At 38.4% G+C, this 57671-nt stretch carries 53 protein-coding genes and 1 pseudogene (2 of these 54 running past the window's edge); 38 read left to right on the top strand and 16 right to left on the bottom strand.

What is annotated here, in order from left to right; genetic code table 11:
• Positions 1–71, bottom strand: partial view of a cytochrome C assembly family protein gene (locus tag AC1Z3T_RS15415; protein WP_004830303.1) — the beginning only. The gene continues 739 nt to the left of window position 1, outside the view; the window shows 71 of its 810 coding nt (coding positions 1–71); its start codon is at positions 69–71; its stop codon lies beyond the left edge, outside the window.
• 144 nt (positions 72–215) lie between these two features.
• Here AC1Z3T_RS15415 and ffh point away from each other — a divergent pair, with 144 nt between their 5' ends.
• Entirely contained in the window at positions 216–1622 is a 1407-nt protein-coding gene (gene ffh, locus AC1Z3T_RS15410) for a signal recognition particle protein (protein ID WP_004830302.1), read from the top strand.
• Between the two features lie 133 nt (positions 1623–1755).
• Complete coding sequence (locus tag AC1Z3T_RS15405) at positions 1756–2325, top strand: RBBP9/YdeN family alpha/beta hydrolase (RefSeq protein WP_100885974.1); 570 nt, start codon at positions 1756–1758, stop codon at positions 2323–2325.
• Between the two features lie 40 nt (positions 2326–2365).
• Here AC1Z3T_RS15405 and AC1Z3T_RS15400 read toward each other — a convergent pair whose 3' ends face one another.
• The 3 genes from AC1Z3T_RS15400 to AC1Z3T_RS15390 form a co-directional block, all read right to left on the bottom strand.
• The gene (locus AC1Z3T_RS15400; RefSeq protein ID WP_100885973.1) at positions 2366–3055 is read right to left on the bottom strand and encodes a toxin-antitoxin system YwqK family antitoxin; all 690 of its coding nucleotides are present in this window, start codon (positions 3053–3055) and stop codon (positions 2366–2368) included.
• Between the two features lie 95 nt (positions 3056–3150).
• Complete coding sequence (locus AC1Z3T_RS15395; RefSeq protein ID WP_100885972.1) at positions 3151–3882, bottom strand: type III pantothenate kinase; 732 nt, start codon at positions 3880–3882, stop codon at positions 3151–3153.
• A 99-nt stretch (positions 3883–3981) separates the two neighbouring features.
• Positions 3982–4737 (bottom strand): biotin--[acetyl-CoA-carboxylase] ligase, encoded by a 756-nt coding sequence (locus tag AC1Z3T_RS15390; protein WP_100885971.1) that lies wholly within the window; start codon positions 4735–4737, stop codon positions 3982–3984.
• A 30-nt stretch (positions 4738–4767) separates the two neighbouring features.
• Here AC1Z3T_RS15390 and AC1Z3T_RS15385 point away from each other — a divergent pair, with 30 nt between their 5' ends.
• From AC1Z3T_RS15385 to AC1Z3T_RS15355, 7 genes are all read left to right on the top strand, one after another.
• Positions 4768–5571 (top strand): sulfite exporter TauE/SafE family protein, encoded by an 804-nt coding sequence (locus AC1Z3T_RS15385; RefSeq protein WP_100885970.1) that lies wholly within the window; start codon positions 4768–4770, stop codon positions 5569–5571.
• Positions 5572–5738: 167 nt separating this feature from the next.
• Positions 5739–6434, top strand: a complete 696-nt coding sequence (locus AC1Z3T_RS15380) for a GntR family transcriptional regulator (RefSeq protein ID WP_004830296.1) — start codon at positions 5739–5741, stop codon at positions 6432–6434.
• Positions 6435–6447: 13 nt separating this feature from the next.
• Entirely contained in the window at positions 6448–9900 is a 3453-nt protein-coding gene (gene smc, locus AC1Z3T_RS15375; RefSeq protein WP_100885969.1) for a chromosome segregation protein SMC, read from the top strand.
• 1 nt (position 9901) lies between these two features.
• Positions 9902–10939: a cell division protein ZipA C-terminal FtsZ-binding domain-containing protein gene (locus AC1Z3T_RS15370; protein WP_100885968.1), complete on the top strand. Its 1038-nt coding sequence runs from the start codon at positions 9902–9904 to the stop codon at positions 10937–10939.
• Between the two features lie 80 nt (positions 10940–11019).
• On the top strand, positions 11020–13050 hold the full coding sequence (gene ligA, locus AC1Z3T_RS15365) for an NAD-dependent DNA ligase LigA (protein ID WP_042088021.1): 2031 nt from the start codon (positions 11020–11022) through the stop codon (positions 13048–13050).
• 70 nt (positions 13051–13120) lie between these two features.
• The gene (locus AC1Z3T_RS15360) at positions 13121–13900 is read left to right on the top strand and encodes a hypothetical protein (RefSeq protein ID WP_483396768.1); all 780 of its coding nucleotides are present in this window, start codon (positions 13121–13123) and stop codon (positions 13898–13900) included.
• A gap of 385 nt (positions 13901–14285) precedes the next feature.
• A complete protein-coding gene (locus tag AC1Z3T_RS15355; RefSeq protein WP_483396767.1) occupies positions 14286–16433 on the top strand; it encodes a TonB-dependent receptor in 2148 nt (715 codons plus the stop codon).
• A 102-nt stretch (positions 16434–16535) separates the two neighbouring features.
• Here AC1Z3T_RS15355 and AC1Z3T_RS15350 read toward each other — a convergent pair whose 3' ends face one another.
• Positions 16536–17600, bottom strand: a complete 1065-nt coding sequence (locus tag AC1Z3T_RS15350; protein WP_414435465.1) for an SDR family oxidoreductase — start codon at positions 17598–17600, stop codon at positions 16536–16538.
• Positions 17601–17986: 386 nt separating this feature from the next.
• On the opposite strand from AC1Z3T_RS15350, the gene ftn reads away from it, so the two are divergent.
• Positions 17987–18451, top strand: coding sequence for a heteropolymeric bacterioferritin subunit Ftn (gene ftn, locus AC1Z3T_RS15345; RefSeq protein ID WP_335969955.1), 465 nt, complete (start codon positions 17987–17989; stop codon positions 18449–18451).
• Positions 18452–18608: 157 nt separating this feature from the next.
• On the opposite strand, the gene AC1Z3T_RS15340 is transcribed toward ftn, so the two are convergent.
• On the bottom strand, positions 18609–19178 hold the full coding sequence (locus tag AC1Z3T_RS15340) for a peroxiredoxin (protein WP_042088028.1): 570 nt from the start codon (positions 19176–19178) through the stop codon (positions 18609–18611).
• A gap of 131 nt (positions 19179–19309) precedes the next feature.
• On the opposite strand from AC1Z3T_RS15340, the gene AC1Z3T_RS15335 reads away from it, so the two are divergent.
• From AC1Z3T_RS15335 to AC1Z3T_RS15285, 11 genes are all read left to right on the top strand, one after another.
• Entirely contained in the window at positions 19310–19636 is a 327-nt protein-coding gene (locus AC1Z3T_RS15335) for a DUF6176 family protein (RefSeq protein ID WP_046760156.1), read from the top strand.
• 126 nt (positions 19637–19762) lie between these two features.
• The gene (locus tag AC1Z3T_RS15330; protein ID WP_171495479.1) at positions 19763–20482 is read left to right on the top strand and encodes an alpha/beta hydrolase family protein; all 720 of its coding nucleotides are present in this window, start codon (positions 19763–19765) and stop codon (positions 20480–20482) included.
• Between the two features lie 110 nt (positions 20483–20592).
• The gene (gene bioA, locus AC1Z3T_RS15325) at positions 20593–21912 is read left to right on the top strand and encodes an adenosylmethionine--8-amino-7-oxononanoate transaminase (protein ID WP_058968475.1); all 1320 of its coding nucleotides are present in this window, start codon (positions 20593–20595) and stop codon (positions 21910–21912) included.
• Entirely contained in the window at positions 21909–23078 is a 1170-nt protein-coding gene (locus AC1Z3T_RS15320) for an 8-amino-7-oxononanoate synthase (protein WP_483396766.1), read from the top strand. The genes bioA and AC1Z3T_RS15320 overlap by 4 nt, the downstream gene beginning before the upstream one ends.
• A 23-nt stretch (positions 23079–23101) precedes the next feature.
• A complete protein-coding gene (bioC, locus tag AC1Z3T_RS15315) occupies positions 23102–23890 on the top strand; it encodes a malonyl-ACP O-methyltransferase BioC (RefSeq protein ID WP_100885962.1) in 789 nt (262 codons plus the stop codon).
• On the top strand, positions 23887–24531 hold the full coding sequence (gene bioD, locus AC1Z3T_RS15310; RefSeq protein ID WP_004830280.1) for a dethiobiotin synthase: 645 nt from the start codon (positions 23887–23889) through the stop codon (positions 24529–24531). The genes bioC and bioD overlap by 4 nt, the downstream gene beginning before the upstream one ends.
• A gap of 96 nt (positions 24532–24627) precedes the next feature.
• On the top strand, positions 24628–25086 hold the full coding sequence (locus AC1Z3T_RS15305; protein WP_004830278.1) for a hypothetical protein: 459 nt from the start codon (positions 24628–24630) through the stop codon (positions 25084–25086).
• 238 nt (positions 25087–25324) lie between these two features.
• Complete coding sequence (locus AC1Z3T_RS15300) at positions 25325–25669, top strand: YegP family protein (RefSeq protein WP_004830277.1); 345 nt, start codon at positions 25325–25327, stop codon at positions 25667–25669.
• Between the two features lie 655 nt (positions 25670–26324).
• Positions 26325–26789 (top strand): YybH family protein, encoded by a 465-nt coding sequence (locus AC1Z3T_RS15295; RefSeq protein ID WP_004830276.1) that lies wholly within the window; start codon positions 26325–26327, stop codon positions 26787–26789.
• A gap of 510 nt (positions 26790–27299) precedes the next feature.
• Entirely contained in the window at positions 27300–28469 is a 1170-nt protein-coding gene (locus AC1Z3T_RS15290) for a low temperature requirement protein A (RefSeq protein WP_483396765.1), read from the top strand.
• A 28-nt stretch (positions 28470–28497) separates the two neighbouring features.
• The gene (locus AC1Z3T_RS15285; RefSeq protein ID WP_483396764.1) at positions 28498–28902 is read left to right on the top strand and encodes an NUDIX hydrolase; all 405 of its coding nucleotides are present in this window, start codon (positions 28498–28500) and stop codon (positions 28900–28902) included.
• A gap of 72 nt (positions 28903–28974) precedes the next feature.
• On the opposite strand, the gene AC1Z3T_RS15280 is transcribed toward AC1Z3T_RS15285, so the two are convergent.
• The 3 genes from AC1Z3T_RS15280 to AC1Z3T_RS15270 all read right to left on the bottom strand — a co-directional run bounded on the left by AC1Z3T_RS15280 (position 28975) and on the right by AC1Z3T_RS15270 (position 34296).
• Positions 28975–31362, bottom strand: coding sequence for a glucose/quinate/shikimate family membrane-bound PQQ-dependent dehydrogenase (locus AC1Z3T_RS15280; RefSeq protein WP_483396763.1), 2388 nt, complete (start codon positions 31360–31362; stop codon positions 28975–28977).
• A gap of 149 nt (positions 31363–31511) precedes the next feature.
• Positions 31512–32765 (bottom strand): carbohydrate porin, encoded by a 1254-nt coding sequence (locus tag AC1Z3T_RS15275; RefSeq protein WP_419331030.1) that lies wholly within the window; start codon positions 32763–32765, stop codon positions 31512–31514.
• 412 nt (positions 32766–33177) lie between these two features.
• Positions 33178–34296: a CaiB/BaiF CoA transferase family protein gene (locus AC1Z3T_RS15270; RefSeq protein WP_139421295.1), complete on the bottom strand. Its 1119-nt coding sequence runs from the start codon at positions 34294–34296 to the stop codon at positions 33178–33180.
• A 211-nt stretch (positions 34297–34507) separates the two neighbouring features.
• Here AC1Z3T_RS15270 and AC1Z3T_RS15265 point away from each other — a divergent pair, with 211 nt between their 5' ends.
• The 7 genes from AC1Z3T_RS15265 to AC1Z3T_RS15235 all read left to right on the top strand — a co-directional run bounded on the left by AC1Z3T_RS15265 (position 34508) and on the right by AC1Z3T_RS15235 (position 42098).
• On the top strand, positions 34508–35518 hold the full coding sequence (locus AC1Z3T_RS15265; RefSeq protein ID WP_004724010.1) for an AraC family transcriptional regulator: 1011 nt from the start codon (positions 34508–34510) through the stop codon (positions 35516–35518).
• A 140-nt stretch (positions 35519–35658) separates the two neighbouring features.
• Positions 35659–36132 carry a GNAT family N-acetyltransferase gene (locus AC1Z3T_RS15260; protein ID WP_151960435.1) on the top strand — a complete coding sequence of 158 codons (474 nt, stop codon included), beginning with the start codon at positions 35659–35661 and terminating at the stop codon, positions 36130–36132.
• A 92-nt stretch (positions 36133–36224) separates the two neighbouring features.
• Positions 36225–36749, top strand: coding sequence for a GNAT family N-acetyltransferase (locus AC1Z3T_RS15255; protein WP_100885961.1), 525 nt, complete (start codon positions 36225–36227; stop codon positions 36747–36749).
• A gap of 94 nt (positions 36750–36843) precedes the next feature.
• On the top strand, positions 36844–37326 hold the full coding sequence (locus AC1Z3T_RS15250; protein WP_483396762.1) for a hypothetical protein: 483 nt from the start codon (positions 36844–36846) through the stop codon (positions 37324–37326).
• Between the two features lie 208 nt (positions 37327–37534).
• Positions 37535–38740 carry an acetyl-CoA C-acetyltransferase gene (locus AC1Z3T_RS15245; RefSeq protein ID WP_100885959.1) on the top strand — a complete coding sequence of 402 codons (1206 nt, stop codon included), beginning with the start codon at positions 37535–37537 and terminating at the stop codon, positions 38738–38740.
• Positions 38741–38751: 11 nt separating this feature from the next.
• A complete protein-coding gene (locus tag AC1Z3T_RS15240) occupies positions 38752–40884 on the top strand; it encodes a 3-hydroxyacyl-CoA dehydrogenase NAD-binding domain-containing protein (RefSeq protein ID WP_009584683.1) in 2133 nt (710 codons plus the stop codon).
• Between the two features lie 218 nt (positions 40885–41102).
• The gene (locus AC1Z3T_RS15235; RefSeq protein WP_009584690.1) at positions 41103–42098 is read left to right on the top strand and encodes a DUF2804 domain-containing protein; all 996 of its coding nucleotides are present in this window, start codon (positions 41103–41105) and stop codon (positions 42096–42098) included.
• A 132-nt stretch (positions 42099–42230) separates the two neighbouring features.
• Here the strand turns inward: AC1Z3T_RS15235 and AC1Z3T_RS15230 are convergent, their stop codons facing one another.
• Positions 42231–43106, bottom strand: a complete 876-nt coding sequence (locus AC1Z3T_RS15230) for a metal-dependent hydrolase (protein ID WP_004830260.1) — start codon at positions 43104–43106, stop codon at positions 42231–42233.
• A gap of 49 nt (positions 43107–43155) precedes the next feature.
• Positions 43156–44031 carry a metal-dependent hydrolase gene (locus AC1Z3T_RS15225; protein WP_009584713.1) on the bottom strand — a complete coding sequence of 292 codons (876 nt, stop codon included), beginning with the start codon at positions 44029–44031 and terminating at the stop codon, positions 43156–43158.
• Between the two features lie 154 nt (positions 44032–44185).
• Between AC1Z3T_RS15225 and AC1Z3T_RS15220 the strand changes: the two genes are divergently transcribed.
• The 5 genes and pseudogenes from AC1Z3T_RS15220 to AC1Z3T_RS15200 all read left to right on the top strand — a co-directional run bounded on the left by AC1Z3T_RS15220 (position 44186) and on the right by AC1Z3T_RS15200 (position 47518).
• Positions 44186–45223 carry an AraC family transcriptional regulator gene (locus tag AC1Z3T_RS15220; RefSeq protein ID WP_100885958.1) on the top strand — a complete coding sequence of 346 codons (1038 nt, stop codon included), beginning with the start codon at positions 44186–44188 and terminating at the stop codon, positions 45221–45223.
• A 267-nt stretch (positions 45224–45490) separates the two neighbouring features.
• Positions 45491–45937, top strand: coding sequence for a PAAR domain-containing protein (locus tag AC1Z3T_RS15215; protein ID WP_100885957.1), 447 nt, complete (start codon positions 45491–45493; stop codon positions 45935–45937).
• A pseudogene (locus AC1Z3T_RS15210) lies at positions 45930–46220 on the top strand (PAAR domain-containing protein); the annotation flags it as partial. The gene AC1Z3T_RS15215 and the pseudogene AC1Z3T_RS15210, both read left to right, overlap by 8 nt.
• Positions 46221–46409: 189 nt before the next feature.
• A complete protein-coding gene (locus tag AC1Z3T_RS15205; protein WP_318011295.1) occupies positions 46410–47051 on the top strand; it encodes a glycoside hydrolase family 19 protein in 642 nt (213 codons plus the stop codon).
• An 11-nt stretch (positions 47052–47062) separates the two neighbouring features.
• Positions 47063–47518, top strand: a complete 456-nt coding sequence (locus AC1Z3T_RS15200; RefSeq protein WP_100885955.1) for a hypothetical protein — start codon at positions 47063–47065, stop codon at positions 47516–47518.
• A 352-nt stretch (positions 47519–47870) separates the two neighbouring features.
• Here the strand turns inward: AC1Z3T_RS15200 and AC1Z3T_RS15195 are convergent, their stop codons facing one another.
• Positions 47871–49208, bottom strand: coding sequence for a Na+/H+ antiporter NhaC family protein (locus tag AC1Z3T_RS15195; RefSeq protein ID WP_100885954.1), 1338 nt, complete (start codon positions 49206–49208; stop codon positions 47871–47873).
• Between the two features lie 422 nt (positions 49209–49630).
• Here AC1Z3T_RS15195 and trpA point away from each other — a divergent pair, with 422 nt between their 5' ends.
• From trpA to AC1Z3T_RS15175, 4 genes are read left to right on the top strand one after another with little or no spacing between them, the layout of a single operon-like run.
• Positions 49631–50434: a tryptophan synthase subunit alpha gene (gene trpA, locus AC1Z3T_RS15190; protein ID WP_005031143.1), complete on the top strand. Its 804-nt coding sequence runs from the start codon at positions 49631–49633 to the stop codon at positions 50432–50434.
• The gene (gene accD, locus AC1Z3T_RS15185) at positions 50431–51327 is read left to right on the top strand and encodes an acetyl-CoA carboxylase, carboxyltransferase subunit beta (protein ID WP_004830255.1); all 897 of its coding nucleotides are present in this window, start codon (positions 50431–50433) and stop codon (positions 51325–51327) included. The genes trpA and accD overlap by 4 nt, the downstream gene beginning before the upstream one ends.
• Positions 51324–52613, top strand: coding sequence for a bifunctional tetrahydrofolate synthase/dihydrofolate synthase (gene folC / locus AC1Z3T_RS15180; RefSeq protein WP_100885953.1), 1290 nt, complete (start codon positions 51324–51326; stop codon positions 52611–52613). The genes accD and folC overlap by 4 nt, the downstream gene beginning before the upstream one ends.
• A complete protein-coding gene (locus AC1Z3T_RS15175; protein WP_100885952.1) occupies positions 52604–53608 on the top strand; it encodes an SPOR domain-containing protein in 1005 nt (334 codons plus the stop codon). Before folC ends, AC1Z3T_RS15175 begins: the two co-directional genes overlap by 10 nt.
• A 23-nt stretch (positions 53609–53631) precedes the next feature.
• Here the strand turns inward: AC1Z3T_RS15175 and AC1Z3T_RS15170 are convergent, their stop codons facing one another.
• Positions 53632–54228 (bottom strand): dual specificity protein phosphatase family protein, encoded by a 597-nt coding sequence (locus tag AC1Z3T_RS15170; protein WP_100885951.1) that lies wholly within the window; start codon positions 54226–54228, stop codon positions 53632–53634.
• A gap of 2 nt (positions 54229–54230) precedes the next feature.
• Positions 54231–55046, bottom strand: coding sequence for an MBL fold metallo-hydrolase (locus AC1Z3T_RS15165; RefSeq protein ID WP_483396759.1), 816 nt, complete (start codon positions 55044–55046; stop codon positions 54231–54233).
• Between the two features lie 475 nt (positions 55047–55521).
• Here AC1Z3T_RS15165 and AC1Z3T_RS15160 point away from each other — a divergent pair, with 475 nt between their 5' ends.
• Positions 55522–56316 (top strand): MipA/OmpV family protein, encoded by a 795-nt coding sequence (locus AC1Z3T_RS15160; RefSeq protein WP_419321110.1) that lies wholly within the window; start codon positions 55522–55524, stop codon positions 56314–56316.
• An 85-nt stretch (positions 56317–56401) separates the two neighbouring features.
• Here the strand turns inward: AC1Z3T_RS15160 and AC1Z3T_RS15155 are convergent, their stop codons facing one another.
• Both AC1Z3T_RS15155 and AC1Z3T_RS15150 read right to left on the bottom strand, forming a co-directional pair.
• The gene (locus AC1Z3T_RS15155) at positions 56402–57019 is read right to left on the bottom strand and encodes an L-threonylcarbamoyladenylate synthase (RefSeq protein ID WP_004830246.1); all 618 of its coding nucleotides are present in this window, start codon (positions 57017–57019) and stop codon (positions 56402–56404) included.
• Between the two features lie 268 nt (positions 57020–57287).
• Positions 57288–57671, bottom strand: the 3' portion of a protein-coding gene (locus AC1Z3T_RS15150; RefSeq protein ID WP_004830244.1) for an elongation factor P hydroxylase. The gene runs 282 nt beyond the window's last position; the window shows 384 of its 666 coding nt (coding positions 283–666); its start codon lies off the right edge, out of view — the gene reads right to left on this strand; it ends in the stop codon at positions 57288–57290.

The following is a 57671-nucleotide window of genomic DNA, read 5'->3' as shown; positions in this document are numbered from 1 at the left end:
AACAAATACCAAAACGAAGAGGTATAGGCAATTAATGCTAAAATCGTATAAACCAAGGGTAGGCTAATCATGTCAAACCTTTTTCAGGATGATGAATATTCATGCTATATGATATAAATTCTATGTGAACTACAGTATCCTATAGCATCTTGAGCATAAATTTTCTATTTTAAGAAAGATTTTTTTGCTACTAGCTATTTTAAGCGGATTTTGCAATGTTTGATACCTTAACAGAACGACTCACGCAGAGTCTCAGAAATGTTACTGGCTCTGGGCAGCTAACCGAAGATAATATTAAAGATACCTTACGTGAAGTGCGTATGGCACTTCTTGAAGCCGATGTTGCTTTGCCTGTAACTCGTGAGTTTATTGCGAAAGTTAAGGAAGAAGCATTGGGACAAGAGGTGATGACCCAGCTTTCACCAGGTCAGGCTTTCGTTAAAATTGTTTATGATGAACTCACCAAAATGATGGGTGAGGCGAATGAAAGCCTAGATTTAGCTGCTAAACCACCAGTTGTGATTCTTTTAGCAGGTTTGCAAGGCGCTGGTAAAACCACCACTGCTGCAAAACTTGGACGTTTCTTAAAAGAACGTCAAAAGAAAAAAGTCGCCATGGTTTCTGCCGACGTTTATCGCCCTGCCGCAATTAAACAGCTTCAAACGGTTGCTGGTGAAGTTGGTGTTGATTTTATTGAGTCAGATGCTGCTGAAGATCCAATTAAAATCGTACAGCGTGCCATCGGGCAAGCCAAAATTAATTTTAACGATGTTTTGATTGTCGATACCGCAGGTCGTTTACATGTCGATGATGACATGATGGACGAGATCAAAGCATTACATGCAGCAGTTGCACCAACAGAAACACTGTTTGTTGTCGATGCAATGACAGGTCAAGATGCTGCAAATACTGCCAAAGCCTTTAATGATGCATTGCCACTTACAGGGGTCATTCTGACTAAAACTGATGGTGATGCACGTGGCGGTGCGGCGCTTTCGGTTCGCGCAATTACAGGTAAGCCGATCAAATTCTTAGGTATGGGTGAAAAACTCGATGCCTTAGAACCATTCCACCCAGAGCGTGTTGCACAACGTATCTTAGGTATGGGTGATGTGCTTTCTCTTGTCGAAGAAGTTGAACGTAAAATCGACAAAGAAAAAGCCGAGAAGATGGCGAAAAAATTGCAGAAAGGCGGAAACTTCAATTTTGAAGATATGCTGATGCAATTTGAACAAATGAACAAAATGGGCGGAATGATGGGCTTCTTAGATAAGTTGCCTGGCATGAGTAATTCAGGGATACAAGACGCGATTGCACAAGCAAACCCTGAAAAACAAGTGAAAAAAATGGAAGCGATTATTCAATCGATGACCATTAAAGAACGTCGCAACCCTGATTTGATGAATCCAAGCCGTAAAAAGCGTATTGCTGCTGGGTGTGGTATGGATGTTGTTGAAGTGAATAAACTGATTAAACAACATGCACAAATGGCGAAAATGATGAAAAAATTTGCCAATCCATCGGGTATGGCAAAAATGATGCGTTCTTTGAGTGGAATGCAAAAGCAATTTGGTGGCGGTGGTGGTATGGGACCGCTATTTGGAAATAATGATAAGAAGTAAGTCTCTATTTCTTTTATAAAAAGCGCCTTAGGGCGCTTTTTTGTTGAATAAAAACAACATACTTCTCTTTATTCTTTAGATATTGTGATACGATTGATTAGGTAAAATTTAAACTACTGATAAGAAAAGATCTATGAAAAGAGTTTTGATCGTACACGGTTATCATGCTTCTTCAGAGGATCATTGGTATCCATGGCTTAAATTACAAATACTTGCGACGGGAAATGAGTGTGAAATTGTTCAATTGGAGCAGGCAGATCATCCTCAATATGAAGTTTGGAAACATAATCTGGTACAACAGATTAAAACACTAAATGAAGATGTGATTATTGTTGCTCATGGTCTAGGTTGTATTGCAAGCTTAGCTTTTCTTTCTAGTGAATTACTTGGAAGAAAATTAGGCGCATTATTTTTAGTGGCTGGGTTTAACCAAAATTTACCGACATTGCCAGAGCTTAATTTATTTTTAAACAGCGCTCGTATTGATGATGCTTTGCTTCGATTAAACATCGTTCATCGTTTTATATTTTTTTCCAACAATGATCCTTTTGTTCCAGCACCATTCAGTATTCAACTCGGGCATTTATTGAATACTCAAATGATTGAAGTGAAAGGTGCAGGGCATTTTAAGGCAACGGATGGTTTTAATACGCTTACGATCCTCTGGGAAAAGCTGGTTATTTTACTCAACTCTGAACCCTAAGCGCAGGCTGTGGGGTGAAATTATTTCATAGATTTTAGAATTATTGATTGGTAGTGAATTGTAAATATAATTCCTCAAGAATGTTTTGAGATTGTACTTCGTCATCAACAAGTTGACCTTGTTGATCCCAAACCCTGCTCTCAACAATGGTATTATCTTCACTTGGGTTAATTCTGAGTTCGGCTGCGATTTTGCCATTTTTATACCAAATTTTTTGAATGATGGTCTGGTCATCAATATAGTTTTCTTCCAATCCAAGTTGCTTATTGGGATAAAAGTTTTCAGCTTTTCCAACAGGCTGTAGGTCTTTATAACTGGCTTTGAAATTGATCGTTCCATTCTCATAATAACCCGTTACATTACCATCAATATACTTTCCATCAAAACTGTTTAGCCCTTGAGGTTCTTTAATCCAAAATGGATCAGATTGTTTTTTGTGGCTGTTTTGATAGAAGTCTTGGACTAAAAAGCGCCCATCTTTGTCTCTGCCTAATAGTTTCCTAAAATAGCCATTTTCTACTGGTTGAAGTGAATAACCTTGATCCATGACTGATGAGCCACATGAGCATTCTTCATCACCTGCATCTGGTGCAAAATAGGCAATAATCGCATCATTGGTTGCAAGAGTTTTAGAAAGGTTTGTTGTGCTTGATGTGGTAGAAAGTTGACTACAGCCAATCATGCTTATGCTGATGAGGCAGGTATTTAACAATACTGGGATTATTTTCATGATGAATTCTCTTTTGGTCTTTTTTAATGCTCTTTTTGAGAGGGTGATATATTTAGATCGAGCATAAATCATTCATCATGAAAATGTATGTAGATTTAATTTGTCTGTCGATCTATATAAGACTGTAAGCCTTTGAGTAACAAGTCTGTTTCAATGCGAGGTTGATACTTCTCAAGGAACTGAGCAAACAGATAAGCATCACCGCCCGTTAAAATCAGCTTTCGAGGTTGTTGTTCAAGCACTTTTTCAATCGTGCTTAATAAACCCAAGAAAATCCCATGATGGACAGCATCTATGGTGTTGCGACCAGGGCTTAACTCTGAAAATGCAGCATCGGGAATTTTAATTCCTTTGGTTTTTTGAATCAAAGAGTCTCGCTGTAAATAGAGATTAGGAAGAATATAACCACCTAAATGTTGAAAACCTTGTGTTAAATCAATGGTTAATGCAGTGCCACAACTAATCACACATAAATCTTCTTCAGCTTTTGCAACTGCTAAAACTTGTAACCATCGATCAATCCCGAGCTGTTCGATATGGTCATAGCCACAACGTAAGCCAGCATATTCAGCATGGACTTTGGCAAAAGTGACTGGAATATCCAGTAACTTCAAAATCTGGATAATACGTTCATTGTTCTTTTTATCTTGAACAGATGAAATGCCGATGCTGTCTAAACTTAAACTACGAAAATGTTGAATTAAACCAAGTAATAAATCCGCAGGAGATTGCAAGTGCAATTCGGCTGCTTGCTCAATGATTTGATCATTTTCAGTGATCCAATATTTTAGCCGGGTATTTCCAATATCTAACCAAAGTGCTTTCATTAACAGAACTCGTATGGGGGATACAATGAGGAGTTGCTTTAGATTGAATCCTCATGCTTTATAAATCAAATGTTTCGATAAGATCAAGCAGACATAAACTTATGACTCCGCTAAACGTAAACGTCCTTGGTATACACTGACTAAGCCTTGAGGTGTCACTAAATTGAGTGCGCCATCGTCCGAAATCCCTTTAAAAATCCCATGGATTGAATTATGGACTTGTTCAAAATGTACCGCTTGATCCATAAACGCAGCATAATGATTGAATCGTGCAGCAAGGTTATAACAACCATGATCAAACCATTGCCCAGCTTGTTGAATCGCCAAATACATTTCAGAAATGATTTGAATGCGGTTCGGGAACTGGAGACCTAATTGCATTACTGAGGTGGCTTGTTGAGTAATCTCTTGCTCAGAAACCGGAAATAGATTGATACCAATTCCAACAATTGCTTGATGCGGCGAGATCGGTTCAACCAAAATACCGCCCCATTTACCTTGAGCACTATAGAGATCATTGGGCCACTTAATTTGTAATCCAGTTAAGCCCTTTAGTGACGGCATTTGTAAGATATTTAAGGCAATTTCTAAGGCTAAACGCCCATCTAAGGGTGTTCGAGTTTCAAGCAATGTGCTTAAATAAATATTGCCGGCTGGGGAAACCCATTCCCGTTGGTGCTGACCTCGCCCTTGAGTCTGAGTTTCACTACAGACCAAAACCGTCTTGACGCCACTAAGCGCAATCTCACGTACATCATCATTGGTTGATGTTGTTGTCTGTTTTAAAAGCAGCACTTCGGGGAGCTGATGTGCTTGTGTAAGCAGTTGTCTAAGATGACGAGTCTCTAAATCCATGTTGAATCTGAGAAGAGTGAAGGAACATTTATGGAGTTAATCATATATTTAGGTATTGGTGCAATCGCTGGATTCGCCGCTGGTTTATTTGGTGTTGGTGGTGGCTTAATTATTGTACCTATTCTTTATGTGGTGTTTACCAAAATGGGCTATGATCCATCGGTCATTATGCACATGGCATTAGGAACTTCGCTGGCGACAATTATTGTTACCTCTATTAGCTCTGTCACTGCACACCATAAAAAGGGCGCAGTGCTTTGGAATGTTTTTAAAAATCTCGCACCAGGTTTAGTACTTGGCTCATTCATTGGTGCTGGAATCGCGGATATTTTATCTGGGCAACATTTACAGCTGATTATCGGTGCCTTTGCACTTTGGGTGGCATTTAAAATGTTTAAAGGGGCAAATGTTCAGGTCGATGAATCTAAACAATTGCCTTCTGCACCTAAACAAATGCTTGCCGGTGGTGGAATTGGGATTGCTTCTGCAATATTTGGTATTGGTGGTGGAAGTCTGACAGTACCTTATTTAAATAAAAATGGTGTGGTCATGCAGAAAGCCGTAGCGACTTCAGCGGCTTGTGGTTTACCGATTGCAATAGCAGGGGCATTAGGTTTTATGTTCTTCGGTGCACAGGAGCAGACTGAGATTAAAAATGCGATTGGTTATGTGCACATCTATGCGTTCATTGGGATTAGTGTGATGAGTTTTATCACGGCTAAATTAGGAGCAAAAGTTGCCCATGCACTTTCACCTGCAATGTTAAAAAAATGTTTTGCATGTCTACTTACACTGGTTGGTCTTTATTTTATTTATCAAGGGATTATGAGGTAAGTTGTTGCTTAATATCCGATCAATAGCACTTCTCCCTTAAGCAAAGTTGACTTAAAATGCATTAAAATTGTCGGACAATGTCATGGTTTATTTTGAATTAAATCAGGTAAAACTAAAATAATGACAATTGACATTGTCCAAGAATAATAAACCGAGATAGGAACGATATGCATTTGGAAGAAGTGGACAGCCTTTCAGAACAAATTGCCAAACATATTAGCGAACAAATCATTAGTGGCGAATTGGTTGAAGGTGAACGTATACAAGAACTACGTATTGCCAAAGAACTGGATGTCAGTCGTGGCTCGGTACGCGAAGCCCTTTTGCTTTTAGAAAGAACGCATCTAATTGAAATTTACCCACGCCGTGGAGCAATCGTATCTGAAATGTCCGCACAACAAGTGCGAGCATTGTTTGATACCAGTGCTTTATTATTGGGACAGATTGTGCAACGGATGAGTGAAACATGGCGCAATCATGAAGCTGAGGCAATTCAACACATGATGAATCATTTGGTTGAACAGGTAAAACAAGGCAATACAGAAAAATTTTATGATGGTATTTTCCAATTTCTCTCTGCTCAGCAAGATATGGTGGGTAATCCATATCTGATGAAGTTTTATCGTGAGCTGTTACCATCACTACGTAGAAGTTATTTTTTAACCTTAAATACTTCAAGACGCGAGCTTCAAGAAGCATTAGAATTACTTAAGTTGGTGATTGATGCAATTTTAATCCGAAAATCACAACAAGCTACTTTATTTATGGAAGATTTTTGTCGACACTTGCGTAATCTCGTGTTGGAATCTCTGACACGGATGAAACAAATTGAACTCGCTTGGGCGCGGAGATCGCGTCGGTAGTAACTAGGACATTATGCGTTTAAGCAGCTTAAAACTTTCAGGCTTCAAATCGTTTGCCGATAGTACAACATTACAATTCAAAGATAACCGTACCGCGGTCGTAGGTCCAAATGGTTGTGGTAAATCCAATGTGATTGATGCCATTCGTTGGGTCATGGGGGAATCCAGTGCACGCCAGTTACGTGGTGGCAGTATGCAGGATGTTATTTTTACTGGAACGGCAAAGCGAAAGCCTGTCGGTATGGCAAGTGTAGAATTACGCTTTGAAAATACCTATGGCAAGCTTGGCGGTGCGTATAATGCTTATACGGAATTAGCCGTTCGTCGTCAGGTCAATCGCGACGGTAAATCTGAATATTTTCTCAATGGAACCAAATGTCGTCGTCGTGATATTACCGATATTTTTCTGGGTACAGGTTTAGGACCGCGTTCATATGCAATCATTGAACAAGGGATGATCAATCGTTTGGTCGATGCCAAACCAGAAGAAATGCGTGTTTTTATTGAGGAAGCTGCGGGTGTTTCTCGTTATCAAGCGCGTCGTCGTGAGACATTGCAACATTTAGAGCACACGACCCAAAATTTAGATCGTCTAGAAGATATCGCCTCAGAACTCAAATCACAATTAAAAACATTAAAGCGCCAGTCTGAAACTGCGGTTCAATATAAGACTCTGGAAACTGAGATTCGTACCCTCAAGATTGAAATTCTTTCATTTCAGTGTGAACGTAGTTCTCGTTTGCAAGAACAATATACGATTGAAATGAACGAACTGGGTGAACATTTCAAATTGGTTCGTTCCGATATGAGTACCTTGGAACATGATCTCACCTCTACCAATGAACTGTTTCAACGTTTAATTCAACAATCGACGCCATTGCAAAATGAATGGCAACAGGCAGAGAAAAAACTGTCTGAGTTGAAAATGACCTTGGAGCAAAAACAAAGTTTGTTTCAACAAAATTCAGAAGCTTTGGGTAGTTTTGAGCAACAAAAAGCGCAAACCAAAGAAAAAATTCAATTGATGGAGTTGCAATTAGAAACGTTGCATAGTCAATTGGATCAACAAGCTGAACAGTTAAAACAATCTGAGTCTGAAACTCAACAAGGGACACAAGCATTTAGTGATTTAAAAGCACAGCAGTTGCAAGCACAACAACACTATGAACAGGTGAAAGTTCAAGTTGAAAAGCAACAGCAGCAAAAAGCTCAGATGCAAGCACAGGTTGAGCAACTTGCCAAAAATGTCGCACGTATTGAGCAGCAAAGAGAAACCTTAAAAACTCAGGCAAGTCAGATCCAAAGCCAATTTCAGACTGAAGATTTAGTACAACTCGAACAAGACAAAGCTGTTGCGCAAGCAAGTATTTTGCAATTAGAGCAGAGTATTGCTGAAACTAAAATGCAATTAGAACAATTGCAAGAACAAATCAACCAGCAAAAAACGCTGATTTCGAGTTTGAAATCTGAATTACACGTTTTGCAGTCAGAACAGAAAAATTTAAATCAGCTCATTGCAAAGCATGCGGTCAAAACAGATATCCATGCAGTGCAATTGATGCAGGTTTTGCAGTTAAATGATCAGGGTAAAGCACATGCCAATTTGATCGAAAAATTCTTAGCCAAGTGGTTATCAGCAGAAGTTTTAGATCAAAGTGCAGATTTTGCTGACAGTTCAGCACGCCAGCTTAAAGCATTACAAGGGTTAGAAAAAATCCAGTTGTCAGGTCTGGTTTGTTTAGCGGACTGGATTGAGTCACCGCAGTATTCATTATGGAATCATGTGGCGATTGCTGAAAATAAGGCGCAAGCACTGACAGTTCAATCACAGCTCAAGACAGGACAAAGTATATTAACCTTGGACGGTTATCATGTCGGTCAAGACTGGATGATTGGTCTGTTCTTTGATGAATCCAGTCAAGCAGCTCAAGGTGCATTAAGCCATCGTATTCGTATTGAAGAAATTGAGCATCAGCTTGCCGATCTACAGCCTAAACTGATAGATGCTGAACATGCTTTGCCTCAACTCAGCCAAAGTTTTGCTGAGTTGCAAAAACATATTCAAATAGATCAAGATGCACTCAAGCAAGAGCAAACGCGAGTACAACAGTTTGATGTACAAATTGCCAAACAGCAAAGCGCCTCGCAAGCATTTGAACTACATAAAGTCCAGCTGAATAATCAGTTGCAACAACTGGATGAGCAACTTGAAGAAGATGCAATGCAAAAAGATGATCTTGAGATCGATATGCATTCGGTCATTCTCAAACTTGAGCAAAATCTTCCAGAATTTAAGGCACTGCAATACAAGTTGGATGAGTTAAATGAGCAAGTAGAAGAACAACAGCAGCAATTACAACTTAAACAGCAGGACTTTGAAACGACCCGTCGTTTGGCTGAGCAAAATAAGCAGCAGATTGAATTATTAGACAAAGATCTGTCTTTTTCTAAAACTCAATATCAACAAATTATTGCTCAAATGGAACAAGCGAAGAAATTTGTTGATCCTATTCAGTTGGAGTTACCAAGCCTAGAGTCGCAATATGCTGAGCAAGCACAGCAAACTGAAAAGTTGCAGAAGACTTGGAGTGAGTGGCAAGTTGAGTTGAACAATATTCAGTCAAAACAACAGCAGCTTACTGAAATGCGTCATTTGCACCAACAAAACGATGAACAATTGCGTAGCAAGCTAGAAGAACGTCGTTTGGCTTGGCAATCGGCAAAATCGGATTTACAGCATTATTCTGATCAATTGAAAGAAATGAATGCTGAAATTAAGCAAGGTGTCTTGATTGATTTGCCTGTACACCAAGAGAAGTTTGAAAAAGCACAACGTCAGTTTGAAAAACTAGGCGCGGTTAACCTTGCAGCTTCAGAAGAATATGAGGAAGTGTCTAAGCGTTTTGAAGATTTAAGCCATCAAATGCAGGACTTGGAAAATACCGTTGGGCAATTAAAAGATGCCATGAAAACAATTGACCAAGAAACCAAAAAACTGTTTATGGGAACTTTTGACCAAGTCAATTCAGAGCTGAAAGTTTTATTCCCTAAAGTTTTTAATGGTGGTGAAGCGAGTTTAAGCCTTGAAGACGATTGGCAGTCTGGCGTAAAGTTAATGGCGCGTCCACCAGGCAAGAAAAACAGTTCTTTGGCATTGTTATCAGGTGGCGAAAAAGCTTTAACAGCACTGGCATTGGTGTTTGCGATTTTCCGGTTAAATCCTGCACCATTCTGTGTTTTGGATGAAGTTGATGCACCTTTAGACGATGCCAATGTAGGACGCTTTTGTAATTTGGTAAAAGAGCTTTCTGATCAAGTGCAATTCATTTACATTACACATAATAAAGTTGCAATGACGATGGCAACCGATTTGCTGGGGGTGACGATGCCTGAACCAGGCACTTCAAAACTCGTCACTGTGAATTTGGAAGAGGCAAGAGAGTACGGTTTAGCCGCGGAGTCGTAGTATGGAAATCACCACAATTATTGGAATTGTTGCTGCCGTAATCATCATTCTGGTTGGTTTGAGAATGATGCTACGAAAGCCAAATGATGCAGCACCTTCTCTTGAGTCTGCGTTACACATCAATGCTGACTGTCAGCAACCTGTGATTCCTCGTCATGTGCGTGATCAGTTACAGATTGCACGTGCTACGCCAGAACAACAACGTGTTGAACCGAATTTAAATGCACTAGACTCCGTTGATGTTGCTGAAGAAAAAGTACAAAAGCTTGATGATGTTGTTCAAGATGCAAATTCAACGCAGTCAACTGAAGTAGATTCAATTAAAGATATTGATCAAAATGATCCAGCAAATGTTGAAGCGCACCAGAAAACTGATCATGCTGAATCTGAAGCATTGAACCGCACTGATTTATATACAAAGACTGACGAGAATTCGTCTGTAGATACCATTGAATCAGACAAAAGTGTTGTAGATAAAGAAAAAGAGTCAGTATTTCAACTCAACGCCAATGTAGAAACTGCTGAAATCAAAGAGTTTGATGAAGAAAGTAGTATTTTGGATGTGCATCTCAATGAACAGCAAAAATACGATGATGAAAGTGTGCTTTCAAAAGCGGAAACGATTATTGCGTTAAATGTATATCCAAACCCACGTAAAGCATTGTCAGGTGATAAGACACTTAAAATGCTTTTGAAGTATGGTTTACGTTTTGGTGAACTTTCTTGTTTTCATCGTTATGAAAACCCGGAGGAAGAAAGCCATTTACTGTTTTCTGTGTTGCGGGTGACAGACAACGGACCTGATGGATTTGATCTTGAAACTTTGTCGACTGAGCAAGTACAAGGATTAGCATTTTTCTTGGCATTGCCACACTCAGATGTGCAGAAAGGTTTTGATACCATGGTCAGTATTGCAGGTTTAATCGCTCGTGAGATTGATGGCACGGTTTATGATGAGAACAACCTTGAGTTTACACCACAGTTGAAAGAGCATTGGCGTCATAAGGCGATTGATTATCGCTCAGGGCATGACGCTTAGCATAAGCGTATATTTACTTTATAATTGGTATTCAAAATTTTAGGCGGAGTTATCCGCCTTTTTAGATGGTGAAATAATTTATGGAAAATAATCCTGTCGTGACGCAAATGCGTCAATTGATTCAGCTCATAGCCAAACATAACCATGCTTATTATGTGATGGATCAACCCAGTATTGAAGACAGTGAATATGATCAGCTATTTCACCAACTCAAAGCATTAGAACAGCAATATCCAGACTTAGTTCAGGCAGATAGTCCTGTGAATAAAGTCGGAGGTAAACCGCTGGCTAAATTTGAAACCATAACTCATACCGTACCAATGTTGTCATTGGGCAATGTGTTTAATCAAGAAGAACTGTTTGCTTTTGCCCGCCGTATTGAGGAACGCTTACCCAACCAGAAAATTCAATATGATGTGGAGTTGAAATTCGATGGATTGGCGATTTCACTTTGGTATGAAAACGGTGTGTTGACTCGTGGTGTAACCCGTGGGGACGGTGAAACAGGCGAAGTGATTACTCAAAATGTCAAAACGATTCGCAATCTACCCAAAGTGTTGTCTTCGGACAAAGTTGCAGTGCCTCGTTTACTAGAAGTTCGTGGCGAAGTGCTGATGCCTAAAGCTGGTTTTGAACGATTGAATGCTGAGAATGAAGCCAAAGGTGAAAAAACATTTGCCAATCCTCGCAATGCCGCAGCAGGAAGTTTGCGACAGCTAGATCCAAATATTGCTGCATCACGACCTTTGGCATTCTATGCGTATGGGATTGCACAGTGCGAACCTAATCATGGGTTAAGCTCGATGTCAGCAAGCCTTGAATGGTTGACTAATTTTGGCTTTGCCGTAGGCGAACGTCATTTTATTTGTGACAGTATTCAGGAAGTTCAAGAAAAATATCAGCAAATCAATCAAGAGCGTCCGAATTTGGCGGTTGAAATTGACGGAATGGTCATTAAGGTGGATGACCTACAACAACAACAAAAGCTTGGTTTTTTAAGTCGAGAGCCACGTTGGGCAACAGCCTATAAATTCCCCGCCGTTGCTGCTTTGACAACAGTTGAAAATATTGATTGGCAAGTGGGGCGAACTGGTACATTAACCCCCGTAGCTCGTTTAAACCCTGTGGCTGTGGGTGGTGTCACCGTTTCAAATGTGACTTTGCATAATATTGGTGAAATCCATCGTTTAGATGTTCGAATTGGCGATACTGTAAGTGTCTATCGCAGTGGTGATGTGATTCCTAAAGTTGAGAAAGTTTGGCTAGAGTTTCGTCCAGACAATGTGGTTGAAGTGCATTTGCCCGAAAACTGTCCTGTATGTTCGTCACCTGTAGTGATGCCCGAAGGTGAGGCTTTAGCTCGATGTTCAGGCGGTTTGTATTGTTCAGCACAGCGTATTGAAGCCATTCGACACTTTGTTTCTCGTAAAGCGATGGACATCGAAGGTCTAGGTGATCGTTGGGTGGAGTCATTACTTCATCTTGATTTATTAAAAGATGTTGCTGATATTTATCACTTACATGAACATCGTGAACAGCTATTGACCATTGAGAAAATGGGCGAAAAATCTGTTCAGAATTTACTGGATGCCATTGAAAACAGTAAGAAAACAACCTTAGCTGCATTTATCTATGCACTTGGAATTCGTGGCGTCGGTGAAACGACAGCGCGTATGCTTGCCAATACATTCCAAACCTTTGATGCAATTCGCCATGCTGATCTCGAAGCCTTGAAAAAGACACCAGATGTGGGTGGAATTACAGCTGAATGGATCGTCGATTTTTTCCAAGCCTCACATAATCTTGAAGTTATTGATCGGTTACTGGCGGCAGGAATTCACTGGGATGCTCCAATAGCACCAACACGTCAGCCTTTAAATGGTGAGAGTTGGGTGATTACTGGAACATTAGCAACGATGGGGCGTGATGATGCGACTCAGATGCTTCAAGCTTTAGGTGCTCGTGTGAGTGGCAGTGTTTCAAGTAAAACCAAATGTGTGGTTGCTGGAGAAAAGGCGGGTTCTAAACTCGAAAAAGCAGAAAAATTGGGCATTCCAGTGTTGGATGAGCAAGCCTTTTTAGCGTTGATGGCTGATTATGGTCAAGCTTAAATATGCTTGAATAAATTCCTAAGCTATTGTAAAGATACATTCTGTGTGTCTTTACAATCATCTTTAGGTCATGAAAATAATAAAACGATATGTTGCTTGCTTTCTACTGTTATTGCCAACAACCTCAGTTTTTGCCGTGAATGATTGTGAGCATACGAGTGGTTTAAAACAGTTGAATGAGCATTTAAATCAATCTATTGAAAATGATTTATACCACTATTGGTATTTGCGAATTAAACATTTTAACGAATTCATGCTTAGATCCTTTAAACAGGATCAACAATCGGTGAATGACTTGATTTGGTCAAAACAATATACACAAGCTCAACTCAAACAAAAACTGATACAAAAAAATCAAAACATCTTCCATGATTTGAATACTCAGTTTGTCAAAATTGCTCAACAACAACAGGCAAAAGAAACAGAATTGGATGATGTTTACCACTATATTGCCAATTATGAAAAGTTATTAGAACCCTATATCGCAATGCAATTAGATAAACAACAAAAGCAACTTTTGATGGTTTATGCTGCTCAGAAAGATCAAACGATCAATGCGCTTTTTCAGTATGACATTCATGAGGACGAATTATTAAAACAACAGATCCAACAAAATTTTCATTTTAAATTTACAGAAATTAAGACGTTAAATCAGGAACATGATCAGGACAAACGAATTTCATATTGCCAAATGAAGCTGATGTTAAATCAGCAAAAAAGTGTGATCTTAGAATATACGATCGGTCAATTTGTTGATGAGCCAGATGTGTTGCTCATGCCAACTGAATTTAAAGTGAATAGGCTGAATGTGGGATATGAAGATATTGGGCATTACTTAATCGTGCAATAATCGGTTTCTTCATAAAGCTTGAAAAAGTAATTTTTGGGAAGATGTTTAAATGTATTTTAGCTTGATCAAGCATGAAACCTTGATCATGAGATAAAAATAAATCTGTAAGACTTTTATTTACAACGCCAAGTTTTACATGAAAAATTTACATCAATTAAGCTAGGCGATGCTTAGCCATAGAAAGCGATTATTCATATTTCATGGATACTTAAAAGTATTGAATACTATTTTGGATGGCGAAGAAGTCTCATATTTTTTATATGATAATCATTCCTATTTATTAGAATTTTCCATTAAAAAAAGTTTTAGATGAAAAATTACAATATTTAACAATAGTGATAGTGTATATAGTAATCATTATCAATTGAAAAATAAATTTTTGAATATGAAAATTTTTTCCCAAACTCTTGTAGTTAATTCTATTGCTGTTGCTCTTTTTGGCGGGGGTACTCTACAAACAGCTTTGGCTGATACGGAGGTTTCAACCTTACCGACAATCAAAGTTGCTGCTGAAAAACAGCAAGAGGAGGCAACTTTTGCCAATGGCGCTTTGAAAAAAAATACCCAGTTAGGACCATTGGGCAACAAGCAAATTATTGATACCCCATTTAGTATTAATAGTTATTCTGAGCAGTTGATTGAAAACCAACAAGCAAATACTGCGGGTGAAGTCTTAAAAAATGATGCCAGTGTAAGAACGACGACCAATCAAGGGCATCTCAATGAAAACTTTAAAATCCGTGGCTTTGATGTCAATCATGAGGATTTAAATTATAACGGCTTTTATGGTGTAGCCCCTTATGGGCGTATGCCAACAGAGTTTTTAGAATCCGTTTCAGTGCTTAAAGGACCAAATGCATTGGTCGCGGGTGTTGCTCCTACAGGAAGTGTGGGGGGCATTATTATTGGTCATTCAAAACGAGCCGATAAAGAATTAACACGTGTTTCAGCTGCATATGAAGACGGAGGATATTACCAATCGGGATTTGATGTATCACGTCGTTTTGGTCAAGAGAAAGAATTTGGACTACGTGTAAATGGTGCTTATGCAGATGGTGAGCATATCATTGATGGTATGAATGATCGTCAAGCACTGGGCTCAATTGCTGCCGATTACACTACAGATAAAGTCAAAATTAACTTAGATGCATATGCGGTAAAAGGAAATCGTAAGGGGGGCTCACCTGCGATGGTTGCGATGGGTGGAAAGGGAAGTGTTAATCAGGTTCTTGCCGCACCAAAAGGTGATTTAAACTATTTCTCAGACTTAAAAGGCAATACCAACAGCCAATTTGTGGGGTTATCTGGTGAATATAAATTTACCCCTGATTTAAAAGTATTTGCGGGTATTGGTTATGTTGAAAAATCATACGATGGGCATCTTTTTGGTACGCGTATGATTGTGAATAATGTCAATGGAAATGCCACATCTCAATATTATCGCGTGGGTTCAAAAGAACATAACACCGCAGCAAACTTTGGCTTTGAGGGGAAGTTTGATACAGGTTCTATTCAACATACATTAGGTTTACGTGCGGATTATTTAACGCGTCAGTATACCCAACATAAAGCAGCAACCAGTTCGAGTTTTACAACGAATTTATACCATCCATCCAATACCGGAAAGATGCCAACAACTTATCCTGAAATTGTGCCTTATGGTGATAATGAGTATGTGAGTTACACCTTAACTGACCAGATTTCAATGCTAGATGATAAGTTGCAACTCATTTTAGGTGCTCGCTATCAAGATATTGATACAAAGAACTTGGTTAAAAAAACATCTTATAATTCAGATAAACTTTCTCCAAGTTTGGGCATTGTGATTAAACCCTTTGGCGAGGATCTGTCTTTTTATGCAAGCTATGTCGAGGGTTTAGCAGAAGGCGTGACGGTCTCTGAGATTACCTATCCGACTGCAACCAATCAGGGAGATACGCTTGCACCATACCAAACTAAACAATATGAATTGGGCGCCAAATATCAATGGGGTTCATGGTTAAACACTGTGGCGTTGTATCAAATTGAAAAGCCCGAGGTATATCAGGACACTATAACAAATAAGGTTAAAGATGATGCTGAGACTCGTTCACGTGGTATCGAATGGTCTTTCTCTGGAAATGTAACAGATGCATTATCTTTAATGGGGAGCTTGGCTTATATCGATGCGGAATACGTGAAATCTGGTAAAACAGCGATTCAGGGAAATAACGTTTATGGTGTTCCTGATTTTACTGCCTCTTTGGGACTTGATTATGCGATTCCTCAAATTGACGGTCTCAATATAAACACGCGTGTGAGTTATGTGAGTGAACAATATTTGAATGAAGAGAACAGCCTAGAACTTCCTGATTATACAATTGTTGATTTAGGTGCACGTTATAAAACTAAACTTGGTGGAGTAAATACCACATTTCTTGCCAATGTTGATAACGTGACCAATAAAAAATATTGGGAAGGGGTTTTTAATTCAAATTACGCTTTGGTGGGTGGTGCTCGAACATATAAAGTTGGTGTAACCTTTGATTTCTAAGCCTAGCTGATTTTGAGCGTGATAAAACAACAAGCCTTTTTCATATATGAAAAAGGCTTGTTGTTTTAAAGAAAACGTGTATGGCTGAAATGTTGGCAGACGCTAAATATATTTTTTCACCACACCATCATCAAGCAATTGTTGAAAATGCTCCACTAAACTGGTCTCAATATCACGATAGTGGATGCCCAATTCTTTGATACTTTTATCTGCATTAAAGAAGATCGGATAGCCCATATTCTTTTCAATAAAGTCACGTGAATAACCAAATACAGGTCCAATAAATTTAAAAGCTTTTTTCGGAACTTGATTGCGGGGGAAAGGAAATTTTTGTCCAAAATTTTGACGTAAAATTTTTCCCATTTCCAAGAGGCTGAGTGAACCACCACTTATAATGTAGCGACCAGAAGCGTGTGGGTTAAACGCGGCTAAAATATGTGCATCAGCTACATCTCGAACATCAACAATACCATTCCACATCGGTGGAACACCAAATAGCGTCATTCCGTTGGCAAATTGTTCGAGGACTTCAACACTGCCTGACTGAGTATTTGCCGTTAGTGATGGTCCAAGCACTAAAGCTGGATTTACACAAATAAGCTCCCAGCGATTTTGTGCTTTTGCCATTTCCCAAGCTTTTCGTTCAGCCATGACTTTAGAGTAAGGATAAGGTTGATGGGTCGTTGAACTGGTTGTGTTCCAATGGGACTCATCAAACTGATTGTGTTCAGTTTTTAATATATCGATTGCATCACCATAGGTTGAAGCAATACTTGACGTCACAATGACACGTTTTACAGAATCTGTTTTATTGACACTATTGAGGACATTTTCTGTTCCTAAAATTGCAGGCTCAATAATATCTTTAATGGCATCTTTATAGTTGGTCACTACAAATGGTGATGCCATATGTAATACAACTTCACAACCTTGCATCGCCTCATCGAAAGAATCTTTTTCAAGCAGATTGGCTTTGAAAAGCTTAAGTGTTCCTGTACTTTGCTGTGCTATTTTTTCAAGATGGGCAAAGCTTTGTTTTTTATTTAAATCCCGTACAGTTGCATGAACGGTATAACCTTGCTCCAATAGCTTTTGAATCACCCAACTCGCAATATAGCCTGTTGCACCTGTGACCAAAATCGGGGCTGAAATATTTCCCTGAACCATTATTTTTTCCTTCTAATTTTTAATATTCAATATCATAAATATTAAGGCGAATGTTGTCTTGAAATATTAGCATTAAAAAAATTAAAAAAGTGATCGCTTGAGTTTAGCGATTAAAATTTAATAGAAAACAAAATCATGATGGCAAATAAGAAGCATTTTTAATGGTTACAAAATAAATCATTGTCATTTTTAGCAATAAATCGCCATCAAAAGTATGGTGAATGATTGCAAGAGGTTATTTTATATATAGAAAATTACTTATTTGAATTGCAAATGCGTATGTTTCTCATTTTAATTTTATAAAAATCATAAACTTACACATTTTGCCTTTTGCAAATTTTATAAAATTTGCCCATACTATTGCAAAAGAATGTGGAGTAATTGAAATGCGTGGCAATCCAGAAGTCGTAGACTATCTAAATATGTTGATCGGTGGCGAACTGGCTGCTCGTGATCAATACCTCATTCATTCTCGTATGTACGAGGATTGGGGCTTAAGCAAAATTTATGAGCGTATCGATCATGAAATGCAAGAAGAAGCTTCACATGCTGATGCTTTAATTCGCCGTGTACTTTTCCTTGAAGGTACACCGAATATGAATCGAGATGATATCGTCACTGGTGAAGATGTGGTGACTTGCTTAAAAGCAGATTTGGCGTTGGAATATCATGTGCGTGAAAAACTTGCACAGGGCGTAAGACTGTGTGAAGAAAAAGGTGACTACGTTACCCGTGATATGCTTCGTCAGCAAATGAATGACACAGAAGAAGACCACACGTATTGGTTAGAAAAACAATTGCGTTTGATCGAATTGATTGGTTTACAAAACTATATTCAGTCGCAAATGTAAGATTTGCTGTATGAGATCAAAAAGCCTTTAGATTTTATCATCTAAAGGCTTTTTTTTAGTGGTGTCGAGCTATTTCAGCACCAAACAAGCTCAATCATTTGTTCGATGTTTAAGTGCTAATTAAATAGCACGCCATCATAGCTAAGGCTTTATACAATTATTTTTTTGAAAATTTTTGGATATCAGCAAGCACTTGATTTGCGTGCGTTTGAGTATTTACACTGCTGTAGTGATACACAATTGAGCCTTGAGGATCAATTAAGAAAGTTTCTCTTTTTGCGATTTTGGTAATTCCGAGATTACGCACAATCCCAAACTGACTCGCCAATTGGTGATTGGTATCCGCAAGAATCGGGAAATTGAGTCCCAATTTTTCTGAAAATTTCTGATGAGATTTTACATCATCCAAACTTACACCAAGCACTACAGCATTATTCTTAATGAATTGTGGATAGAGTGATTTGAATTGATTGGCTTCTTGAGTACAACCAGGTGAATCATCCTTTGGATAGAAGTACAGAACGACCCATTTACCTTTATATTGACTCAGTTCATGCCATTTTGAATTTTGATCTTGTAGTTTAAAACTGGGCGCAGGTTTTCCAACCCATTGTCGTTCTGATTCATAAGAAGAAAAAATTGAATTTTCAGCATGACTGACCCGATTCAACATCAACAGGGTAGAAATAGAAAGTAACCCTATACCTAATATTTTAAGTGATTTCATTGTATATCCTTTGCTGCGTTGAGCCTAAATCCATACTAACAAAGTTTAGCTGTACAGCGCGTGGAGAAATGTTGGCTTTTATTTGAAACGCCTTTATGATTTTTAAAGTTGTATATCATCAAGAGAAAAATATGGACGTCGGTGCAGTACTCATCCAATTGAAAATGGATAAGAAAGATGATGTGAGGGCATGGCAGGAAATATTACATCGTAGACAAGCTGAGGCAATACAGACACTTGTTGCTGAAGGTGTGCATGTAGAATCATGGTTTCATGTGGAACTGGATGGTCTTGACTATTTGATTGCTTATACTCGTGCCGATGATATTTCTAAAGCGCATGAAACATCGAGAAATAGTCAATTTGCAATAGATCAACTCCATCAACAATTTAAAAGTACATGGGCAAAAGTGATTCCTGCAAGCTTATTGGTTGATTTAGATGTTAAGCAACAATAACTAAAAAATTGACATTAATATTTTGATTTTTAGATACTAATTCTGGCGTTGTAATCAGATCTGTTGTTCTATTATTTTAAGCATGCTCTAATCAACGCTTCTGATGATTTTTAACAGTGATTTGAATTGAATCGACGTATTTTGCTGATTACTGGTTGGGGCGGTGGAACAAAGCTGCTCATGGCATTACAACAACGCTTAGAACAGCAAGGTCATGCCGTTGAGCTGATTAATATTTTTAATGCCTTGGATCAACAAGTCTTACAACACTATGTTGAAAAGGCTCAATCCTTTGATGTGATTTGTGGCTGGTCTTTAGGTGGGCAGTTGGCAACCTTGTTGGTCGACCAAATCGAAAAACAATATCAGCAAAAGAAGATATTGATCACACTGGCTTCAAATCCATGTTTTGTCGCAAATGCTGAATGGCAAACGGCTATGCCTCAAACTACATTTCAAAACTTCAAACAATCCTTTGTAGATGATGCAATTGCCACACTGAAAAAATTTGGTTTTATGGTGTGCCAAGGCAGCGAAACCAGCAAAGCAGATTTTGCTAAATTGCAAAGTTTGATTCAGCCACAAAATTTAGAACTATTAAAACAGGGTTTGTTGTGCTTAGAGCAATTAAATCATGTTGAGATCTTAAAAAATTATACTGGAAAGCAATATCACTTGTTTGCAGAGCAAGATTTCTTAGTTAGTCACAAAGTCTTTGAAAATTTCCAGAAATTCAATGCAAAGTTTTTGGATGTTGAACTATTTACAGGTTCACATGGGCTTCCAGTTTTTAATTTTGAATTGGTTTCTGACAAAATCTGCCAATATTTACAAAAAATAGAATAAATCATTGGACGAGTGGTAAATCTCGCAATTTATTTTTATTCCCTGTAGGTTTAACATCGGTACACTGTTTTTGCTGTAACTGCTTTACCTATGGATACTGGAGTAAATGGATGACCGATTTAAACAACCGAGCGAACGAATTGGTCGCAGATGATCTAGGTTTTGATCGTGAACATCTTTGGCATCCTTATACGTCCATGACACAGCCCTTACCAAGTTTTAAAGTCAAAAAGGCGTTTGGTGCAACAATTGAACTTGAAGATGGTCGTCAACTCATCGATGGTATGTCCTCATGGTGGTGTGCGATTCATGGTTATAACCATCCTGAATTAAATCAAGCAGTCACCGATCAACTCCAAAATATGTCACATATTATGTTTGGCGGATTTACCCATGATCCTGCGATACAATTGGGAAAGTTGTTGCTTGAAATCACTCCGCCAAGTCTCGACAAAATTTTCTTTGCAGATTCCGGTTCTGTTGCAGTTGAAGTCGCATTAAAAATGGCAGTGCAATATTGGTCTGCTCAAGGCAACGCGCTAAAAACCAATTTTGTCACCCCCCGCTCTGGTTATCATGGTGATACATGGAACGCGATGTCTGTCTGTGATCCCGTAACAGGTATGCATCAAATTTTTGGATCAAGTTTACCCAACCGTTTTTTTGTCCCTGCACCCAAAGTTGGTTTTTATGAAGAATGGGATCAACAAGATATAGCGGCACTTGAAGAAACTTTGGCAGTACATCATGCCAGTATTGCAGGTTTGATTCTTGAGCCGATTGTACAAGGTGCGGGAGGGATGCGTTTTTATCATCCTGAATATTTACGTCAAGCCAAATTGCTCTGTGAGCAATATGATGTTTTATTAATTTTTGATGAAATTGCAACTGGCTTTGGACGCACAGGAAAATTATTTGCATGGGAGCATGCGCAAGTCGAACCTGACATCATGTGTATAGGTAAAGGTTTGACGGGTGGATATATGACCCTTTCAGCGACGATTACCTCAAAGCAGGTGGCTGAAACGATTAGTCAGGGAGAGGCGGGGGTATTTATGCATGGTCCTACTTTTATGGCAAATCCTTTAGCTTGTGCTGTGGCGGTAAAAAGCACTGAATTACTCATCAATCAAGATTGGCAAAACAATATTCAGCGTATCGAAACTCAGCTTAATCGCCATTTGACACCATTACAATCATTCAAGCATGTTGCTGATGTCCGTGTATTGGGAGCAATCGGTGTGGTTGAACTCACCGTTAATGTAGATATGAAAACCTTACAACAAGAATTTGTACGTCGTGGTATTTGGGTTCGTCCGTTTGGTAAATTGGTTTATGTGATGCCGCCTTATGTGATTAAGGACAGTGAGCTGGATATTTTACTTACACAGTTGGTTGAAGTTGTCAGCGGTATGGAGCAAAACATATGAGTGCAACCAATAGATTGCTGGACCACTATGCCAAACAATTGGATGAGCTAAAGCAACAAGGAAACTTTCGACAATTTAGTTCAAATACACAGCAAGGTCGTGAGATATATATCCATGATCAGCGAATGCTAAATTTCGCTTCAAATGACTATTTAGGTTTGGCTTCTGACCTTGAACTAAGAACGCAATTCTTTGATGAAACGCCAAATGCTCAGCGCCGAATGAGCTCTTCATCTTCACGCTTGTTGACGGGGAATTTTCCAGAATATGAATTGCTAGAAGAAAGTTTAACTCAAGCTTTTAACGGTCGTGCTGCGTTGCTGTTTAACAGTGGCTATCATATGAATATTGGTATTCTGCCTGCTCTTGCTGATAATAAGACACTGATTCTTGCTGATAAATTAATTCATGCCAGCATGATTGATGGCATCCGTTTGTCATCCGCAAAATATGTGCGCTATCGACATAATGATCTCGAACATTTGGCTCAATTGTTGCTTAAATATCATGATGATGAGGCTTTTGAGCGGATTATTGTGGTGACTGAATCCATTTTTAGTATGGATGGTGATGAAACAGATTTAACAAAATTGGTTGAGATTAAAAAGCAGTTTTGCAAAGTCATGTTATATGTAGATGAAGCACATGCAATCGGTGTTCGAGGTGAGCACGGTTTGGGTTCTGCTGAGCAATATCAAGTGATCGAAGAGATTGATTTTTTAGTTGGAACTTTCGGTAAGGCAATTGCATCAGTTGGTGGCTATTTAATTTGTCACCCAGTCATTCGAGCGTTTCTGATTAATTCGATGCGTCCTTTGATTTTTAGTACGGCTCAACCCCCAGTTTGTATGGCATGGACAAATTTTATCTTTCAGAAAGTTTTAGGTTTAAATCAATTGCGCCAAGATTTATACAATACCAGTGGGTACTTACAACAGGCTGTACAAGCGAAGGGCTTTGATTGTCCATCTACTTCTCATATTGTTCCCGTGATTATTGGCGACTCAAGCCAAACAGTGATGAAGGCAAAAACTTTACAAGAAGCAGGGTTTTACATTATGCCTGTACGTCCACCGACTGTTCCACAACACGGTTCTAGGTTACGTATTTCTTTAACTGCTCAAATATCTCGAGCTGATTTAGATCAGCTGATTCCCCTATTGTAAGCAGAACGTATTGTGAGCTGAATGTGAAATCTCTAAAACTTGATACGTCACAGATTGCGTTGCGTTTTGCGCAGGCAGGGCAGAGCTATCCAGAACAAGCAATCGTGCAAAGAAAAATTGCTCAGCATTTGTCTGATTTAATCACCCAATATGGTGTTGGTCAGTATGACAAAGTATTTGAAATTGGTTGTGGCTCAGGAAATCTAACTCAGCTTTTAATACAAAAATTCAATATCAAAGATTTGATTTTGAATGATCTTTATGAAGATGTTCAGCAGCATTTTAACTTTAATGTAATAAGTAACCCTCAGGTAAACTGGTTAATTGGAGATATTGAACAACTTGAGTTTCCACAAAACTTGAACTTGGTTGCTTCAAGCTCTGCCCTACAGTGGATAAATGATTTAGATGCGATTTTTAAACAGGCGTTTCATCATTTAACCGCACAAGCCGAACTGTGTTTTTCGAGTTTTGGTCAGCACAATTTGCGAGAAATTAAAAGCTTAACAGGGCAGGGATTGAGCTATTTATCTATCGAGGACTTACAGGCTAAATTGCAGAAAAATGGTTTTGAAATTTTGCATTTATCTGAGCAGATTGAACAGTTGACTTTTACCCATCCCAAACAAGTTTTACAACATTTAAAAGCCACAGGTGTAACCGCAACGGCTTCTTCATTCCGTTGGACAAAGCAAAGCCTTATGGATTTTTATCAAAATTATCAACAGTTTTCTTATGTTGATGAGGCAGGAGTACATCAGTATCGCCTGACTTATCACCCTATTTATTGTATCGCGCGGAGAATGTCATGACTGGATCAGTTTACTTTATTAGTGGAATAGATACGGGGATTGGCAAGACCTACACGACAGGATATTTAGCAAAATTGTGGAATGCGCAAGGGCGTAAAACTATTACTCAAAAGTTGATTCAGACTGGTAATACAGATATATCAGAAGATATTCAACAACATCGAGAAATTATGGGCATGGGCTGGTTTCCAGAAGATGAAACCAAACTGACCATGCCAGAAATTTTTACTTATCCTGCATCACCACATTTGGCAACACAAATAGATGAACGTGAAATCGACTTCCAAAAAATTGAATCTGCCACAGATCAACTTGCACAAAACTATGAAGCTGTTTTATTGGAAGGTGCCGGTGGTTTGATGGTGCCACTCACTACAGAGTTGCTGACGATTGATTATATCGCTCAGAAAAAACTACCAGTGATTTTAGTGAGTTCTGGTCGTTTAGGGAGTATTAATCATACGATTTTAAGTTTAGAAGCATTGAAGAGTCGTGATTTAGAGTTGTATGCGCTTGCCTATAACTTAAATGATGAATCTCAGGATGAACTAATTTCAAAAGATACCGCAGAATATTTAAAAGCCTATTTAGGGAAACATTTTCCGAACAGTATCTGGATCGATATTCCAGTAATCTCATGATAAAGCACGGTATCAAGTGCTTGATGCTGTATAAAAATACTTTGCTTTCGAGATAGGTTTTAACTTGAAAGCGCTTAAACAGAGAGGATGCTGCTGATGAGTTTTAAAATTCAAATCGAATTATTGAATGAGTCTGAACGCTCTTCTTTAGATTTTGAAAGTAATGCGTCCACTCAAATTTTAAATAGCTTTGATCAAATTGATTGGTCGAAACAAGCTGTTTGGGGGATGTTAGAGCAACATCAAGGCGAGTTTCCCTTTTTTCAGGTTGAGCAGATACAGAGTGGGCGTAAGTTTGGTGGTCTTTTGATTGCCTACAGTCACGATCAATATAATTTTAATGTGCATGCAGAACTGTATCAAAAACAGCAAAAGTCACATCTTTTTGGTTTATTTAAATCTGAAAGCATGCCAAGCTTTGATAACGATGATGTGCCTTTTGAGGTATTTCGTGACTGTTTGGAAAAGTTTTTGCGTGGCAATGATTCCGAAATTGAACGACTACTCAAGATAAAATATAAAAGCTATGGTCATACAGATGCATTTAGTCGATAAATGATTGAACATTAAATTGTAATGAGGAAATTAATTAAAGATATGTTTCTGTTTGATAATAAAGAATATTTAAAAATTTTCCTAATCGCTTCTTATCGTCGTTACATTCAGCATAAAGTCATAACAAATTAGTCTTTTTAAAAAATCAAAAGTCATTTATATTTCATATCAGTAGCGTAATTTATATCCAATAAGCGCTGTGTAATAAAATAAACTGAAAACAATCAAGAGGTGAGCCATGTCAGGATGGTATGAAATTAGTCAAGCAAAAGATGGTCAATATCGCTTTGTATTGAAAGCAGGAAATGGAGAAATTATTCTTACCAGTGAATTGTATAAAGCAAAGGCTTCAGCACAGAACGGTATTGCTTCTGTACAAAAAAATAGCCCCGATGATGCTCGTTATGATCGCCTTGAAGCCAAAAATGGTAAACCCTACTTCAATTTAAAAGCCGCAAATCATCAAATCATTGGAACGAGCCAATTTTATTCGGGTGATGCAGCGCGCGATAATGGGATTGAATCTGTAAAGAAAAATGGTCCTTCTGAGAAAATTAAAGATTTAACTGAACAAGCAGAATAGACTGTTAAAATTTTCTAAAAAAGCATGTGATTTACATGCTTTTTTTATGGCAATATTAAGTTGATTAAAAATACCATTATTTATCAAAATTGATCAATTTAATGAAATTATTTAAATAATTTTTAATTAAATTGTTAAGTTTAAAATTACAATTTTGACATAAATCTGGAGACACATTCTAAAAAGATAGAATATAAAAATATCGAGAGTGTTATATTTACTAGCTTTGCATTTACTTTTAAATCTTAATTGAGTTTTTATCATAAATTTATATGACTATTTTTAAGCATTTTTAAAATTTAAATATGTTATGGTCAATTTATTATCAAATTAAGTTCACTGTATCGGTTTGGTATTATTGAGTTTTAATAAATAATTTGCGATTAGGGTATTTGACCATTTAATCAAATACTTTTCGGAAAATATGTGAATTAAATTGAGTATTTTTAAATATTGCTAATGTAATGAAGAATTATATCCATGGAGTTGGGTGAGTGTATCTAGATTATAGGAGATATTCCATAAAATAATCATATTGGAATAATCACAAGAGATAGGTTTGATTTAGATTCAGCAGTCACTTAAATAAACACTAATATAATTCACATAATATTTATTAAGTGTTAAATTGGTCACAAATAAGTGAGGTTTCTCGATGAAAATAGAAATCGCTGGTAATTCACAAATTGCTGCTGAGGTTATTTCCCAAATTCAAATATGGGATGCTGCTGTTGTTGGTAACAGTCTTGAACACCTCTTAGATCAATGTGCACAAGATGTCAGTCTGTTTGACGTCAGTACTCAAATGGATGGTATTCACGCCTATAAACAGGAATGGGAAAAGTTTAGCCCTTATTTTAGCGAGAATATAAAAATTGTTCGACGTAATATGAAAATATATGCCTCAAACGATTTGGCGATACTGCATTGTCATTCTAAAGTGGAAAATACGGCACTGAAAGATAAGTTACAAATGCCTTGGTGTCGAACCACATTATGCCTTCAAAAGAAAGAAGGGCAATGGTTGGTGGTACATCAACATATCTCAATGCCAATAGATATGATGACTGGCAAAGCCATTATGTTAAAAGACAAGGCAAAATTGAGATTAGTGGTATAAATTAATCTTTATAACTGATGTAACGCAGTAACTCTAAAATTAAATTTTAGAGCTAGATGAATATGGATACGCGAAAACGTCATCCGCAATTGCTTGAGGCAGGACTCCTTCTAATAAGTAAAGTTTCTGCGAAACTTTGAATATTTTGATGATAGTGAACGAGTTCTGCGGTGAGCAGCGATGTCGCTGCGCAAGATGGTTGCCCTTGCGGAGCTTTGCTCCTCATGCCAAAACAAAAGTACCTTGAGCCGAAGGCTATTCCATAAATTTAAACTTTGGATGTAAGACTCCGTCGTGTAAATTTAGCTTTTTCTTTTTCACCTTCTTAATTTAAATCAAGTGCGTAACATCAGTTTATAAAATAAAAGCTCTTTCAAGGGCGTTTATTTAAATTCAATAGCAATCATATGAAGTGGCAAAAAAGATTTTTCAGTGCTTGTTGGTTTGCTACTTGAATCACAGATCGACTTTTGAAAAAATCATGAAAATAATCTCAAAATGTGAAAAATAATGCCAAATTCATTGTTTGCAAAATATGGTTGGTTAAAACCCTTAGCTCCTCGTAATCCTCATGAGCCACATCGAGTGGCAACATCTTTAGAATTGTTGTTTGATTTGATTTTTGTGGTGGCAATCGCAACAGCAGGGCAGCAATTACATCATAGTATTATTGAAAACCATTTATCACATGGTTTATTGCTTTATTTCATGGTGTTTTTTGCACTGTGGTGGGCATGGATGAATTTTAGCTGGTTTGCCTCGGCTTATGACAATGATGATGTGTTTTATCGCATCATGACTTTTGTACAAATCATCGGTTCTTTGGTTATGGCAGCTGGCATTCCGAGTGCTTTTCAGCAGCAAGATTTTGATGTGATTATTATCGGCTACGTCATTATGCGCCTTGGATTGGTAACACAATGGTTTCGGGTTGCGAAAAATGATCCAGAGCGTAAGCAAACAGCTTTGAGATATGCTTTTGGTATTATCCTTGTGCAGATTGGTTGGTTACTTTTTCATTTTTCGCCGATTAATTTTACCCTATATCTATTTGTGCTTTTGGTGATTGCAGAACTCAGTGTCCCTATCTTTGCCGAAGCACATAATATGACACCTTGGCATCCGCATCATATTTCAGAGCGATATGCATTGCTCACCATCATTGTGTTAGGTGAGTCGATCATAGGATGTTTTGCTGCAATTTCTGATGCTTTAAATAATCAGCTGTTAAGCCAAGAGTTGATCTTTTTAACCATTGGTGGCTTATTGATCATGTTTACCATGTGGTGGGCGTATTTTGATCACGATGTTGCTGAAAGATTGAATAGTCGTAAACGTGCATTCTCATGGGGGTATGGTCATTTTTTTATTTTCGTGAGTATTGCTGCATTGGGTGCCGGCTTGGCTGCTGCCGTTGATGTTGTGACCCATAAAGCTGAAATTTCTGCTGAGATCGTGACATATTTTATTGCAATTTCTTTAATTGTATATAGCGCTAGCCTGTGGTTATTACAGGATATTCATCATTTGTCTGGTATAAAGAAATGGTTTTATCCAATAACCGCTGTCATTGTGCTGTGTATTCCTATGATATTGCATCAAACGGGCTATGCTGTGTTTGTGATCGCCATCATTTATGCATTACGTCTTATTTTTTCAAAATGTTATTTAGCAAGATAAGCAGAGTCTTATGATCAGGGTGGAGTAAATGGGGTTTCATGATTTTTACCGAATGAGTTCACATGCTGTTATTTTCAACGAACAACAGCAAGTCCTCTTATTAAAGGCAACTTATGCAGGTTGTGCATGGGGTTTACCTGGTGGAGGATTGGATCAAGGTGAAACAGTACATGAAACGTTACGCCGTGAATGCCAAGAGGAATTGGGTTGTGATGTGAAGATTGAATATCTATCTGGTATTTATTATCACCCTACCGTTAATTCCCATGCTTTTATTTTTAAATGTACTTTGCCAAGTGATCAACAGATTCATTTAAGTGAAGAGCATTCTGAATACCAATGGTTTGATTTTGATCGGCTTTCCCCTGTACAAAAAATTCGGGTAGAAGATTGTTTTAACTTTGATGGTCAGGTCATCAGCCGGTCATTTTAAGGTGATGTCTCTTTTTCGGAAGCAATAAAAAACAGGTCATCAAGACCTGTTTTTTATTCTCAGTTCATTACCTTATTTATCTGGTAGGGCATAAGCGACAATAGAGTCACCCATCTTGGTCCCAAATGAACCATGTCCACCTGCCATGATCACAACATATTGTTTGCCGTTGCTTTCATAGGTCATTGGGGTTGCTTGTCCACCTGCAGGCAAACGACCTTTCCATAATTCATCACCATTGGTGACATTAATGGCACGAATATAATCGTCTTGCGTTGCGCCAATGAACATAACATTACCAGCTGTTGAAATAGAGCCACCTAACATTGGTACACCCATTTTGAACGGTGGTAATGGAATCCCTGGCATACTGTCACGGATGGTACCGATACGACGTTTCCATGCGACATCATGTGTTTTTAAATCGACACCAGCAACATAGCCCCATGCAGGTTGTTTACATGGTAAGCCGAATGGTGAAAGGAAAGCACTGATTTCAACACCATAAGGAACACCATACATCGGTTGAACACCTGCTTCGGTACCTGCACCTTTTGCTGTTTGCTTACGGTTAGGGTCAGCTGGAATCAATTTACTGACAAATGGCAGTCCAATTGGGTTCATCACAGCAATTTGACGATCCGGGTTCAGTGATAAACCGCCCCATTCAAATACACCTAAATTACCTGGGAAAACGAGCGTGCCATTTTCTGAAGGTGGTGTATAAATGCCATCATAATTTAAACGATGGAATGAGACACGACAGATTAATTGGTCAAACATGGTTGCGCCCCACATTTGTTTATCTGTCAATTTATCTTTAGGCGCTAAGTTGAAGTCTGAGAATGGTTGAGTTGGGGAGTAGAATTCACCTTTGGTTTGTGGACCACGTTTTACAGTTTGTGGCACTGGACGTTCATTAATCGGAACGATAGCTTGACCATTACGACGGTCTAAAACAAAGGCATTTCCTGTTTTGGTCAATACATAGATGGCAGGAACAGTTTGTCCTGTTTTATCTTTAATATCAGCCAAGGTTGGTTGAGACGGTACATCCATATCCCATAAATCATGGTGAGTGGTTTGGAAGTTCCAGACCAATTTACCTGTCGTTGCATTCAACGCTAACATTGAGTTGGCATAACGCTCATGCAGTTTAGTACGGTTACCGCCCCAGATATCAGGTGTACCTACACCAGTGGGTACATAAACAATATCGAGTTTCGCATCATAGGCGAGTGGTGCCCATGCATTTGGTGAATTGTTGACATATTTTTGACCAGGACCTGGAATCTGGTTTGGATCTTCAGCACCTGTGTCAAATACCCAAAGCAAAGCACCTGTATTCACGTCATAACCACGAATCACACCAGAGGGTTCTTGCGTAGAATAGTTATCGGTTGTTGAACCACCAATGATAATGGTTGTACCCGTAACCACTGGTGGTGATGTTGGAATATAGCCGCCTGGATAAGGGAATGGCATATCTTTTTGCAAATCAACTTCACCGTTATGACCAAAGTCAGAACATGCTTTACCTGTATCAGCATTTACGGCAACGATACGACCATCGTTTACAGGTAAAATGACTTTACGTGGGCATTCTGTTGAAGATGATTTTTTTGCTTGCAGGCTTGTTGCAAAACCTACAGTGTTATTTGCATCGTAGTAAGAAACACCACGACAGGTTAAGTGTTGGAAAGTATTATCTGATTTAAGTTTTGGATCAAATACCCACTTTTCTTTACCTGTAGAGGGATCAAGAGAAACCAATTTTTGGTGGGTCGTACACAAATACATGTTATTGCCGATTTTAATCGGAGTAACCTGATTGGTTGTTTCACCAGAGTCATTCTCGGTTTTTGACTCGCCTGTATGATAAGTCCATGCAACTTGCAGGTCTTTCACGTTGTCCGAGTTAATTTGGTTTAATGGAGAATAACGCAAACCTGATTGAGTGCGCCCATATGCAGGCCAATCCGCATCAGCGATTCCATCAATTGGAGCAGGGGTTGGTTGTTTTGCGGATAATGTCCCACGAATTTCTTGTGGATCATTAAAGATCGAATATGCCATCACGGCAATCGTGATTGCCAAAGTACCAGAAAGTACAATTTTAGCGCCTTTGGCATTGAAACCACGGGTAACTGCTGGAATAAGTAACCATAAACCAAACACGCCTAAGATGTCTAAACGTGGTGCAAGCGCGAAAAAGTCAGAGCCGACTTCCCAAAGCCCCCAGACCACAGTACCGAGTACTAGAGCAGCGTAGACATATAAAGCAGAGCTGCTTAATTTACGTAATAAAATTGCTGTTGCAATGAACAGTATGCCGGCAATGATGTAGTACCAAGACCCACCAAGTGCTGCAAGCCATATGCCACCAATAAGGAGGACCAGACCAAAAACAACTGCAATCGCAATGGTAAATGTTCTAAATCCTGAAGATGGAGTATGCATGTTGACCACCTATCTATTTAATTAATTTTGAATGCTTGATCATTCCCATAAGGTTTGATGAAGCAGAGAACTTAAAAATTTAGACTTTAAATATTTTCATGCCTTGGGAGAATATATGAGTAGGCATCAAAATATTTATCGTCTTCAAACTAAAATGCAGTTTGCAATTTAATGCCGCCAACCCAAGCATTTTCGCCATTTTTATATGCACCGACATGGCGGATATACTGTACATTTGGACGAATTGTGAGCCAGTTGGTGGCATGTACACCATAATAAACTTCGGTGTTATATTCTTCGTCTTGTTGACGAGTTTGAATGTCATTGACATCAGAATTGATGCTAATCCGTGAAAAGCCGATGGCGATATCATCTTGAGGGCGTGCATCAAATGGACCTTTATAGACCAGTCCAATATTTTGCATATTGTCTACCGTATTGGTGGTTGAGTCATGCAAGGTTAAATTCACAAAACCCGTCAAACCACGGTTTACATCCCCTTGATGTGTGGTGAGTTGTTGTTTTGCAACGACCCATCCACCTTGCTTATGATCGGTTTGGTTTGGTTTTTTGATGGTTTGCGCATCGACTGTGCTATAGTAATAGCCCAAACGATATTCGCCGGGTAAATTGGCTGTGCTGAGTTTAGGTTGCCAAACTACTTCTGCTGGAATAATTGCGCCATGAGAACCATCTGTGCTGAGGTTGAAACCTTTGCCACGCTTTAAGTTCTCAGGATTATATTCATAAGCGCCAAGTTGCGCATAAAGTTCAGGGTTGAGATTGTATTTCGCTCGAATTGCCCATTGACTGACAGGCCAGTTGTACCATTGATCACCAACCCAGTTCCCCACTTGAGAGCCGCAGAGTGCGAGGTTTTGAAAATCACAGTCAAAACTGTTAAAATCTTCGCCTTCGCCAAAACGACCCACTTTAATATCTAATTTTTGATCAAAGAATTTTTTCTTGATCCAGAAATCAGTAAGGCGCCAAGTTTGACCTCGTCCCCAAACTTCTTGGGTCGAGCTGAGTTGTCCAGCAAGCGCGTCTGAGGTTTGTGAAAGTGAGCGACCATTACGTTCAGTGATGGTGATTTGAGCTTCTGTATCTTTCCAACCCAACACTTTCTCTAAGTCGATATGGGTACCCAATGCAAATTGATCTGCATACTCTGTACCGTGGCTTGAATGATTTTTTGAATCCAGTAATGTGGCTAATTCGCCAGTATAACCAAAACTGAAGTCATAACCTTTTTGTTGCAACTCGGTTCGCTTACCGTTCCAGTCGCCAAGCATCCACGGACTTTGTGGATCAAATGCATCAGCTGCCTGTGTACTTTGAAAAGAACAACATAAAGACAATAGGCTGATTGCCCCATAAAAGTAACCTTTAGATTTATTCATATTTGGTGACCTTGATAACACTTTGTAACTAATTATTTATGATACTCTCATATTTGTATAAAAATCTATTAATTTTGACTTTTAATTGTAATTTATGTAAATAGTTTATCGTATGATGATAATTCTTTGTAAATACATAATTAAAATAAGGGTATCTTTTAGGTTAATTTATTCTATTGTTTTTGTTGGACTAAATTTATTTGTATAGTGCTTGAAATGATTATGAAACGTAGGGGGTGAGGATTTTAGAGGCATTAAGAAGCAGGAATAATGAAGCATCATCAGAACACCTGTGTAATTGATTAGTATCAAGATTACACAGGATGCTCTGCTTACAATTCATACAAATTGTAAATAAAATGACCAATTTGTAATTTTATTTAACTTAAAAGATGTTGTAGTGAGTGTGTTGCTACCAATTTCCTTCGCCGAGTTGCTGACCAATATATTGATAACGCATTTGTGATCTTGAAAATTTTATTGGACATGCTAACTGGGGTTCGGTTTGATCTGCATTGGCTTTTAATGGAACATTGATCACCCAACCGCGTTCTTTGGAAATTTTGGAGTTTAGGGCTTCATCCAAACTTAAAACTGGCTCGACACAAACATCCAGTTGGCTAAATAAATCGTTCCATGTTGCAAGTGTTTGAGTTTTAATCTTTTCTCGAATTGCTTGTTTGACCATTTGGCGGTCTTCAGGGTCAAAAGAAGTACCTTTTTCTAATAGAATTGGCAGTTCGAGCGCTGTTGCTAAACCTGTCATAAATTGTGGTTCTAAACTACCGATCGATAAGTAACGATCATCGGCAGTTGCATAATAATCATAGAAAGTACCGCCATTCAGTTGCTCTAACTCACGCTGTTGATGTTGCCCACCTGCCAAACTGGCTGCGGCAGCCATATTGTTGAGCCCAACCACACAGTCTGTCATAGAAATATCAATGTACTGTCCAAGTCCACTATTTTGACGTTCGACCACAGCCGCAAGAATCCCAATCACCGCATGTAATGAACCACCTGCGACGTCGGCGATCTGAATTCCCATCGGTGGTGGTCCACTGTCTTGACGACCACAATGCCCCGCGATTCCAGACAGTGCAATATAGTTAATATCATGTCCTGCCTTATCTTTATATGTGCCGGATTGCCCATAACCTGTAATCGAGCAGTAAATCAGACGAGGATTAATTTCAGACAAGGTTTGATAGTCTAAACCCAAACGTTGCATTACTCCGGGACGGAATTGCTCAACCACAATATCGTATTCAGAAATTTTTTCCTTGACCTGCGCTATACTGGCAGGATCTTTTAAATCTAAGGTGACAGATTGTTTGTTTCGATTCAGATAACTATGTGATGTTGCTTGTCCATTTGCATAGGGAGGAAACAAACGAACCAGATCTGGACGAGTAGGTGACTCGATATGGATCACTTCTGCACCTAAGTCGGCAAGATACAAAGTTGCGAATGGACCGGGTAATAAAGTCGAAAAATCGAGTACTTTCAATCCCTTTAAAGCGCTTGTCATAATTGTTTTTACCAATATAGTGTTGATTTTACATCCATAATAGAAATATAAAATTAACAAAACAATGTCATGTTCAGCCATTTACCTTGATCATTTCGGCAATTTATGATGTAAAAAGGTGATCTGCACTGTTGTAAATCGCCAATAAAACATTTTTTAGCGTCATTTAGGTCAATTGTTAGTGAACATCAAAGAGAGTGAAGGATTTACCATGAGTCGTGATACGATCAGTATCCATTTTGTGAATGCAGCCTTAACCGGTGTAAAACGTTTAGGAATGGACGTTGATACTTTACTTTCACATGTTGGCATAGAAGCAGAATTACTGCGTCAGCCTAAAGCACGTATTTCACCAGAGCAATATACTCGCTTCGTGAAAATGTTGTGGATGGTTACCCAAGATGAACATGTTGGATTTGATATTCAACCACGTCGTCTAGGCTCTTTTGCCATTATGTGCCAATTGATCATCCATGCTAAAACACTGGGTGACGCTTTAGAACTATCCTCCCAATTCTATAAATTATTTGGTGATGAATGGTCTGTAGCAGTTGAACGAGATAAACATGAAGCGCGTTTGGTGCCTTTGATTCCAAAAACCATGGACCCTGACCACTTCATTACTGAAAGTATGCTGATGATTTGGCATGGTTTGGCATCTTGGTTAATTGAACGTCGTATTCCTCTGGAGCGTGTACATTTTGGCTACCCACGCCCAAATCATGCAGATGAATATGATGCATTATTCTTTGCACCTGTCATGCAGTTCGACATGCCTCGTACAGAAATTACCTTTGCTGCCGACTATTTGGATCTGCCGATTCGTCAGGATGAGGCGAGTTTAGAAGAATTTTTAAAAGCTGCACCTGCACAACTTTTGGTGAAATTTAAAAACACCAATTCGTTGACATCACGTATCCGTGAAGTGTTGAAGAGTCAGATCGGCGAGGAAATGCCGACCTTGAATGATGTAGCATCCATGTTGTATTTATCCCCACAAACTTTGCGCCGTCGTTTAGCAGCTGAAGGTAAAAGCTATCAAGGTGTTAAAGATGCATTACGCCGTGATGCTGCTATTCATTTGTTATTAAATCCAGATTTAACCCTTGAAGATGTGGCTCAACAAGTTGGTTTTAGTGAAACCAGTACCTTCCACCGTGCATTTAAAAAATGGACTGGGGTTACGCCGGGGCTCTATCGCCAATTACATGGTTATCACTGATGACAACATGATGAAATCAAAAACTATTTTCTGATTATCCTCCGCCCAAGTTTGACTTGGGCTTTTTTATGTCTAAGCATTTTGTCGATGCATTTTCTGATATATGATGGAATGGGTTTAAACGATAGGGCATTAAAAAGATGATTAAGCTCGGGCAGTTTGATGAGATACAAGTACAAAACTTGCTTCGCATTCATTTAGCAGGCATGCATGAGAACTCACCAATTGAAAATAGTTTTGCTTTAGACCTTTCCGCATTACAACAGCCACAGATCAGTTTTTATACCCTTTGGGATCAAGATGAGCTTTTGGCATGTGGCGCTATTCAAGAACTCTCGCCAATTCATGCCGAAATCAAATCCATGCGGACTCATCCTCAACATTTAGGTAAAGGCGCAGCAACTACAGTTTTAAAACATCTTTTGCATATTGCGCAGTTAAGAAAATATCAAAAATTGAGTCTTGAAACAGGAACACATTCCTCTTTTGATCCAGCAATTCATTTGTATAAAAAGTTTGGATTTATCAAAGGTGATGCTTTCTCAAGCTATCAAGCCACCGAATTTAATCAGTTCTATCATTTAGACTTGTCTGTTACATCGCTCATTGCATGATATTCTGTAAAGCGGAGATGTATGTCAATTTCAAACTTTTTAAGTGGGGAGTTTGATCATACTTAACGCTAAATGTATGGCTAGATCAATAAATGACATGTTTAATTAGAACAATTGAAACTTTAGATATTCCACGCTTAATTGAAATTGAAAAATCGGCAACGCAAGCTTTTTTGAATATTCCTGCACTTGCTTGGTTAGCAGACAGCTCAATTTTATCTGTAGATGACCACATGCAGTTGATTTCAAAAGCGTATGGCTTTGTTTCGGTAAATCTTGATAATCAAGCCACTGGATTTTTATATGCCGAAAAACAAAACCAAGATTTATATATTATTGAATTGGATGTGGATGGGACATTGCAAAAGCAAGGAATTGGACGGCAATTACTAGAATACATTATCGATTTTGCTCGGAAGCATGATTTTTCAAATCTGACATTAACGACATTTAATAATGTGATTTGGAATCGCCCATTTTATGAGAAGTTAGGTTTTCAAAAGCTGGATGACGATCATTTACCAGATTATCTCCAAAAAAAAATTCAACATGAGGTTGAATGCGGTTTTCTTCGAGAAAGCCGTTGTGCGATGACATTGGATGTTTTATCCATTTAAAATGAATACAGTATGAATGTTAATTTGTTTACTGATAATTCTTGATTAAATATTTAGGACTCAAGATTTGGTGTAGAACAGTATGTGGATGTTGATGAGAACAATCTCAGCTTATCGTTTTATTGACATTATTTTAGGTATTTTTACCACTTTAGAAGATGCCGAAAAGGCTAGAATACAGTATATGACATACCGCAAAGATCATGATCCTTGGCATGATCAAGCTTATCTTGAGTCATCTTTAGCTGATGATCTCCGTATCATTGCTGTGGATGGTAATTTCCGAAATGGGGAAATTGTTTTTGAAATTAGTGAATATATTGAGGGTTTTGGGCAAATTGTAAGGGCTTTAAAAGCAATTACGCTCACACAAGCTGAAGCGATTGCATGTATTCAACGATTAGAAGCTGTTGAACATGAATTTCCTCAATTTGCGGAAATAGACTACTTAAAAATAGGGACATTACATTCAGATTTAAGTGAAGATCAACCCATCAGCTATCCAAGGAATGAAACTGATTTAGCCCAGACAGGGAAAAGAAAATTCAGTGATATTCTCGATATCGATTTTGTTTAGCAACATGATTTTAATGCTTATATGAGTTTTAGTAGGTAATGAGCAATGTTTTGTGCTGATATATGGGCATTTAAATCTCTTTAATTTGCCACTTTTTTCAATTGACAAAAAATATCAAGCGACTATTCCGTTCTCGTCATTGATCTCTCGACTTTATAAAGTACACTCGAAGCACATAACAATCTAGAAGTCATAAGAAGGAACAGCTATGAGCGAGGCTTACATCATTGATGCCATTCGCACACCACGCGGAAAAGGAAAGAAAGATGGATCACTCTATGAAGTGAAGCCAATCACTTTATTAACAACATTACTCAATGAATTGAAAGATCGCCACCAATTGGATACTTCCAAAGTTGATGACATTGTATTGGGTTGTGTGACGCCAATTGCAGATCAAGGTGGTGATATCGCAAAAACTGCTGCGATTGCAGCAGGTTGGGACAATGATGTTGCAGGTGTACAAATCAACCGCTTCTGTGCATCAGGTTTGGAAGCAGTGAATATGGCTGCTCAAAAAGTCCGTTCTGGTTGGGAAGATGTTGTGGTTGCGGGTGGCGTAGAGTCGATGTCTCGTATTCCAATGGGCTCAGATGGTGGACCTTGGGCGCTTGATCCTGAGACCAATTTAAAATCACATTTTGTTCCTCAAGGGATTGGTGCTGATTTAATTGCAACACTAGATGGTTATAGCCGTTCGGATGTCGATGAGTTTGCTGCGAATTCGCAACGTAAAGCAGCGGCGGCGCAAGCAGCAGGTTATTTTGATCAATCTGTTGTGGCGGTAAAAGACAAAGCAGGGGTGATGATTCTTGAAAAAGATGAATTTATTAAGCCACTCACTACAGCGGAAGGCTTGGCAAAGCTGAATCCAAGTTTTGAAATGATGGGCAGCATGGGCTTTGATGCGATTGCTTTACAGCAATATCCAGAAGCACAGAAAATTAACCATGTACATCATGCAGGAAATTCATCAGGAATTGTGGATGGTGCGGCTGTGGTGTTATTGGCATCTGAAAAAGCAGTAAAAGAACAAGGTTTAAAACCTCGTGCCAAAGTGTTGGCGACTGCTTTAGTTGGAACAGATCCTACCATTATGCTGACTGGTCCAGCACCTGCTGCGCGTAAGGCATTGGCAAAAGCGGGTCTGACCATTGATGATATTGATCTATTTGAAGTGAATGAAGCTTTTGCATCGGTTGTGATGCGCTTTATGTCTGAACTTAAAGTTCCTGCTGAAAAAGTCAATGTCAATGGCGGTGCAATCGCCATGGGGCACCCTTTGGGCGCAACAGGTGCAATGATTTTAGGTACATTGTTGGATGAATTAGAACGTCAAGGGAAAAAGCGTGGTTTAGCAACCTTGTGTGTGGGTGGTGGCATGGGTATTGCGACCATTATTGAGTTGGTTTAAGGAGAAGAATAATGAGCGCAATTCAATATGAAAAAAATGCAGATGGCATTGTCATTCTAACAATGGATTCTCCAAACCAATCTGCCAACACCATGAATGCTGATTTCCGTGTGGCTTTAGAAAATGTTGTTTCAAAACTTAAATCTGAAACTGACCTCAAAGGTGTGATTTATCGTTCTGCAAAAAAGACATTCTTTGCTGGCGGTGATCTGGATGAACTCATTGAAGCAACACCAGAGCATGCGACTGAATTCTTTAACATGACTGCAAAACTCAAAGATGATCTACGTGCAATTGATACTTTGGGAGTACCTGTCGTTGCTGCGATTAACGGAACTGCTTTAGGCGGTGGTTGGGAAATTGCGTTAAGTTGTCATTATCGTATTGCTCTAAACGATCCTAAAATCAAATTAGGTCTGCCTGAGGTGACGCTTGGCTTATTACCTGGCGGTGGTGGTGTTGTTCGTATGGTACGACTACTCGGATTGCAAAACGCTTTTCCATTTCTGATGGAAGGTAAGCAATTTGGGGTGGATAAAGCAAAGTCTCTCGGTTTAGTCAATGAGCTTGCTGAGAATGAGCAAGACATGCTCGACAAAGCCATTGCTTGGATTAAGGCGAATCCGAAATCACAACAGCCTTATGATGTAAAAGGCTATAAGATTCCTGGGGGAGATCCAAAAACACCGGCTGTTGCGCAAATTCTTGCTATTGCACCTGCAATGTTAAGAGACAAAACCAAAGGATGCTACCCTGCACCAGAAGCAATCATGGCTGCCGCAGTAGAAGGGGCACAAGTTGATGTAGATACAGCTTTCCGTATTGAAAATCGTTATTTCACTTACCTTGCAACAGGGCAAGTGGCGAAAAATATGATCGGTACATTCTGGCATGGTTTAAATGCAATCAAAGCTGGCGCAAGTCGCCCTAAAGATATTGCAAAATGGCAGGCGACCAAAGTTGGTGTGTTAGGTGCAGGCATGATGGGTGCAGGTATTGCCTATTCAACAGCGATCAAAGGAATACAAGTTGTTCTGAAAGATGTATCTGTTGAAAATGCTGAAAAAGGCAAAGCATATAGCCAAAAACTTTTGGATAAGCGTGTCTCACAGGGGCGTATGACGGCTGAAAAACGTGATCAAGTTTTAAGTTTGATTACAGCAACCGCTTCTGCAGAAGATTTAAAAGGCTGTGATTTGATTATCGAAGCTGTTTTTGAAAATCAAGATTTGAAAGCCAAAGTGACTCAAGAAGCTGAACAGTTCTTGGTTGATGGTGGTGTGATGGCTTCAAATACTTCAACATTGCCGATTACGGGTTTAGCCAAAGCTTCTAAAGATGATACTCATTTTATCGGTCTGCATTTCTTTAGCCCAGTCGATAAAATGCAATTGGTGGAAATCATCAAAGGTAAGAATACTTCTGCTGAAACTTTAGCAAAAGCCTATGACTATGTGCAGCAAATTGGTAAAACGCCTATTGTTGTCAATGATAGTCGTGGTTTCTTTACCAGTCGTGTCTTTGGCACATTTGTACAAGAGGGTTTGCGTCTATTGCATGAAGGTGTCCATCCAGCACGCATTGAAATGGCTGCATTGAAAGCAGGTATGCCAGTGGGTCCACTTGCCATTCAGGATGAAGTTGCATTAACGCTTTCTGAACATGTGGCGAAGGAAACCCGTAAAGCACTGCAAGCAGAAGGTAAAGATTTACCACTTTCAGGTGCAGATGATGTGATTGAAACCATGATTCATACCTTTGAGCGTAAGGGTAAAGCAGCAGGTGCAGGTTTTTATGAATACCCAGAAGGTGGGAAGAAGCATTTATGGGAGGGTCTAAGCCACTGGAAGAAAGATGTAGTTATTTCTGAGCAAGAAATGATAGATCGCTTCCTGTTTGTTCAGGCATTGGACACTTTACGTTGCTATGAAGAAAATGTTTTGGAATCAGTAATTGATGCCAATATTGGTTCGATTTTTGGAATAGGTTTTGCGCCGTGGACAGGAGGTGCGATCCAATTCCTCAACCAATATGGTCTGGAAAAAGCATTGGCTCGCGCAAACGCATTAGAAGCAAAGTATGGTGAGCGTTTTAAAGCACCACAGAAATTGATAGACCAGATTCCAGTAGGGAAAATTATCTGATCAATTGATCTCGTTGAAAAATAGGGCAATTGCCCTATTTTTTTATTATCTTATTTTGATTAAATACTATACATTTGTGACACTTTTCTTCAATATAATGCGCGAAACCATTTTTACGATTTGCGATCAATCAGATTGCTATATGTGGAAAAATAGCAATAATCAAAATATCGACTAAAGTCTAATATTTCCCTTATACAAAAGGATTGGGAATTCACATGGATTTAATACAAAGCAACGGTCAGCCACGTTATGGGCGCTTTAAAGAAGTGCCCAGCAAAATTAATGTTCATGATTATGTCTATAAAACACCCTATGGAAAAACATTAACAGGTTGGCGCAAGCATTTAAAATATAAAAAGTTTAAATTTTGTGGTATTCAGCATGAACAATATTCAATTGGGATTGCAATAGCAGATATTGGTTGGGCTGGACACGGTTTCATCTATATATATGATCATACTAATCAAGAGGTTTTAGAGTGGAATGCCAATACCATTTTAGGACGTGGTACTTCACTTGATGAACAACCTCTATATAGCCAAAGCCATTTTAGTAAGTCGCCGTTTGAATTCGAAATGCAACATGCCAATGGGGTGCGTTATATTCGTGCAACCCGTCATGGTGAGGAGCAGTTAAAAGCACGAATATTTTGTGCTGGTACTGAACCTTTAAGCCTATGTAGTCCTAATGGCATCAATGGCTGGACCTATACTCAAAAGAAAACAACATTGGCTGTGGAGGGGTTTTTTGTTGATAAGCATAAAGAATTGATTCATTTCAATGATCAATCACTGGCTTCTTTAGATGATACCTGTGGCTTTTTAAGACCTGAAACGGCTTGGTTTTGGCTTTCTTGTAATTTTTGGGATCAGCAAGGTCAACGTATTGGTTTAAACCTTGCATCAGGTGTAAATGAAAGTTTTGGTAATGAAAACTGCCTTTGGGTCAATGGTGTACTCTATGCAGTTGCGGATGTATTGTTTGAAAAAATAGATACCAATGTATGGTCAGTACGTTCCCTAGATCAGAAACTCAATCTTCACATAGAAACGGGTTGGCGTAGATTTGAGAATTTAAACCTACGTTTGGTGGGGAGTCAATTTAGCCAATGGCAATCACGCATCAGTGGTAGCATCGAATCAGAAACAGGTGAAACCATTCAGCTTAATCAAGAATATGGTTTGCTTGAACAGCATTATGCAAAATGGTAAGACTTCGTTTCGGAATTAAAATATTGGATTGAGCGTTCAGGACAAAAAAAGCAACATAAGAAGGGTTTGGATAAAATCTTATGTTGCCGAAAAAGAAATTGATCAGCTAGGGGGGGTAATTATTTCAATGTCTTATTGAGCTGCTTGCCAAAACGCTTCACCCGCTTCAATTGGATCATTGGTTTCAGCCAAAGTATCTACCCAGACTTGATATTGTCGGATCACAGGGTGCTGACTCGGATGAAAATCGGCTTTAAACCAATCTAGGTATTGCTGACGCATGGCAGATAATTTTCCAGACTTACCAAAGAACCAAGGAATACCTTTGAGTGCAAATTTGGCGCGTTGTAAGCGGCTAAAGCCGTCATGTTTTAACATCACATTGGCACGATAAAAAGTGAAACCAAACATTTGTAATGTTACAAAAGCCAGCGCGAATTTACGCAGATTCTCTGACACTTCGCCCACTTCTTTCATCACATCAAAAGCCACATCACGATGCTCCATTTCTTCAATTGAGTGCCAAGCAAAGAGTGCGCGTACAAAGGGATGTACATCAGCTAAAGTTTCTTTATGACTATAAAAAGTTTCTGCCATAAGTGCGGTGAGGTGTTCTGCTGCAGCTGTCATGGCAATGTTGTATTGCTTAGAGCGATGTTTGAGGATGTACTCAAAATGTTCACCCATAAACTGAACAAACTGATCTACAGGCATACCTTGGCGTTGCATTTCCTGATTCATTTTGTCATGGGCTAGACCGTGTTGTGCTTCTTGCTTAATGAAATCTGTTACGCGTTGTTGTAAATCTGGATCGGTGATTTTATCGCGAAGTGCTCGTACACTTTGGATGAAATAGCGTTCACCGACAGGAAAAGTCAGGCTAAGTGCATCAAACATACGTGTTCGGAAAGGGTCGTTGTCGAACCAAAAACGTGGAACTTCATTTAATCTAAAATCTAGATTGGTTCGGACTACAGGATCAACTTGGTGTTGTACATATGCATTCATTATTTTATTCTCACATTTACCCATCAACAAAGGTGTAGCATAAGCAGACTTATAAACCTGCTTGCCAAAATGCTTCACCTGCTTGAATTGGATCATTGGTGGCAGCCATGGTGTCGACCCAAACTTGATATTGGCGAATCACTGGATGTTGGCTAGGGTGGAAATCTTTTTTAAACCAATCCAAATATTCACTTCTCATTGCTGAAAGAATACCTTGCTTTCCAAAGAACCAGGGTAAGCCTTGAGCCGCCATCTTGATTCGTTCTAGACGGCTGAAACCATCATGCTTCAACATGATATTGGCTCGGTACAGCGTGAAGTTGAACATCATGATTGTGGTAAACGCCAAAGCGAAACGGCGTAAATGATCTGGAACTTCCCCCACTTGTTGCATCACATCAAAGGCCACATCTCGATGTTCCATTTCCTCAATAGAGTGCCATGCTAACAAAGCGCGAACATAAGGATGTGCTTCAGCTAAAGTTGCTTTATGACGATAAAAAGTTTCTGCCATAAGTGCGGTTAAGTGTTCCGCTGCAGCTGTCATAGCGATGTTGTACTGTGGAGAACGTTGGCTGAGTTCAAATTTAAATATTTTCTGTAGAAGCTGAATAAAACGATCAACAGGCATTCCTTGGTCTTTCATGACTTGGTTCATTTTGTCATGTGCCATGCCATGTTGAGCCTCTTGACGAATAAAGTCAGCAACCCGTTGTTGTAAATCTGGATCAGTGATTTTATTGCGAAATAAACGAACACTTTCAATAAAGTAGCGCTCTCCATCTGGAAAGGTTAGGCTCAAAGCATCAAATAAACGTGTACGGAATGGATCTCCGCCAAACCAAAAGCGAGGAACGTCTTCAAGCTTGAAATCGAGCTTGGTGCGAACGACTGGGTCCACCTGATATTTAACTAATGCATTCATTTTGTTTTACTTGCATTGCTTTCGATGATTTCAGTATGTCGGGAAATTGCAGCTTTGTTTTGACAGATATTGCCAATTTTTATACATTTTATGACAGAATGAAAATTTAGAATGTCAAATTGGTTGATATGTAGAATTGAAAGAGTGCAAGGATATGCAAGAGCTTCAGATTCCGAACGGCTATTTCCATCTCTGGCAGATGTACTTGGCTGAACGAAACGTGGATGTTACCACGCTTGATTTTTTGCAAGCAGATGAAAAACAACATTTGCTAAGTATCCTGTCATTACCTATTGATAAACAATCGGCTTATTTATTCTTTCACCAATTGATTGAAAAAACCAAACAGGCTTTCGATTGCCCACAAATTGTTTTTGAAATGGCGGAATATGTTCGACCAGAACATTTTGGAGTGCTGGGTTATATGGCATCCCGAAGTACTACCGTTGCCGAGGCATTACAAAATATTATGCGCTTTAGTCGCTTGGTGATTGATGGGGATGAAGTAATTCCCATGCAGATGCAACAAAAAGGGCAGTATGTTCATTTAATTTGGCCATTTCACCATGATAAATATATTTTAATTAATGAATTTACCAATGCGCTGATGATGCATCTTGCACGGAAAATCGTACCCCCAAATCAATTTCCCCTACAAGCAGTATACTTTGCACACGCCCCACAGATGGCACTCTATCATTATCAAAAGTTCTATGCTTGCGAGGTGCTATTCAATCAACCTCACTATAGTTTTGTATTGCGTATGGAAGGCTTGGAACTGAAGATACAACAAGCTGACCCATCTTTGATGCAGCTCTTAGTCAAGCAGGCAGAAGAAGCGATCGCAGCGAAACCTCGCTATAAAACCATTGCCCAGCAATTGCATATTATCGTTGCGGAGTATTTAAAACTCAAAGAACAAGCACCAAAGATTGAGGATGTTGCACAGGAACTGCATATTTCGACACGTACTTTACAACGGCAACTCAGTGACTTAGGCACTTCTTTTAAAAAAATTGTTGAAAGTGAACGGATGAAACGATGTGAATTTTTACTGAGTGGTGACATACAACTTTCTGAAATTGCAATGCGTTTAGGTTATTCGGATCAGTCCGCTTTAGCCCGAGCCTATAAAGCATATAGTGGTCAAACGTTGTTAGAAAAAAAGCAAGATTTAAAGAATAAATCTTGAGTTACGGTCAAGTTATTAGGAATAATTCACACTTGTTAATATTTCTTACATTTTAGTTTTTTTAAATTTAATTTTTGTGTTAGCTTATCAATGTTGCTAAATTTATGTTTTAAATTTACTCACCATAACAATCACATTTAATATCAATAGTTATGATTTAAAACTTTCTCAAACACATTAATAATAAAATTTTATTTTAATTTTATAGTGTTGGAGCTTTATATCTAGAAAATCTATTGTCTTTCAAATAACTTTAAGGATTTGAAAATGACTAGTCCAAAATTTTTATATGAATTACCTTTTGAACAATTGCAGCAAATGTCACAAGAAGATATTCAGCAAACATTAAAAGCAGAACAGCTATATTTTAAACATAGACCCAAAGCGACTTATTATATTGCGGTAAATGGATCTAAAACTAAAAATGGTGGATTAGTTAAAGCCAGTGCTTTGCAATGTAAAATCGGTGGGCTGGCGGTAGCCTTAGTGGGTGATGAAGTCCTTTATGCCGATGGAACAATATCCAAAATTGTTTCAGGTACAGGCAAAGCTTCTCTTATAGAAGGAAAGTCTATTGCATTAGTAGGTAGTCATTTAGACAATGGTGATGAAATTATTGATAGTCCTAATCAATCTGTTGCTTTTCATATTTTTAAAGGTGAAAAGGCTCCTGAAGGTTTCTTAAATCTAGAGGAGGGTATTCAACATGGCTAAAGGTTTTGCAATTCATAACTCTATGACGAATCACGGTGGAATTATTCAAGCAACACAACAGAGAACATCTCAAATGGGAAATTTTTTTCTACGTGCAGGAGATGGTCATTTTTGCCCAAAGTATAAATGTTGGTCGACAATACAAGCCAGTCATAATCATATCATTATGGATGGTAAACCAGTTGCCTATGTTGATGATATATTGAGTTGTGGAGCTAAAATTTTACCGAAACAAGATCATGTTGTAGGCACAAGTCAGGGAGAGAACTATAGAAGTTCAACAATTTTTAACGTAAAGCCTATTTTGCAACAAAATCTAACTAATAGTTTTGTCGCAGATAAAGAAGAAAATAAAGATAAAACATGTTTTTGCACAAAAGATATTACAGAAGAATTTTTACAACAAGTCCTTCCAAAGGATGTGCTAACAAGGGGACTATTTTATCGCTCTGTCTATCCTAAAGTTAAAGGAATGGATATTCAAAAATTTCTTGTATTGTTAAATACAGCAATGAAAACTTTTGAAATCAATACATGCTTGAGAAAGGCTCACTTTTTAGCCCAAATTTCTTGTGAAGGTGATCACTTTAAGACTACTGAAGAATATAAAAATAGAGATGGATCAATCCCTGATAATTGGAAAAATTACAAAGGTGGGGCAGCCTATCATGGTAGAGGATTAATACAATTAACTCATAATACTAACTATGAAAAATATGGTTCTGCAGTTGGTCAAAAATTCGTTCCTGATAAAATAGATCTCATTGCATCAGAACCTGAACATGTTGTGAATTCTGCTGCATGGTATTGGAAGAGTGGATCTCCTTGGGGAAATGCTAATATTTATGCTGATAATGACGACGTCCATTACGTTACTATGCTTGTTAATGGGGGATTTAATGATTATTGCGGAAGAAAAAATAATTTATTGAAACTAATACAAACGATGGGCATAAAAGAACATTGTATTAAAATAAAAGCTAGTAAACAGATCATTGGGATGTACGATTTTAAAAATAGTAAATTGAATACAAGCAAAGTTGGTAAAAATATATGGATTGGCTATCATACCAACAAGAAGAAACTTTCGAATGTTAGTTGCGAGTCATTGTAAGATAAGAACTTATGAAAAATATATTGATTATAGGATTATTTTTATTATCGAATACTGCTTATGCATTGACGGATAATGTAATAAAATTAATCACTGAGCCAAGCTTTAATAAAAGTTTATGTGATTCAATTTCTAAATTAAAAGTTCAAGAAATAAGTAAGGAAGAAGTGGATAGATTTAAAATTGATAATGGCGATTATGTGACTATTCGATTGAATGGAAACAAAAAAGCTAGCTGCTATTCTTTTAAATATTATCCAGAAACATCCTCATTCATAGATTTATCATTAAAGAATGATACTTTATCAATATTAGAAATGGTCGGTTCAACAATCAATGGAAACTGGTTAAAAAAAACATACCAAATCAATGTTAAAGATAAACTCTTGATAAAGAAGCAAGCAAAAGCAATATCTTTTTCCATCGATGAAAAGGGAAAAATTCAAAAAGATGTAAGCGATTGGTAGTTATTGTATTTAGTTCCATAAGGGTAATTGCTATGAATAGCAAAATTCATATTATTTGTTGATAGTTTTAACTAAAATAAGTTCATATTTTATAGTTTTATTTAGGAAAATTGAAAACGTCATATTCGTCTAAATCATCAAAATTGAAGCAAACTTTGGTGAAAATAAAGACTGCTAATCCTAGGGCTATGAGGAGTATTGATTTTGATAAAATGTTTACGAAAACGTGCTAATTTGAACAATAGAGACGACAGCTTTAAAATCTAGAAGATACTCAATTATTTTAAACATAGAGATCAATTTAATAATCTCTATGTTTGAGTTAATCTTTAATAATTATACAAATTCGACTTTATTTATCACGCAGCTTTAATTTTGGAAATCTAAATGCGATAGCCAAAACTGCAAATATTGCCAATACCCAGCAGTAATAAATGGAGCTGATGAGTTCCACAGGTGAAAGTTTAGCAATTGAACATGCGAGTAGAAGTTGTGCACCATAGGGAATAATGCCTTGGATCACACATGAAAAAATATCCATGAATGCAGCAGCACGTTTGGGGTCTACACCATATTCTTTGGCAACTTCTCGTGCCATATCACCAGATAAGATAATTGCCACAGTATTGTTGGCAACGAATAAATTCGAGAAAATCACCAAAAAGCTAATACCAATTTCACCTGCACGTTGTCGACCAATATTAAATCGTCGGGTTGCAGAATAAATCCGTTGAATTAACCACTCTAAACCACCTTCCTTTTGCATAATGGCAGAAAGTCCACCTAAAAACATGGAAAGTAGCGCAACCTCAAACATTCCCACAAATCCGTCATAAATTGCGTTATTTAATTTGAGTAAATCCAATTCAGGCTTTGCAACCAGACCGATTAAGACAGAAAGGACAATACCAATCGTCAACACAGCAAGCACGTGCAAGCGGGTAAAAGCCAAAAAGAAAACAGCCAAATAAGGCACAATCAACCATAAGTTATAGCTTTTATACTCAATGAGTTGAGATTGGTGACTGGTCAAAAAATAAATCATGATGGTGATGATTGCAGCCGGTAGAGCAATCCAAATGTTGACCCGAAATTTGTCGCGTAGCTCTACATTTAAACTTCTCGTTGCCGCAATGGTGGTATCTGAAATCATCGATAGATTATCACCAAACATTGCACCACTAACCACTGCACCTATGGCATAAATGGGCTGAATCGCTGTGGCTTGGGAGAATCCAAAGGCAATCGGAGCACAAGCTGCAATTGTGCCCATTGATGTGCCCATTGCAGTTGCAATAAAAGCTGAAATCACAAACAGCATGGGCAAGACAAATGTCGGTGGAATGATGGATAAACCAAATTGAACAGTTGAATCCACACTTCCAATGCTACTGGTCACACTTGCAAATGCGCCAGCCAACATGAAAACCATAAACATGAGGATCAAATTTGGATGGCTTGCACCATTTAAAAATGCTTCAATTGCTGAGTTTATTTTTCCTTTATACAGCAAAATTGCCAATATAATCGCAGGCAACGCTGCGATCGGGGCTTTGACTTGATAAAAAGCAAATTCAGTACCAATGATGGTATGGTAAATACCGCTGCCTAAAAAAATGGCTAAAAATACAATAAGTGGTAATAGCGCAAGCGCACTGGCTTGCACTTTAGCCTGTGGGAGTGTGGTCATAAGAGGAGATAAAAAATCAGAATCCCGCGTAGTATAAACAGCTTTTGCAATTTCTGAAAAATGATTGTGTATCTTCTAGAAGTGCTTTTTTTGCCCTATAGTTATGATTTATTTTTATTTTTTAAAAAATATGTGGGATTTTCATTATATTAAAAATAGGTAACTTTGATCATTGTCCTCATTTTGAAAATAGCGCTAAATGTACATATGGGTTGTTTTATTATTTGTCATATAAAACAAGATACGTTTGAGCGACTATGTGACTCTATCCTTTGAGTAAAAAATAGCGTTACAATGCAGTGTCTTGTATTTATACATTTGGATGATGGAAGATAATAAGTCAATGAATTTTAAATTCATCTCAGTTGTCTGATCATCTAAAAACTCCTCAAGTTTGAACAATTCAAGGAATGTACAATCCTATGTCACGTTTAGCCACTCGTTTTGCACAACTTAAATCTCAACAGCGTAAGGCTTTGGTTTCTTATGTGATGGCGGGCGATCCACAACCTCATGTAACGGTACCATTGTTGCATCAGATGGTTGAAGCAGGCGTAGATGTTGTAGAACTTGGATTACCATTTTCCGACCCGATGGCAGATGGTCCTGTAATCGCACTTGCAGCAGAGCGTGCTCTGGCTGCTGGAACCAACACACTTGATGCTTTGAATATGGTCAAAGCGTTTCGTCAAAAAGACACCACTACACCTGTTGTTTTAATGGGATATTTAAATCCTGTTGAAGTCATTGGATATGAAAAGTTTGTGGCTTATGCCCATGAATGTGGCGTAGATGGCGTGTTGCTTGTGGACTTACCTCCAGAAGAAGCAAAAACATTAGATGACGTATTGCAAAAATACGATATGGATCAGATCTTTTTGCTCGCACCAACCTCTACTGAACAGCGTATTCAACATGTAGTAAATCAAGCCCGTGGTTTTATTTACTATGTGTCTCTAAAAGGTGTCACTGGTGCTGCAACATTGGACACAACTGAAGTCGCAACACGTATCCAAAAAATTAAAACCTTTACCGATATTCCTGTTGGTGTAGGTTTTGGAATCAGTGATGCTGCTTCTGCTAAAGCTGTTGGTCAAGTTGCAGATGCTGTGATTGTTGGAAGTGCTTTTGTCAAACCTTTTGCAAATCTTGCACCAGAACAAGCTGTTGAAGCAGCAGTGAATAAAGTCAAGGAGCTTCGAGCGGCGCTCGATGAGTTAGTATGAATCAAGAAGTGAAATCAGGGAAAATCCTCAGCGCAATTACGCCGTGGACAGATCGTAAAGTTCCAGGCATTGATGTGCCTGATCAACAACAAACACTCAAAGCGACGTTTACTGAACCAACCATTGAGTGCCCTGAATGTCATGCACTCGTGACTCGTACAGCGATGTCTTTTAATGCTTATGTTTGTCCGTCATGTGATGAACATTTGAAAATGAAAGCACGTGATCGTTTGAACTGGTTCTTTGATCAGGTTAACAATGAACTTGGTCAAGAGTTTGTTGCAAAAGATCCGCTACATTTTGTCGACAGTAGACCTTATCCAGCGCGTTTAAAAGAAGCGCAGGATAAAACAGGTGAAACTGAAGCGCTGGTCGCCATGCAAGGGCAGTTGAAAAATATTTCAATGGTGGCTTGTGCTTTTGAATTCGACTTTATGGCTGGATCAATGGGTACTGTTGTGGGCGATCGCTTTGTACAGGCTGCTGAAAAAGCCATTAAAGACAAACAGCCATTAATCTGTTTTGCAGCTTCTGGCGGTGCACGTATGCAAGAAGGCATGTTGTCGCTTATGCAAATGGCACGTACTTCAGCCGCAGTTCAAAAAATGAAAGATGCACATCTACCTTATATTGTGGTGTTGACACATCCTGTTTATGGAGGTGTTACTGCGTCTTTGGCGATGTTAGGCGATGTTCAAATTGCTGAGCCTAAAGCGATGATTGGCTTTGCTGGTAAGCGAGTTATCGAACAAACCGTACGTGAGAAACTTGAAGAACCGTTCCAACGTGCGGAATTTTTGCTTGATCATGGGGTGGTCGATCAAATTGTTCATCGTCATGCATTACGTGATACTGTATATCGTATTGTAGCGAAACTGATGAACTTGCCTTGAACAACGAAACAGCACCTTTAAATACTGATAAATTACAAACATGGCTCGATTATTGGAGCCATGTTCACGTTACAGGAATTGATTTAGGCTTAGAGCGAGTCATTCCTGTAGCTGAACAACTCGAAATCATGCGCCCCTCAGCAAAAGTGATCACTGTTGCTGGCACTAATGGTAAAGGATCAACCACAACCACCCTCGCTGCCATATTCAATGCGCAAGGTTTGAATGTAGGTCTATATCAATCCCCACATATTTACAGATTCAATGAACGTGTCAAATTGGCTGGTCAGGAAGTTGATGATCAAACTCTGATTGATGCTTTTGTTCAAGTTGATCAAGCACGTCGTATCTGCAATTTATCATTATCCTTTTTTGAAGCAACCACACTGGCAGCATTTGTTATTTTTAAACAGAAACAATGCGATGTTTGGGTGTTAGAAGTAGGGTTAGGTGGACGTTTAGATGTGGTCAATGTGATTGACCCAGATCTCGCTGTGATTACCAATATTGGTTTAGATCATACCGACTGGTTGGGCGATACGATTGAAAAAATTGCTTTTGAAAAAGCAGGAATTATTCGTCCAAATATTCCTATCGTCTTTGGTGGCTTACAAACAATACCACAAGCGATTCAGGATAAAGCACAACAATCTAATGCTCAGTTATATGCTGTAGATCGTGATTATTTTTATCAGCTATCTGAAGATGGTCAGACTTGGAACTTTTCAAGTTCAGGTACGACTTTGAAATTTCCAGCAGGGCAGCTTGCTTTAGAAAATATTTCTACTGCTGTCGCCGCAGTTTTACTCAGTGATTTAAATGTTTCGCAACAGGCAATTGCTCAGGGAATCAAAAAGGCACAATTGGCTGGTCGTTTTGAAATTAGAAAAATACAAGATAAAACAGTCATCTTTGATGCGGGACATAATCCGCATGGTGTTGAATTTTTGTTAAAGCAATTGCGAAAATTCTTAGAATACAATAAACAGTACACAGAAGTTGTCTCTATTTTTTCAATGTTGTCTGACAAAGATATAGATTCTGTGGTCAAGTTGTTGAAAAATACTGTCTTAAAGTGGAAAATTGCTCCATTAACTGTGCCTCGTGCAGCATCAATGGAACAGTTGCACACTGCATTGCAGAATGAGACAGTTGAACAGTTTGATTGTGTACAAGCCGCATTTCAATCAGCGCTTGCAGAAACCAATAATAATCAGCTGATTTTGGTGTGTGGTTCGTTCCATACCTTAGAAGCGGTCTGGGAGTATTTAGAAGAATGTCAATGAATAACAAACAACGCTGGATGGGCGGTGTTGTTTTATTAAGTGGTGGTGTTCTATTGGCGGCATTGCTTCTAAAAGGTAAAGAAGAAATCCACCAAAGACAGGCTGAAACACAACCTACAAGTCAAACTCAGCCAAACAAAACTACGCCTGCAGGCGAGGCTGTACAATTGCAACCATTGACTGTGGATGTTGCAACAGAAAAACGTCTGTTGGAAGAACAAAAGCGTGCTCGTGAAAAAGCTGTGGCTGAACAAGAAGCCAAGGCTGCTGAGTTTTTACGTATGCAACAACAGGCAGAGGCTGATGCTGCACGTAAAGCTGCTGAAGAATATGCTGCTGCAAATGCAAGACGTGGTGCAGCAGCGGCAGCTCAAGAGGGTGCAGATATTCCTCCTGAGCTAGTACAAGATGAAAAAGCCAAAGCGCAGCAGAAAGCAACTGAACAGAAACAGCTTGAGCAACAAAATGCACAGTTAAAACAGAAAGCCGAAGCTGAAAAAAAGCTCGCTGAGCAGAAGCGACAAGCTACCGCAGAAGCAGAGCGTAAAGCAGTTGAAGAGAAAAAACGTAAGCTAGAAGAACAACAAAAAGCTGACGAGAAACGCAAAATAGAAGCTGAAAAGAAAGCTGCTGCTGAGAAAAAACAAGCTGAAGAGAAAAAAGCAGAAGCTGAGAAAAAGCGTAAAGCTGAAGAAGCTAAAAAGAAAGTCGAGGCAGAAAAAGCACGCGATCTACTGGAAAATGGTGATAAACAATGGATGGTACAAGTTGCACTTGCAGCCAATGAAGCTAATGCAGATGCAGTCGCTGCAAAGCTCCGTGCCAAAGGGTATAAAGTCACCAAAAGCCCAACCTCGAAAGGTATTCGTATCATGGTTGGACCATCTAAAGATCGAGAGTCTGCTGATGCATCACGTAAAAAGATCAATGCTGATGCAAGTTTAGGCATGAAATCCGCTTGGGTAATCGAATGGGTTCCTTTGGATCGCCGTTAAGAGCTGATGTTTAGTGCTATAGATTAGGTCGCTAAAGATGGATTCGTGAGACGCTCACGAATCCATCTTATATTTTCAGGGGTAAAAAGTTTTTCAATATTGCTCCAAATTGGATGAAAACCATAACCACCATGTTTCATTTCTTTTAATGCATCATCGACTGACCAATTCTCAAAAATAATACGATACATGGCAACACTTGCACCCGTACGATCTGAGCCGTGATAACAGTGAATAAGAACCTTTTGCTGCTTTTTCTCAGCTGTTTGAATCGTTTTCATGACTTGAAGTAAATCATCACGATCGATTGCCCAAGTGTTGATTGGAATATGTACCAATTGAAAATCTTGTTGTGCCAAAACAGTTTTATCTCTATCACGGCTCCTTAGATTGATGATCACAGCAATATCATGCTCTTTTAAGGCAGTAATAATCTCTGTGCTGGGCTGTTCACTACGGAAAACGCTGTCACTGATACGATAAAAATTATGCTGTTTATTCACCACAGTGCCCCATTGCTGTGGGCGTTGGTGATCAGGAAGTGCTGATGTCGTCATGCAGCCCACAAACTGTAAACTTAAGCTGACTAAGACGGTAGAGGCGAGTAATTTCAATTTCATAATTATTTTACAAAGTAGCGGTCAAGTTCAACGGGATCATGCGCACAAATTATTTCGATGCGTGGTTCATTGTGTGCCAAACGTTGGATTTCAGAAAGTGTTTTTAAGCGAGCTGTATTATTCTCTGCAAATAAACGTTCCAGCTTATCCAGGAGCGGAAGTTTATGATTTGGATCTAATTCCAAATGGCTGTAATAGGCATCACCACAGAAGAATACCCATCCATTGTGTTGTTTAATCGCAATACCACAGTGTCCGGTGGTATGTCCCAGTAATGGAATCAATAAAATTTCATCATTAAACATATGAAAACCTTGAACCTTGTGAAAATTAAACCAAGATTCTCCATTCTTGGGCTCAAGAAAGTTCCAGTGACGATGATTTTTAAATTGTTGTGGGCGATAACGTAATTTATTCATCATCGAGAGTTTCTGAGCTGCATTATATTCACTGGATAGAATATGAATCGTGGCTTGAGGAAAGTCTGAAATTCCTCCAGCATGATCCAAGTCTAAATGACTGACTAAAATATGTTTCACATCAGAAGGCTGAAAGCCGAGTTGTTGAATCTGTGCAACTGCGGTTAATGTAAAATCAAATTGAATTGCACTCATCTTTGAGAATAATCGACCCAGACGGGTTTGTGGGTGAAGATAATCTTGAGTACCAAAACCAGTATCAATTAGGACCAATCCCTTATCCGTTTCAACCAAAAGACAATGACAGACCATTTTGGCATGTAAGCCCTTTTGCCCATAAATTGGTGCACAGATTGGACACATCGTTCCACAATGTAGATGATGAATGTTGTATATCATAATGACACTTTGTTTTTAGGATTGTGCTTTGTTTATAAACTGAATTAGCAAAAATACCAATCTAAAATAATCATAAACTACTCAAATCTCAACCTTCGAAGCGCATTTCAAAAGAGAAATCTTCAATTGGATCAATAATCACAACAAGGGCTTTGTTTGAAAATCAAAATTTTTATGCGCTGTATCTTCATAAATTAAGAGTTGAATTTAAGATTTTTTAAATAATTTTTTGATGATGGGGTAGGGTTGTATACAACTTTGTAACGAAGTTCGCATTTATTTTAAAATCAGATATATCTTTTTGAATAAATTATGTTTGTAATATTTTGTTTTTATTAATTTTTATGTAAATTTAAAAATAATTTATAACGTCTATAGTAAATTTAATTAATTGATTAAATTTACTTAAGTTGGTGTTTTGTGTTGTTTAATAAGTGTTATTATTTAAAATTTCTTAATATATGTGGGATGGAAGATGTTGAAAAGAACTGTATTTACCACGTTATTGTGTTTCCCTTTTGTTGTTTTTGCGGCGGATGTAGATAAAACAATTAACCAAATTAATAAGGTTAAGGGTGTGAGTTTAGGCATGGGGGTAGTTGGGCGTACTGGAATGTATGTAGGAGAAAAAACAGAAGTTATCCTTGTTCCTGTTATTGCATATGAAAGTGATCGTTTTTTTGTTCGTGGTTTGTATGCAGGTGCTCATCTATATCAAAATCAGGTGGTTAAATTTAGTGCGATTGCAAATGCCAGTATGATGATTTTAGACGTTGATAAACTCAGTACAAGAAAATTAGCAGAAAAAAATCTAAACAAATCTCAATTAGACGATCGAGATTTAAGTGTTGATTTAGGTTTTGAAGGGCTTATTCATTCACCTTATGGCCAACTTTCTTTACAAGCTGTCAATGATGTTGGTGGAGCGAGTAAAGGTGCGGAGTTGCGTTTAAAATATGAATATTTTTGGAGTCTTACCCCAGAGCTCACCATTATTCCAAATGTTGGTGTAAATTGGCTCTCTGATAAGCGAGCAAATTATTACTATGGTGTATTGGATAGTGAAGTTGCTCGAGGTGTTACATCTTACAAACCAAATCAATTGTTTGTCCCGCAAGTTTCGCTAGGTGCAATCTATAATATTACAAAGAACATTAGTTTGAGTGGTGCAGTCAAGCAAGAGTTCTTACCCAATAAAGCCCAAAATGGACCTTTAATAAATGAAAAAACAACAACTATCTTTTATACGGGATTAACCTATAATTTTTGATAATCACATGATTAATATTAGAGGGATTAATGTTATTCATGTGACTTCGAGAAAGAGATCGCTTTAAAACTTAAATGTCCAGCGCTTATTCAAAAGCGCTGACATCGCCCACACCACGACGAACAATTTCTGGATTTACTCCAGAGAGATCGACAATACTGGTGGTGGTTAAAGTTCCCAAACCACTGTCAATAAATACATCAATGCGTTTTTCCAATAATTGTTCAATATCGTAGGGATCATCCATTGGTGCATCTTGACCGGGTAAGATCAAGGTACTTGTCAGTAAGGGTTCTCCCAACTCTTTTAACAGCATTTGACAGACAGGATTACTTGGAACACGTAGACCAATGGTTTTTTTCTTTGGATGCATTAAGCGACGCGGTACTTCACTGGTTGCAGGTAAAATATACGTGGTGACTGCAGGTGTATTGGCTTTAAGTAGTCGATACATTGCATTGTCTACTTTGGCATAAGTGGCGATATCTGATAAGTCAGCACAAATAATGGCGTATTGATGTTTGGCACCTAAGCCACGAATCTGAGCAATACGTTCCATGGCATTTTTATTTCCAATCTGACAGCCTATGGCATAAGCCGCATCTGTTGGATAGACCACAACATCACCTGCTCGAATTCTTTCTACAGCTTGACTAATTAAACGTGGTTGAGGATTGTCAGGATGTACTCTTAAATGCAGCATATTTATTCTCCTGATTTATTATCTATTGGTATATGGTATTGAAAATAAATGGTTAAGAACACCATTATTTGTAATTTTATTTGAACTTATTCATATTTTAATAATATTAGAACGATGGCTCAGGTATTTTAGCTTTTGAATATGACATTCACTAAAATCTATGTCGATCTAGTGCGAATGAGTGGACTCTGATTGCAATTATATCGCCAGCTATAGAATCAAGATGGCGAAATGAGTAGGTAAAGATGTTTGAGTTAACTTATTTTGATTAACCGTCTAAATCATTTCGGTTGAACTCAGTGCTTTGTAATGTTTTGCCACCTCGAGTGTATGCACAAATACATTCAATAAAGTGTTTTGCATCGCGAGGAAGTTTAGTTTCACCTGAAAAAAAGTGTTGAACCTGAGCATAAACATGATCTTTAAATCTAGCACCATCACCCCCTTCTCCAGTGAGATTATCCAGTGAGACTCGAAACTTTCGTCCAAATGCTTTAGAAAATAGCCATTCTATGGCTTGAGGTTTGATTTCGACTTGTTCAAACAAGGCTTGTTGCTCAGCTGTACGTCCATCTGGCGCATACCAATAGCCTAAATCAGGTAACAATCGACGTTGTTCACCTGCAATGGTCCAATGACTAATTTCATGTAA

This window comes from Acinetobacter sp. B-6 (assembly GCF_056930735.1).
This window is presented reverse-complemented; position numbering and strand designations above follow the sequence as displayed.

Excerpts from the sequence above, each read along its gene's own strand:
- AC1Z3T_RS15245 (WP_100885959.1), top strand. The coding sequence starts at position 37,535 with ATGAGCGAGGCTTACATCATTGATGCCATTCGCACACCACGCGGAAAA.
- AC1Z3T_RS15175 (WP_100885952.1), top strand. The coding sequence starts at position 52,604 with ATGTCAATGAATAACAAACAACGCTGGATGGGCGGTGTTGTTTTATTA.
- AC1Z3T_RS15235 (WP_009584690.1), top strand. The coding sequence starts at position 41,103 with ATGGATTTAATACAAAGCAACGGTCAGCCACGTTATGGGCGCTTTAAA.
- AC1Z3T_RS15405 (WP_100885974.1), top strand. The coding sequence starts at position 1,756 with ATGAAAAGAGTTTTGATCGTACACGGTTATCATGCTTCTTCAGAGGAT.
- AC1Z3T_RS15390 (WP_100885971.1), bottom strand. The coding sequence starts at position 4,737 with ATGGATTTAGAGACTCGTCATCTTAGACAACTGCTTACACAAGCACAT.
- AC1Z3T_RS15220 (WP_100885958.1), top strand. The coding sequence starts at position 44,186 with ATGCAAGAGCTTCAGATTCCGAACGGCTATTTCCATCTCTGGCAGATG.
- AC1Z3T_RS15170 (WP_100885951.1), bottom strand. The coding sequence starts at position 54,228 with ATGAAATTGAAATTACTCGCCTCTACCGTCTTAGTCAGCTTAAGTTTA.
- trpA (WP_005031143.1), top strand. The coding sequence starts at position 49,631 with ATGTCACGTTTAGCCACTCGTTTTGCACAACTTAAATCTCAACAGCGT.
- AC1Z3T_RS15240 (WP_009584683.1), top strand. The coding sequence starts at position 38,752 with ATGAGCGCAATTCAATATGAAAAAAATGCAGATGGCATTGTCATTCTA.
- AC1Z3T_RS15300 (WP_004830277.1), top strand. The coding sequence starts at position 25,325 with ATGTCAGGATGGTATGAAATTAGTCAAGCAAAAGATGGTCAATATCGC.
- AC1Z3T_RS15270 (WP_139421295.1), bottom strand. The coding sequence starts at position 34,296 with ATGACAAGCGCTTTAAAGGGATTGAAAGTACTCGATTTTTCGACTTTA.
- bioA (WP_058968475.1), top strand. The coding sequence starts at position 20,593 with ATGACCGATTTAAACAACCGAGCGAACGAATTGGTCGCAGATGATCTA.
- smc (WP_100885969.1), top strand. The coding sequence starts at position 6,448 with ATGCGTTTAAGCAGCTTAAAACTTTCAGGCTTCAAATCGTTTGCCGAT.
- AC1Z3T_RS15350 (WP_414435465.1), bottom strand. The coding sequence starts at position 17,600 with ATGGTTCAGGGAAATATTTCAGCCCCGATTTTGGTCACAGGTGCAACA.
- AC1Z3T_RS15255 (WP_100885961.1), top strand. The coding sequence starts at position 36,225 with ATGACATGTTTAATTAGAACAATTGAAACTTTAGATATTCCACGCTTA.
- ffh (WP_004830302.1), top strand. The coding sequence starts at position 216 with ATGTTTGATACCTTAACAGAACGACTCACGCAGAGTCTCAGAAATGTT.
- AC1Z3T_RS15165 (WP_483396759.1), bottom strand. The coding sequence starts at position 55,046 with ATGATATACAACATTCATCATCTACATTGTGGAACGATGTGTCCAATC.
- AC1Z3T_RS15290 (WP_483396765.1), top strand. The coding sequence starts at position 27,300 with ATGCCAAATTCATTGTTTGCAAAATATGGTTGGTTAAAACCCTTAGCT.
- AC1Z3T_RS15335 (WP_046760156.1), top strand. The coding sequence starts at position 19,310 with ATGGACGTCGGTGCAGTACTCATCCAATTGAAAATGGATAAGAAAGAT.
- AC1Z3T_RS15215 (WP_100885957.1), top strand. The coding sequence starts at position 45,491 with ATGACTAGTCCAAAATTTTTATATGAATTACCTTTTGAACAATTGCAG.
- AC1Z3T_RS15280 (WP_483396763.1), bottom strand. The coding sequence starts at position 31,362 with ATGCATACTCCATCTTCAGGATTTAGAACATTTACCATTGCGATTGCA.
- AC1Z3T_RS15305 (WP_004830278.1), top strand. The coding sequence starts at position 24,628 with ATGAGTTTTAAAATTCAAATCGAATTATTGAATGAGTCTGAACGCTCT.
- AC1Z3T_RS15320 (WP_483396766.1), top strand. The coding sequence starts at position 21,909 with ATGAGTGCAACCAATAGATTGCTGGACCACTATGCCAAACAATTGGAT.
- accD (WP_004830255.1), top strand. The coding sequence starts at position 50,431 with ATGAATCAAGAAGTGAAATCAGGGAAAATCCTCAGCGCAATTACGCCG.
- AC1Z3T_RS15200 (WP_100885955.1), top strand. The coding sequence starts at position 47,063 with ATGAAAAATATATTGATTATAGGATTATTTTTATTATCGAATACTGCT.
- AC1Z3T_RS15380 (WP_004830296.1), top strand. The coding sequence starts at position 5,739 with ATGCATTTGGAAGAAGTGGACAGCCTTTCAGAACAAATTGCCAAACAT.
- AC1Z3T_RS15400 (WP_100885973.1), bottom strand. The coding sequence starts at position 3,055 with ATGAAAATAATCCCAGTATTGTTAAATACCTGCCTCATCAGCATAAGC.
- AC1Z3T_RS15260 (WP_151960435.1), top strand. The coding sequence starts at position 35,659 with ATGATTAAGCTCGGGCAGTTTGATGAGATACAAGTACAAAACTTGCTT.
- AC1Z3T_RS15395 (WP_100885972.1), bottom strand. The coding sequence starts at position 3,882 with ATGAAAGCACTTTGGTTAGATATTGGAAATACCCGGCTAAAATATTGG.
- ligA (WP_042088021.1), top strand. The coding sequence starts at position 11,020 with ATGGAAAATAATCCTGTCGTGACGCAAATGCGTCAATTGATTCAGCTC.
- AC1Z3T_RS15385 (WP_100885970.1), top strand. The coding sequence starts at position 4,768 with ATGGAGTTAATCATATATTTAGGTATTGGTGCAATCGCTGGATTCGCC.
- AC1Z3T_RS15265 (WP_004724010.1), top strand. The coding sequence starts at position 34,508 with ATGAGTCGTGATACGATCAGTATCCATTTTGTGAATGCAGCCTTAACC.
- ftn (WP_335969955.1), top strand. The coding sequence starts at position 17,987 with ATGCGTGGCAATCCAGAAGTCGTAGACTATCTAAATATGTTGATCGGT.
- AC1Z3T_RS15275 (WP_419331030.1), bottom strand. The coding sequence starts at position 32,765 with ATGAATAAATCTAAAGGTTACTTTTATGGGGCAATCAGCCTATTGTCT.
- AC1Z3T_RS15230 (WP_004830260.1), bottom strand. The coding sequence starts at position 43,106 with ATGAATGCATATGTACAACACCAAGTTGATCCTGTAGTCCGAACCAAT.
- AC1Z3T_RS15225 (WP_009584713.1), bottom strand. The coding sequence starts at position 44,031 with ATGAATGCATTAGTTAAATATCAGGTGGACCCAGTCGTTCGCACCAAG.
- AC1Z3T_RS15195 (WP_100885954.1), bottom strand. The coding sequence starts at position 49,208 with ATGACCACACTCCCACAGGCTAAAGTGCAAGCCAGTGCGCTTGCGCTA.
- AC1Z3T_RS15370 (WP_100885968.1), top strand. The coding sequence starts at position 9,902 with ATGGAAATCACCACAATTATTGGAATTGTTGCTGCCGTAATCATCATT.
- AC1Z3T_RS15155 (WP_004830246.1), bottom strand. The coding sequence starts at position 57,019 with ATGCTGCATTTAAGAGTACATCCTGACAATCCTCAACCACGTTTAATT.
- AC1Z3T_RS15360 (WP_483396768.1), top strand. The coding sequence starts at position 13,121 with ATGAAAATAATAAAACGATATGTTGCTTGCTTTCTACTGTTATTGCCA.
- AC1Z3T_RS15340 (WP_042088028.1), bottom strand. The coding sequence starts at position 19,178 with ATGAAATCACTTAAAATATTAGGTATAGGGTTACTTTCTATTTCTACC.
- AC1Z3T_RS15295 (WP_004830276.1), top strand. The coding sequence starts at position 26,325 with ATGAAAATAGAAATCGCTGGTAATTCACAAATTGCTGCTGAGGTTATT.
- AC1Z3T_RS15160 (WP_419321110.1), top strand. The coding sequence starts at position 55,522 with ATGTTGAAAAGAACTGTATTTACCACGTTATTGTGTTTCCCTTTTGTT.
- AC1Z3T_RS15285 (WP_483396764.1), top strand. The coding sequence starts at position 28,498 with ATGGGGTTTCATGATTTTTACCGAATGAGTTCACATGCTGTTATTTTC.
- AC1Z3T_RS15205 (WP_318011295.1), top strand. The coding sequence starts at position 46,410 with ATGGATATTCAAAAATTTCTTGTATTGTTAAATACAGCAATGAAAACT.
- bioD (WP_004830280.1), top strand. The coding sequence starts at position 23,887 with ATGACTGGATCAGTTTACTTTATTAGTGGAATAGATACGGGGATTGGC.
- AC1Z3T_RS15355 (WP_483396767.1), top strand. The coding sequence starts at position 14,286 with ATGAAAATTTTTTCCCAAACTCTTGTAGTTAATTCTATTGCTGTTGCT.
- AC1Z3T_RS15250 (WP_483396762.1), top strand. The coding sequence starts at position 36,844 with ATGAGAACAATCTCAGCTTATCGTTTTATTGACATTATTTTAGGTATT.